Origin of the sequence: Eubacterium sp. ER2, from assembly GCF_000765215.1 — a bacterium.
GTDB classification, from domain to species: Bacteria; Bacillota; Clostridia; order Lachnospirales; family Lachnospiraceae; genus Claveliimonas; species Claveliimonas intestinigallinarum.
Genome location: NZ_JPJE01000049.1, coordinates 1 through 46,042, shown reverse-complemented (window position 1 = coordinate 46,042; position 46,042 = coordinate 1). Strand labels below are relative to the sequence as shown.

Below are 46,042 nucleotides of genomic sequence, written 5' to 3'. Positions count from 1 at the left end.
CCCTGTCCATTACGGTTGGGATCCCCAGCTTTCTCACCCCGCCATTCGGCTTGGGGATTTCCACTCTCCTGACCGGTTGTGGTTTGTACTCCCTGCTCCTGATCTGATTTCTGATACTGTCCCAGTTCTCTTTGATATAATCACCAAGTTTTTCTACTGTCACCCCATCTACTCCTCCTGCACCTTTACTGGCACAGACTCTTTTGTATGCGGCGTTCATGTTGTCTTTGGACAATATCTTTTCCAACAGTTCTGACATTGCCTTGTGTGCTTTCTCCTTTCCGTTTCCATGGATTCGCCATAAGTTGTGCAGTACCTGCTCATTTACGTTTCGCCCTTTCTGCTGTCAGGTATTCCATGGAGCATACATTTGATTACACGGTTACATTGTTCAGCCCTTCAGCAACGCCTATCTCAAGGCTCTGCCTACTACGGCTTCTGCTGACTTCTCACAGTTCGTTGTTACTACGGTGAGATTTCCCCGCCTGTGAGACCTCACGGGATAAGCCTGCCAGTCTTTCCTCGTCTACCTGCCTGATCTACGCACATGGGTTACGATTGCCTTTTGGACTTCGCTGTCTGCGGGCAGCTTATCCGCCATGTACGCCTTATATCAGGTTTCTGTCCGTCAGGCTACGATTTCGCTATCCCTTCTTCTCGCCTGTACCTCACGATACAAACCTTGGGAGTCGCTCTGGGGTTCGTCGGCAACTACGCCCCTTGTGGACTTTCACCACAGACTGACGGCATGCCCGTCATACCGCGAAAAGGAGCTCCGCAAAGCGGAACTCCCGTATTTCCTGCAGGTCACTCCTCCCCGTACCGGATCTCCATAAGAACCAGTCCCTGGGGCGGCGCCGTCACACCGGCCTCGGTGCGGACCCGCGCTTCCAGTATCTCTTTTACTTTTTCCGGCTCGTAAAAGCCCCGCCCCACCCGGATCAGGGTGCCGGCGATGATGCGGACCATGTTGTAGAGAAAGCCGTTGCCGCTGATGCGGATGACAATCTCCTTTGCCTCCGCCTCCCTGTAGGAGAAGTCTCCTTCCGTGCAGGGACGCTCCTCCACCTCCAGGCTGTCGATGCGGCGCACCGTGTCCTCCGTGTTGGTGCGGATACAGCAGAAGCTGGCAAAATCGTGCTGGCCCACGAGATAAGCTGCGCCCTTCCTCATCTTCTCCACATCCAGAGGCACGTACACAAAGGTGCTGGTGCGCTTTTTCATGGGATTGGCCGTCCTGGCATTGTAAATGTGATACTCGTAGGTCTTGGTGATATTGTCCTGGTATCTGGGATGCCAGGAGAGGGGCACCTCCTGGGACTTTACGATCACAATGTCCTCCGGCAGCTTCTGGTTCAGAGCCAGTGCCATGCGCTCCGGCGGAATGGTGCTCTCCGTGTCAAAGACCGCCACATTTCCCAGGGCGTGGACGCCGGAGTCGGTGCGGCTGGCGCCAATGACCCGGATGTCCTCCTTTGTGAGGGCACTGAGTTTTTTATTGAGGACCTCCTCTATCGTGATCCCGTTTGGCTGGACCTGCCAGCCGCAGTAGTTTGTGCCGTCGTAGGCCACTGTCAGCTTTATCCGTCTCAAGTCTCTTTTCCTCTCTAAAAGATGCCGGGACACTCACACATGCCCCGGAAAATCCATCCTAAAAGATCCATATGTGGAAGGGAACATACCGTCCGATGACCACCACTGCCACCACATACACGACCATGACAATGTAAGCCATCCGGTCCCTGCTCTTGTACCGCAGGGGCTTCATCTTTGTGCGCCCTTCCCCGCCCCGGTAGCACCTGGCCTCCATGGCCATGGCAAGGTCGTTGGCCCGGCGGAAGGCGGATACGAAGAGGGGCACCAGAATGGGGATCATGCTTTTCACCCGCTGGATGATGTTGCCGCTTTCCAGGTCCGCTCCCCTTGCGATCTGGGCTTTCATGATCTTGTCCGTCTCCTCCAGAAGGATGGGGATAAAACGGAGGGCGATGGACATCATCATGGCCACCTCGTGCACCGGAACATGGATCTTATTAAGGGGATGCAGAAGGCTCTCGATGCCGTCTGTCAGCGCGTTGGGCGTCGTGGTAAAGGTCATCAGCGATGAACCGGCGATCAGATAGATCAGACGGATCGCCATAAATACCGCGGTCCGCAGGCCCTCCTCCGTAATGGTAAAGATCCAGGCATGGAACAGCGTCTCTCCGCCCCTTGTGAGAAAGAGGTTGAAGAGAACCGTGATCATCAGCAGCATGATAATGGGCTTCATGCCCTTCATGATATAAGAAAAAGGTACCTTTGACATGCGTATGATGGCCACAAGGAAAATGGTGGCCACCAGATACCCGGGAATACTGTTGAAGAGAAACAGGGAAATCAGATAGAGTAGCGTCCCCACCAGCTTCACCCTCGGGTCCAGGCGGTGCAGGATGCTCTGGGCCGGATAATATTGTCCTATTGTAATGTCTCTTATCATCTATACACTCCCCCGCCTTTTCTTCACAGCCTCCATGATCTCGTCCGCAGCCTCCTCCACTGTGGTGGCCGTCACCCCCACATCGAACCCGGCCTCTCTTATATCGTGCATGATGTACGTGACCTGGGGGGCCGCAAGACCGATCTTCTCCAGCTCCTGGTAATGGGAAAATACCTGTTTCGGTGTGTCGTTGTACAGGATATTTCCTTTGTTCATGACAATGATCCTGTCCGCGTATTTTGCAATATCCTCCATGCTGTGGGACACAAGGATCACCGTCATATCGCTCTGCCTGTGCAGGTATGCGATCTGATCCAGTATCTCGTCCCGGCCCTTTGGATCCAGGCCGGCAGTGGGCTCGTCCAGCACAAGGACGCCGGGGCGCATGGCCAGGACACCTGCAATGGCCGCCCGCCTCTTCTGTCCGCCGGACAGCTCAAAGGGGGAGGATTTCCAGTATTTTTCCTTCAGCCCCACAAGGCGCAGCGCCTCTGTGGCTCTCTTTTCACATTCCTCCGGAGTAAGCCCCTGGTTCTTCGGGCCAAAGCACACATCCGTCAGCACGTCCACCTCAAAAAGCTGATGCTCCGGGTACTGGAAGACAAGCCCCACCTGGCTGCGGAGCTTCCGCATATCGTACCCTTCCGCGTAAATGTTTTCTCCGTTGTAAAAGACCGTGCCGCTGGTGGCCCGTATGAGACCGTTCAGATGCTGGATCAGTGTGGATTTCCCGGACCCGGTGTGGCCGATGATGCCCACAAACTCCCCGTGAGGGAGCTCAAGGCAGATGTCAGAGAGCGCCTTCTTCTCGTAGGCTGTGCCCGGACTGTATATATAATTGACGTGTTCTAATTTAATCGACATAGCGCTTCCACCAGCTCTTCCTTTTTCAATATTCCGGCAGGGATAGCAAGCCCCCGCTTTCTCAGTTCATCTGCCAGCATGGTCACCTGGGGGACGTCCAGCCGGTAGGATTTTAACGTATCCACCTGGGAGAAGATCTCCCGGGGCGTTCCCTGCATGACAATATGGCCGTGGTCCATGACAAAGATCCGGTCCGCGTAGATCACTTCCTCCATATAGTGGGTGATGAGAATGACCGTCACATGCTTCCTGTGACGCAGCTCACGCACCGTCCGCAGGACTTCCTTCCTTCCGTCCGGGTCCAGCATGGCGGTGGGCTCGTCCAGCACAATGCACTTTGGCTCCATGGCAATGACGCCGGCAATGGCCACTCTCTGCTTCTGCCCGCCGGACAGCTTGTTTGGCGAGTGGTGCCGGTACTCGATCATGCCCACGGACTTAAGGCTGTCCTCCACCCGCTTCCAGATCTCGTCTGTGGGGACGCCTAAGTTCTCCGGGCCAAAGCCCACGTCCTCCTCCACTACGGTGCCGATGATCTGGTTGTCCGGGTTCTGAAACACCATGCCCGCACTCTGGCGCACATTCCACAGCTCCTGGGGATCTTTCGTATTCCGGCCGTCCACCCACATGGTGCCTCCTGTAGGAACGAGAATAGCGTTCATGTGTTTGGCCAGGGTAGACTTGCCGGAACCGTTGTGGCCCAGAATGGCGATAAACTGGCCTTCCTCTATGCCAAGATCCACCTCATCGATGGCCCGGGAGGTGCCGATGACATTTCCTTCTTCATCTCTTTTTTCATATTCAAATATGAGCTTTTCTGTCTGGATCATATTATGTTTCATATCAGTTTTTCCATCTCCATGGGGAAAATCCCAACGATTTTCCCATTAAAATAAGACACAGCGCTTACATGCTGTGTCTTATTTTAAGTGATTATGCTCTATTTTGCAAGGTCTGGGACTTTCCTTTTCATTTCCTCCTCTACCTGCCGGTCATCACATTTCTTTTAAATTCTGTGTACGTCACCTCTACGCCTTCTGCGGCTCCTGGTACTCCACTCCCATGGTATCCACAGTCACCTTTTTCATCCTCTGCACTTCCAGCGGTCTGTCGCTGTAGTCTGTAGGAGTCTGGGCAATCTTATTTACGATGTCCATGCCCTCTGTGATCTTTCCGAAAGCCGCGTAAGCGCCGTCCAGATGGGGAGAGTTCTTGTGCATGATAAAGAACTGGCTTCCTGCCGAGTCAGGATGCATGGCTCTTGCCATGGACAGCACGCCCTCTGTGTGCTTCAGATCATTTGCAAAGCCGTTCTGGCTGAACTCGCCTTTGATGGTGTAGCCCGGGCCGCCCATGCCTGTTCCGTCGGGGCATCCGCCCTGGATCATAAAACCGCTGATGACCCGGTGGAAAATAAGGCCGTCGTAGAAGCCTTTGTTCACCAGCGAGATAAAGTTGTTCACTGTGTTGGGAGCGATCTCGGGATAGAGCTCCGCCTTCATGATATCTCCGTTTTCCATTTCAAATGTAACGACTGGATTTGCCATTTTTTGTCTACCTCATTTCTTCTGTTTTTTCAGAAATTGTCTTTCCTGGGTATTGTAGCACAGAGGAAAAAATACTGCAATCAGAGCAGATCCTCTCTGCTATTCACTTTCATTTATGTCCACTGAATATAAATTTTATTAATATTATAGATACAAATTATTAAATTGACTTTACATTCTTCTGATGCTACGATTTTTTCTATAGTAATAAATTCACAATACACTTTGCAATTTACTTTGGAGGAGATGCTATGGAGTACAAGACAGCAAAACGAATGGAAAGCCTGCCTTTTTCCGAGATCCGTGCAGTAATGGAAAAAGCCACAAAGATGCAGCAGGCAGGAGAAAACGTCATTCATCTGGAAATCGGACGTCCGGATTTTGACACACCGGAAAAGATCAAGGAGGCCGCTTATGAGAGTCTGAAAGCGGGGCATGTATTTTACACCTCCAACTACGGAATACCGGCTCTGAGAAAAGAGATCGCTAAATGGGAAACAGAGCATCACGGTGTACAGTATGATGCCGATGAGGTGCTTGTGACAGTAGGTGTCGGCGAAGCCACCTACGCTTCCATGGCAGCCTTCCTGGAAGACGGAGACGAAGTTCTCGTGCCCAATCCGGTATGGCTGAACTACATTCACGTTCCGTCCTCTCTGGGAGCTGTCCCTGTGACATACAATCTGAAAGAGGAGAACAACTACCAAATCGATATGGAAGAGCTGGAGTCCAAGATCACAGATAAGACAAAGATGATCGTCATCGTCAACCCCAGCAACCCGACAGGAGGCGTTCTCTCCAGAGAGACACTGGAAAAGCTCAGCCAGCTTGCCATCAAGAATGACCTTCTGGTGGTGGCAGACGAGATCTACAGCCAGCTTGTCTACGATGACACAAAGCATGTCAGCATTGCCTCCCTTCCCGGCATGAAGGAGAGGACCATTACACTGGGCGGCTTTTCCAAAGCTTATTCCATGACCGGCTGGCGTCTTGGATACATGTGCGCTCCCAGGGGCATTATCGCCGCCTGCGTCAGAGTGCACCAGTATACCATCACCTGCGCTTCCTCCTTTGTACAGGAGGCCGCTGTGACCGCTCTTCGCGACTGCGCGGACGATGTGGAAGCTATGCGCCAGGAGTATCAGAGACGGAAGGATTACGCGGTGAAAGCCCTCAATGAGATCAACGGCATCAGCTGCAATGATCCCCAGGGCGCGTTCTACATCTTTGTGAATGTCAAGAGTCTGGGCATGTCTTCCATGGAGGTGGCCGAGTACTTCCTTGAGGAGGCAAAGGTAGCCATGGTTCCCGGCTCCGCTTTCGGATCCGAAGGAGAAGGATATCTGAGACTGTCCTACGCCTGCAGCTACGAGGATCTCCAGGAAGCCATCCGCAGGATAAAGGACGCGGTAGAGAAACTGAAAAAATAAAGCTACAAAAAGAAAGAGGTTAGAGAAATGGCAGTAGGATGCAGAATTAAAAGAAACTTTGAGAGACCGGACAAGGAACTGGTGGAAGCTTTCCGCGGAATTCCGGTAGCCAACATTGATGACCAGTGCGGCAGGATCGCTGCGGTAGACGCCAGCATTTATCCCTTAAATCCAAAGGCCCGCCTTCTGGGAACCGCCTTTACTGTAAATGCACCGGCAGGAGACAATCTTCTGTTCCACAAGGCGCTGGATATGGCTCAGCCGGGGGATGTCATCGTCCTGGCAAACAAGGGCAGCATGAGCCGCTCCTTATGCGGAGAGATCATGAGCAGCTACGCAAAATCCAGAGGTCTGGCAGGCATCATCATCGACGGATGCGTGCGTGACAGCTACGCTCTCAGCCAGATGGATTTCCCGGTATACGCAAAAGGCGTGACTCCCAACGGACCCTACAAGAACGGACCGGGGGAAATGAACTTCCCCGTATCCTTTGCAGGCATCATCATCAATCCGGGCGATATCATCGTGGGAGACTCTGACGGACTGATCGCCATCAGACCCGAGTTCGCCAAAGAGCTGGCCGAGAAGGCAAGAGCTTACCACGCAGGTGAGGAAAAACAGCTGGAAGGCATCCACACCCGCGGCGAGTGGCCTCGTCCATGGGTAGATGAGACCCTGGAAAAGATTGGATTTGAATTTGTAGACTAAGCTGTTGATCAGATACAGGGCAAAATAAAAAAGGACCGTCCGGTCCTTTTTTATTTCCCCTCTTCCAGGGCATAGAGCACCATCCCGCCCTTTTTCTCATACCCGGTATCCCACATTTCCTCGAAATCCAGCCTGGTGGCAGCTCCGTAGGTGGCCGCCGTCACATAGAAACGGCCCTCCCTTTCCTCATAACCGGTGAGAAGAAACCAGTGCCAGGTAAAATCCCCGAACTGCTTTTTATCCTTGTGGTAGAGCAGAAGATACGGAATGGGAAGCCCCCTGTCAATCTGCCTTCTGACCGCTGCTTTGGCCTCCTCCACATCTGCCTCCCCGTGGAGGGGCTCCATGTGAAGGCTCCTGCCATCCTCATTTCCCAGATCCGCAAGATAGCGGGCATACCCTTCTATATAGGTTTCCAGCCTGTCGATGCCCCCTGCCCTGGGCTTCAGATAGGGCTTCATCTTCATGCTGAACTCCTTGTAGGCCTGTTTTGTGAGACGGCCCGCGTCACCGGGATACAGCCCCTTCATCCCCTTTCGCAGAGCCAGATAGATGCAGGTGTCACAGGCTGTGGCCGCCCCGCAGCCGCCCACGTGCATGACGATATTGGTAAACCAGTCCTGGCTTCCGCCGTAGGAGCCTTCAATCTCAAAATAATCCAGATGTCTTTCCATAGATGTATCTTCCCTTCATTTTTTCTGTCATAATCTTTTGAAATTCTTCATAATTTCCTGCCATTTATCTTTATATCTTTTTCTTATACTGGATACAACAAAAGAAAACTTACTCTATATATACTTTACAGGAGGGGATTTTTATGAGAGCTGCCGTTACTTACGTAGGAAATATACTGGTCACACACAGGCCCGCGCTGTCCTGCCGGCAGGACTACTCTGTGTCCTCCCTTGTCCTTATGTTCTTTACCTTTTCCGGCATTGGCTGGCTCTGGGAGGTGGGCCTCCACCTGGTGGTAGACGGCATGTTCTTCAACCGGGGCTTCATGGCCGGCCCCTGGCTTCCCATCTACGGGACAGGGGGCGTGCTGATCCTGGTGCTTCTGAAAAAATGGCGCAGCCGCCCGCTCCTGTCTTTTGGCCTCATTGTGCTTCTGTGCGGCACGGTGGAGTATTTCGCCGGGCTCTTCCTGGAGACCATGTTCGGTGTCCGCTGGTGGAACTACAGCGACATGCTCTTCCAGATCCATGGCAGAGTCTGCCTGGAAGGACTGCTGCTTTTTGGCACAGGCGGTCTCTTTATCATCTACATCGCCGCCCCTGCGCTGGATGGGCAGTTCAGCCGCCTGTCCGGCTCCCGGAAAAGGCTGCTGTGTGTGATCTTGTGCGCTCTCTTTGCGGCAGACCTGGTGCGCTCCTTCCTCTCCCCCAACATGGGACCGGGGATCACTTCACTTTGATCTGTCCCAGGATCTCCCCTATGGGAGCCGATATGGAAAGCTCCGCTCCCACTTCCCTGGCTGTAGCGCTTTTATTGATGACCACCAGATGCCTGCCGCGGAAATAATCAATAAACCCGGCCGCCGGGTACACCACAAGGGAGGTACCCCCGATGATGAGCGTGTCCGCCTCCGCAATGGCACGGACGCTCTTTTCTATTGTCATGGAGTCCAGGCTCTCCTCATAGAGGACCACGTCCGGCTTGATGATGCCTCCGCACCCACACCTGGGAATGCCCGGGGCCTCCTTTACAAAGGCCGCATCGTAGAAACGGCCGCACTTCTGGCAGTAGTTCCTGTGGATGCTGCCGTGAAGCTCATACACCTTCTTACTTCCCGCCTTCTGATGGAGTCCGTCGATATTCTGGGTGATGACCGCTGTGAGGCGCCCTGCCTCCTCCAGCTGGGCCAGCTTCCTGTGAGCCGCATTTGGCTCCGCATCCAGACACATCATCTTTTCTTTATAGAATTCATAGAAAACATCCGGGTGGGCTTTAAAGAAGCTGTGGCTCACCACCTGCTCCGGCGCGTATTTGTAGTGCTGGTGGTAAATGCCCTCCGCACTCCGGAAGTCCGGTATCCCGCTCTCCGTGGAGACGCCGGCCCCTCCGAAAAAGACGATCCGCCGGCTGTCGTCTATGATCTCCTGCAGTTTTCTTACTTCCTCCTGGTACATACTGTCACCTTCTTAAAACTGAAATAAATTTAATCCGATCTCCTCGCTGTAGCGCCGGTCCACCACGCCCGGTATCACCGTGATGACCATCTCGCAGGTGGCGCTGACCACCGCCCGGTTCAGATGTCCCCCAAAGACTTCCCCTTTTTCATTTCCGGCGCTTATATGCAGATGCGCGTAAAATTCCCCGTCCATGGTGCTGATGGTGCCTGTCAGTGACACGATCTCAAAGCTGCCCTCAAATTCATTGGCCAGGTATTTCTTTTCCTCTGTCTTAAAAACACCTGCTGTAAACTGGCTGATGGCTCCAAGCGCCTGGATGGAGGCCAGCTTTATCTCCTCTTTCAGAGCAATCTCTTTTACCTGGTCCAGGATTTCCTCTCCCTTGTCAATTCTTGCAACAATCGTATTGTCAAATCTCCTGTATTCCACAGTGAGCCCTCCTTTCACTTTCACTACATCCATTGTATCATGCAAAAAGGAGAAAGAGTACCCCTCGATACTCTTTCTCCCGCTGTGTTCCTCTATCTTACTTTCTGACTGTACCCTTTAAAAAATTCGGACAGTCCTTCCAGTGTCTTTACAAGAACAGGGATCTCATCCTCCGTCAGTTTGTCCAGGATCGCCTGGGTCATCTGCCGGTGATAGTCCTCGTGGTGATGGAAGGCTTTGATCCCCTTCTCTGTCAGTCTGACGTAGACCACCCGCCGGTCCTTCTCGCTGCGGCGGCGCTCCACGTAGGCTTTGTTCACAAGGCTGTTCATGGCTGTCGTAAGAGAGCCCACGGTGATATTCAGTTTTCTGGCGATGGAGGACATATTGTTCCCCTCGCCCAGGCCGATGGCCTCAATGACGTGCATATCATTGTTTGTCAGATCTTTAAATTCCTCTGTGATGATGGCCTTCTCCTCCAGTTCCCATATCTCGTGGAACAGATTAACGAGAATATCGTTGATGGCCCTGTATGCATCCTCCATGAACATTTTCCTTTCTATGATCTTACAGAAGTGACTCTATGACTTCCCTCACTGTCTCTATCCTGTCTGCCTTCCAGGCGTTGGCGCCGCAGAAGAGAAGGGCGTCCTCCACCTCTCCTTTGGCAGCACAGATAAGGGCGTCTGTGATGCAGTAGGGAATTTTTGCCGGATTGCAGGTGTGAAGACATTTGTGACAGGGGCTGTGGGGAATCTGCTCCCCTCCCATGACCCGCTCCATAAAGCGGTTCCGGATGGCCCGCCCCGGCATGCCCACCGGGCTCTTCACGATCACGATGTCCTCTTTGCCGGCACGGATGTATGCCTCCTTGTACCGGATGTCTGCGTCGCATTCCTCTGTGGTGACAAAACGGCTGGCCACCTGGATGGCGTCCGCCCCCAGCGAGAAGGCTTTCTGCGCCTTCTCCCGGTTGTCGATGCCCCCTGCAAGAGCCACAGGGATCTTCCGCCCGTATTTCTCCTCAAAGGAACGGACCGTCTGAAGGATGGCCTGGATCTCTTCTTCGTAGGCCAGCGAGATGTCCCCGTCTCCCTGCCCGGACTCCCTCCGGAATGCTTCCAGCTGCTCCCCGCTAAATCCAAGATGCCCCCCTGCAAGAGGTCCCTCCACCACCAGAAGATCCGGTACCCTGCTGTACTTCTTATCCCAGTACCGCAGGATCACCCGGGCCGCTTTCTCTGTGGAGACAATAGGCGCCAGCGCAGGTTCCCTCTTTCTGCCCGCCTCCCTGGCGGCGCAGGCGGCCTCTTTTGGCAGATCCATGGGAAGTCCGGCGCCGGAGACGATGATGTCCGCGCCTGCCTCCACGGCAGCTTTCACGTAGGCCTCATAGCACCTGCTGGCCACCATGATGTTAAAGCCGATGACGCCCTGGGGCGAGATGGCCCGGGCCCTGTCAAATTCCTTTTTCAAAGCCCGCAGATTGGCCCCCAGGGAGTCCCGGTCAAAATCCTGCTCCCGAAAGCCGATCTGGGCGGTGGAGATAAGCCCCACGCCGCCCTCTGCTGCCACGGCTCCGGCCAGGCCTCCCAGGCTGATGCCCACGCCCATACCGCCCTGGATCAGAGGCAGCCTGGCCTCCTTTTCGCCCACTTTCAATGGTTTTCTTTCCATACAGATCTCCTACATCCGGCGGAAACGCTCGTACCGCCTCTGGGTCAGCTCTTCTGCCGACATGCTTTCATATGTTTCAAGGAAGCGGTCCATGCCCTCCGAGAGCCTGTCTGTCACTTCCTCCAGGTTCAGCACTGTATAGTGGGCAGGTTCCGGAATGACCTTCTCCACAATGCCCGCCTTATAAAGATCCCTGGCTGTCAGCTTCATAACCTCTGCCGCCTCTTTTGCCTTTGTGCTGTCCTTCCACAGGATGCTGGCAAATCCTTCCGGGGAGAGGATGGAATACACGGAATTCTCCAGCATCCACACCTCGTCCGCAGTAGCCATGGCAAGGGCTCCTCCGCTGCCTCCCTCTCCGATGATGACAGAGAGCACCGGCACCTTCAGTCCCGACATCTCATAGATGTTTCTGGCAATGGCCTCTCCCTGGCCTCTCTCCTCAGCTTCCAGGCCGCAGAAAGCTCCCGGGGTGTCCACAAAACAGATCACCGGGCGGCCGAATTTCTCCGCCTGCTTCATGAGGCGGAGGGCCTTGCGGTACCCGTCCGGAGACGGCATTCCGAAGTTGCGCTCGATATTTTCCTTCGTAGTGGTCCCCTTGGCCTGGGCAATGACAGTCACCGGCTGGCCGTGAAATCTGGCGATGCCGCCGATGATGGCTTTGTCGTCCGCAAAATACCGGTCGCCGTGGAACTCCATAAAATCAGTAAACAGCGTCTGGATGTAGTCCGATCCCACCGGGCGGTCCTTCATCCGGGAGATCTGCACCCGCTCCCAGGCTGACAGCTCCTCTTCTTCCGGAGCTGCCAGAGCCTCCATCTGCTCTTCCAAGGCAGCGTCCCGTTCAGAAGCAGCTCCTCTCTTATACGTCCTGCCGCTCTCCTGGTGCATCTGCAGAATCTCGGAGAGAACCGTCTTCAGTTCTTCCCTCTCCACGATCCGGTCAATGAAACCGTGCTCCAGCAGGAACTCGGATCTCTGAAAGCCCTTGGGCAGTTTCTGTCCGATGGTCTGCTCAATGACCCTGGGGCCTGCAAAGCCGATGAGGGCCTTGGGCTCTGCCAGGATCACATCTCCCAGCATGGCAAAGCTGGCCGTCACACCGCCTGTGGTGGGGTCTGTCAGAACGGAAATATAGAGAAGTCCCGCATCGCTGTGCCGCTTCAGAGCCGCGGAAGTCTTTGCCATCTGCATAAGGGAGGTGATCCCCTCCTGCATCCTGGCCCCGCCGGAACAGGCAAAAAGGATCACCGGAAGCCGCTCCTTGGTGGCCCGCTCCACAGCCCGGGCTATCTTCTCTCCCACGGCCTCTCCCATACTGGACATGAGGAACCGGCCGTCACAGACGCCTATCACTGTCTCCAGACCGTTGATCTCCGCCTTTCCTGTCACAACCGCCTCGGTAAGCTTTGTCTTCTCCTGCACGGCTGCCAGCTTCTCCGGATAGCCTTTATAGTCCATGGGATTTCCGCCCACAAGCTCCTTGTCCCACTCCTCAAATGTACCGTCGTCGGTGATCATCTCAATGCGTCTGTAGGCGTGGACACGGAAATAGCCGCCGCACTTCGGGCAGATATAGTAGCCTCTCTTTACGTCCTCGGCAATGATGGCGCTGCCGCATTTGTTGCACTTGCGCAGCAGGCCCTCCGGCACCTCCGGCCGCCTCTCCCGCAGGGAGATGTATCCCTTTCTCCCCGAGACAGCTCTTGTCTTTTTAAACATATTTTCTAACTTCATTTTTACGCTTCTTTCCGGGCTTTTTCAAGCTCTTCGATGAATTCGATGTCTATGTTTCCGGCAATGTAGTCCGGATTTTCCAGTATCCCGTACTGGTAGTCCACGTTGGTGTCAATGCCCTCAATGATGACTTCTCCCAGGGCGCTTCTCATCTTGCGGATGGCTTCGTCCCTGTTCTTAGCCCACACGATCAGCTTGGCGATCATGGAGTCATAGTAGGGGGGTATGGTGTAGCCACTGTAGATGGCGGAGTCGATCCGGATCCCCTTGCCTCCCGGCAGATACATGTCGGTGATGGTTCCCGGTGAAGGCCGGAAGCCTTTCTCCGGGTTCTCCGCATTGATCCTGCACTCAATGGCATGGCCGGTAAGATGCACATCCTCCTGCCGGTAGGAGAGCTCCCTGCCGGAGGCGATGCGGATCTGCTCCTTGATAAGGTCGATGCCGGTCACCCACTCGGTCACCGGATGTTCCACCTGGATCCGGGTGTTCATCTCCATAAAGTAGAAGTTCCCGTTCTTCTCCAGAAGGAACTCAATGGTCCCCGCATTCACATACCCGGCTGCCTTCGCAGCTTTTACGGCAGCCTCCCCCATTTTCCGGCGGAGCTCCTCTGAGATAGCCACGGAAGGGGACTCCTCGATCATCTTCTGGTGGTTCCTCTGGATGGAACAGTCCCTCTCTCCCAGGTGGATCACATGGCCATGGCTGTCCGCCAGGATCTGGAACTCAATATGGCGGGGATGCTGTACAAAGTGCTCGATGTACATGGTATTGTCGCCGAACGCCATCTGCGTCTCTTTCTGGGCTGTCTGGAAGCTGCTCTCAAACTCCTCCGGCGTCTGCGCCACGCGCATGCCTTTCCCGCCGCCTCCAAGAGCCGCCTTCACGATCACCGGGTAGCCGATCTCCTCCGCGATCTTCGCCCCCTCTTTTGCATCGTACACAGGCTCTTTGCTGCCCGGGATCACCGGTACTCCGGCAGCCACCATGGTGTTTCTCGCCTCCTGCTTGTTTCCCAGCCGGGCAATGACGTCCGATCCGGGGCCGATAAAGGTGATGTTGCACTGCTCGCACAGCTCCGCAAACCGGCTGTTCTCAGAGAGAAAACCAAATCCCGGATGGATGGCATCGGCGCCGGAAATGATGGTGGCGCTGATGATCCGGTCCATGCTCAGATAGCTCTCTGTGGAGGGCGCCGGACCAATGCAGATGGCCTCGTCCGCAAGCTGTGTGTGGAGGGCCTCCCTGTCTGCCTCCGAGTAGACGGCCACGGTCTCAATCCCCATCTCCCGGCAGGCCCGGATAATGCGGACCGCAATCTCGCCCCGGTTGGCGATCAGTACTTTTTTGATCATCTGGCTCATTTCTCTTTCATCCTCCCGTCAGTCTATCCTACCATAAAGGTCAGTTCCGCGCTGACTACCACCTTGCCGTCCACGCTGGCAGTGGCCTCTCCGATCCCCATAGGCCCTTTGGCCTTGATGATCTTTGTCTCCAGCTTTACTTTATCTCCCGGCACGATCTTTCCTTTGAACTTGCATTTATTGATGCCGCCAAAATAGGCGATCTTTCCTTTGTTCTCCTCTTTGCTCAGGATGGCCACAGCCCCTACCTGGGCCAGCGCCTCCACCGTCAGCACACCGGGCATTACCGGCTCCTGGGGAAAATGTCCCTTGAAGAAATCTTCCCTGTATGTGACGCATTTATAACCTACCGCAAACTGTCCCGGCTCATAGTCCTCGATGTAGTCCACAAGGAGGAAGGGATGGCGGTGGGGAATGATCTCCTTGATCTGGTTGATATCCAAATGGTTCATGCTCTTTGTCTCCTTCCTGTATTTCCTATGAAAGGCGGAACAGCGGCTGTCCGTACTCCACGGCCTGGCCGTTTTCCACGTAGATCTCCTCCACTGTCCCGTCAAAGTCGCTCTCGATCTCGTTCATCAGCTTCATGGCTTCCACGATGGCCATGACCTGGCCTTTTTTCACCGTGTCTCCCACAGACACGTAAGGATCCGCATCCTCTGCCGGAGCTGCGTAGAATGTTCCCACCAGAGGGCTCTTCACGATCTTGCCGGAGGGCTCTGCAGATGTCTTCTCTTCTGCTGCCTTGTCTGTCTGTGCAGCCGCTGCGGGAGCTGCTGCCTGCACGGTCGGAACCGCCACAGTACTCTCAGCCGCCTGCAGAGCTGTGACGATGGTCTCTTTTTCTTTTGTCAGATGGAGCTTTACGCCCTTTTCTTCGTATTTCAGTCCGGTCAGCTCTGAGTCGGAGACTGCCTGGATGAGTTTTAACAGGTTCTCAAATTCCATGATCTCGCACCTCTTTTTATTCTTCGTATTTCTTGATCAGCACGGTTGCGTTGTGTCCGCCAAATCCAAGGGAGTTGGTCATGGCGTAGTGGATCTCCTTCTCCACCGGAGCGCCTACCGCATAGTTAAGGTCACAGTCCTCGTCTGTCTCCACGGTTCCCATGGTCTGGTGGATAAATCCTTCCTCCACGGATTTCACAAGAGTGATGAACTCCACGCCGCCGGCTGCACCTAAAAGATGGCCGATCATAGATTTTGTGGAGTTGATGACTACGTCTTTTGCCGCGTCGCCGAAGGCCTTCTTGATGGCTCTTGTCTCGAAGAGGTCATTGTGGTGTGTACTTGTGCCGTGGGCATTGATGTACTCTACCTGGGAAGGTGAAACTTCTGCCTCCTCCATGGCAAGCTCCATGGCCTTGGCAGCACCTGCGCCGTCCTCTGCCGGTGAAGTGATGTGGTAAGCGTCTCCTGTGGCGCCGTATCCCACGACCTCCGCGTAGATCTTCGCTCCTCTTGCCTTTGCGTGTTCCAGTTCCTCCAGAACAACCACGCCTGCTCCTTCACCCATGACGAAGCCGTCTCTGTCTTTGTCAAAGGGGCGGGATGCCGTGGCCGGATCCGGGTTGGTGGAAAGGGCGGTGAGGGCGGTAAATCCTGCCACTCCTGTGGGGCAGATAGCGCTCTCTGTTCCCCCTGCAAGCATAATGTCCGCGTCACCATACTGGATAGCCCGGAAGGCGTCTCCGATACAGTGGGTTCCTGTGGCACAGGCTGTCACCACATTGGAGCATTTTCCCCGCAGGCCAAGCTGGATGGAAACATTTCCTGCCGCCATGTTGCAGATCATAAGGGGCACCATCAGCGGGTTTACCTTGTTAGGGCCTTTTGTCTTGATCTTCTCGTAGCTGGACTCCACCTGCTGCAGGCTTCCGATACCGGAGCCGATGATGACGCCGGCCCGGAAGGAGTCCTCCTTCTCCATGTCAATGCCTGCGTCGTCGAAAGCTTCCTTTGCAGCCGCCACAGCGTACTGTGAGAAAGCCTCCATCCTTCTTGCAGCCTTGAAATCCATCCGGTCTTTTGCCACAAAATCTTTGACTTCTGCCGCCAGTTTTACTTTATATTCAGTGGTATCAAACTTCGTGATAGGCGCGATGCCCACCTTTCCTTCCTTTACGCCCGCCCAGAACTCGGGAACTGTATTTCCCAGGGGGGTGATGGCCCCAAGCCCTGTCACAACTACTCTTCTCTTCATCATATCGCCATTCCTCCGTCTACCTGGATCACCTGTCCTGTAATATAGCCTGCATCGTCAGAAGCCAGGAAGGCCGCTGTCTTTGCGATATCCTCCGGCTTTCCAAATCTTCCAAGAGGGATCTGGGCCACAGACGCCTCTTTCACTGCGTCAGAGAGGACCTCCGTCATCTCTGTCTCGATAAATCCGGGAGCGATGGCGTTCACCGTGATGCCCCTGGAAGCCAGCTCTCTTGCCACAGCCTTTGTAAGGCCGATGACGCCCGCCTTGGAGGAGGCGTAATTGGCCTGTCCCGCATTGCCTGCAATGCCCACAACAGAGGACATATTGATGATACGGCCGCTTCTCTGCTTCAGCATCTGTCTGGACGCGAAGCGGATAGTGTTGAAAGTGCCCTTAAGGTTGGTCTCAATGACGCTGTCAAAATCCGCCTCGGACATCTTCATCAGAAGTCCGTCTCTTGTGATGCCCGCGTTGTTGACAAGAATATCCAGTCTTCCGTATGTTTTGATAACATCCTGGATAAAAGCCTGGCATTTCTCAAAATCAGATACATTGCACTGATAGACTTCCGCTTTTCCTCCGGCTGCCTCGATCTCTTTTTTCACTTCCTCCGCCCGGTCCTTTGAACCGTTGTAGTTGACTACCACGAAGGCTCCCTGGGAAGCCAGTTCCAGGGCGATGGCCCTTCCGATCCCGCGGGAAGCTCCTGTTACTACTGCAATCTTTCCATCTAACATTTTCTCGTACAGGACGGTTAACCGCCCCTGCCTCCTTTTTGCTTTTCGACTTTATTTCAGACTTTCCGCCACTTTCTCCACGTCGGCCCATGTACCTACGTTATAGACCGTCACATCGCGGCTGATCTTTCTCATGAAACCGGCAAGGGTTCTGCCCGGCCCGATCTCAATAAACGTGTCCACGCCGTCCGCGATGAGATTTTCCATGCTCTGCTGCCAACGCACGGAGGAGCTGACCTGCTCTGCCAGAAGCTCTTTTGTCTGGCTGATGTCTGTCACCTGCTGCGCTGTCACGTTTGTCACATAAGGCACGTTAAGAGGGGACAGCTCCACGCCCTCCAGCACCTGCGCCAGCTCCTCCCCGGCCTTCTTCAGCATGGGGGAGTGGAAAGGTCCGCTGACATTCAGCATGACCGCCCTTTTGGCTCCGGCTTCTTTCAGCTTTTCTGCCGCAGCCTCCACTGCCTTTGTCTCCCCGGTAATAACGATCTGCCCCGGGCAGTTGTAGTTGGCAACAGACACGCCTTCCATGCCGTCAGTGACCGCCTCGATCTCTTCGCCGGTCATGCCCATGATGGCGCACATGGCACCCTCCCCTGCAGGAACCGTGTTCTGCATGAGAAGGCCTCTTTTTCTCACAAGGCGGATGGCATCCTCGTCCTTCATGCCGCCTGCCGCCGCAATGGCGCAGTACTCACCAAGACTTAAGCCTGCTGTCACGTCCGGGCGGATCCCCGCCTCCACAAGCGGCTTTGTCATGGCCAGGCAGGTGGTCACAAGGGCTGCCTGTGTGTACTCTGTAAGGTCCAATTTATCGTTCTCATGAAAGCACAGGTCTTTCATGTCAATGTCCATGTTATCTTTCAGCACCTCTGAAGCCATGTCGTACACAGCCTTCGCGGAAGCGCTGTTCTCGTAGAAATCCTGGCCCATGCCGCATTTCTGCGCGCCCTGGCCGGGATAAATAAATGCAATCTTACTCATAAAAGCCCGCTCCTTTGATCAGTGCATCTGTCTCGCTTACCAGTTTGTCGATCAGCTCCTTACAGGACATTCTCTCTTTCACCATGCCGGCGATCTGTCCTGCCATGACGCTTCCGTTTTTCACGTCGCCTTCCACAACTGCCTTGCGAAGACCGCCCAGTGTCAGAAGCTCCAGCTCCTCAAAGCCTGCACCTTTATTTTCCAGCTCCAGATATTTCTTTGTCATGTCGTTTCTCAGCGCGCGTACCGGATGTCCTGTGGTGCGGCCTGTGACACGGGAGTCGATATCTTTTGCCTTGATGATGCGTTCTTTGTAATTTTCATGTACCTGGGACTCATCTGTGACAACAAAGTGTGTGCCCATCTGCACGCCCTTTGCGCCCAGCATGAACGCTGCGGCAATGCCTCTTCCGTCAGCGATACCGCCTGCGGCGATGACCGGAATATTTACCGCATCCACCACCTGGGGTACCAGGACCATGGTCGTATTTTCTCCGATGTGTCCGCCGGCTTCTGTCCCTTCTGCGACAACCGCGTCAGCGCCGCAGCGCTCCATACGTTTTGCAAGTGCAACGGAGGCGACAACAGGGATGACTTTTACGCCTGCTTCCTTCCACATCTTCATGTATTTCTCCGGGCTTCCGGCTCCGGTGGTAACCACCTTTACGCCTTCTTCCACGATCACCTTCGCAACGTCGTCCGCGTACGGGCTCATCAGCATGATGTTGACGCCGAAAGGCTTATCTGTCAGTTTTTTTGCTTCTCTGATCTGTTCGCGCACCCAGTCTGCCGGAGCGCTTGCTGCTCCTATCAGTCCAAGCCCACCGGCATTTGATACGCCGGCTGCCAAGTGATATTCAGCGACCCAGGCCATACCGCCCTGGATAATCGGATATTCAATTCCCAGTAATTCCGTTACTTCTGTTTTCATATTGACAACCTCTTTTTCTTTTTTCGTCTTTTTATTCTGATGAAATATATACTGCTTATCTGATCTATTTGTGGGACTCGATGTAGGAAATCACGTCGCCTACTGTAGCGATCTGCTCCAGATCCTCTGTGGGGATCTCCACATCGTACTCTTCCTCCAGAGCCATTACAAGCTCAAACAGGTCCAGAGAGTCAGCGCCAAGGTCATCCTTGAAGGAAGTCTCCTCTGTGATCGTTCCTGCGTCTACTCCTAATGAGTCTGCTACCATTTCTTTGATCTTTTCCAGCATTGTCTTGTTCTCCTTTTCTTTTACCTTTTTACTTTGATTTTATCTATGCCATCGCCGCGCTTTTGCGGCGCTGCACGCTTATTTTGTCCAGTCTATGACTGCCGCTCCCCAGGACAGGCCGGCTCCAAATCCGGCGATCACAATTCTCTGCCCCTTCTTCAGCCTTCCATCCCGGTTCAGCTCATCCAGCAGGATGGGGATGCTGGCAGAAGACGTATTGCCATACTCCTGCAGGTTCATGGGGAATTTTTCGATGGGTTCCTCCATCCGCTTTGCCACGGACTCCACGATCCTTCTGTTGGCCTGGTGGAGCACATACAGGTCGATGTCCTCCTTTGTAAGGCCGTTTTTCTCAAGGACCTCACCGATCACTTCCGGCACCTTCTTCACAGCAAATTTGAACACGCCACGGCCGTCCATCTGCATAAGCATCTCCTCCTCCGGGATGCTCTCCCAGTTCCGGTTATAGCGGCTGGTGCATGTCAGGGCCTCGCCCTTGGCTCCCTCCGAGTGGGTCACCGGATAGTAGAAGGTTCCCTCCCCGGCTTTCACCACCGCGGCTCCGGCGCCGTCTCCAAAGAGGATACATGTGCCTCTGTCCTTCCAGTTTGTCAGGTTGGACAGGCTCTCGCTCCCGATCACAAGGATGGTGCTGTACATGCCGGAGGCCAGATAGGCCAGAGCGGAGCTGTAGCCCAGCACAAAGCCGGTGCAGGCCGCGCTCATGTCGTAGCAGGTGGCGTTCACAGCGCCAATCTCTTTTTGCACCTCGCAGGCCGCGCAGGGCAGGATCACGTTGGAGGAGATGGTGGACACAAGGATCAGATCCACTTCCTCCGGAGCAGTGCCGCTGTTCTCCAGCGCTTTTCTGGCTGCATCGGCGGCCATGGACACTGTCGTCTCCTCAGTGATGATGTGGCGCCGTACCACTCCGGTCCTCTCCTGGATCCACTCGTCGCTGGTCTCCACAAGCTGGGCAATATCATTGTTATCCATCGTATGTACAGGCACACTTGAGCCTGTACCGCATATCACTCCGGTCATGTTCTTTGCTTCCTCGTTTCTTTATTTCTATTATTATTTCGACGCTTCAAATATTTTTAGTCTGAAATATTTTGACTTTCAAAGTATATAGCAGCACATGGCTTCTGTCAAGAGTTTTGCGCTATTTCTTTGCCTTCACAAAAAGCATCATGGGTCGGCGCATCTCGTCTTTCATGCCCGGCAGATCCAGCATGGCCGGGTCCGGATACGCCTCCTCCACTGCCGTCAGTGTAAAACCGCGCTTCAGAAGTCCGCCCAGGATCTGGGTCAGCGTGTGGTGCTGCTTCACCACCTTTTCCCCCAGAAAAACCGTCTCACGCCTGCCGGGATAAAAGTAATCATCCACCGGCCAGTACAGCGCGTTTCCCTCTTCATCCCGGATCCACTCCTCCATGACACTGCCGGTAAACACAGGGTGTTCAATATTCATAAGGAAGTCGCCTCCCTTTTTCAGTGTCCGGTATACCTTCCCGTATATGGCGTCCAGATCTTCCACATAGTGGAGCACCAGATTGGACACCACAAGGTCAAAGGTCTCTTCCGGGTACTCGTAGTCCTCCAGGGCGCAGACTCTGTAAGTGATCCTGTCGTCTGCATTCCTCTTCCCGGCCTCCCCGATCATGCGGCTGCTCTGGTCTATGGACGTCACTGCCCCGGCACCATTTTCTGCCGCATATTTACTGTGCCAGCCGTATCCGCATCCCATGTCCAGTACATTCTTTCCTTCCATGTCCGGGAAAAGCCGCACCAGCTGATGCCACTCCCCGGCTCCCTCAAGGCCTTTCCGGCTTCTGTCCATCTGTGCGTAGGCATCAAAAAACACCGGATCATCATATATATTTCCCATAACTTTTTCCTCCGTCTTCTTCTCACTCCCCGGGAAAATGTCTCCATGGCAACGATAGCAGAAGCTGCGGCCTTTTACAACCCGGTCCCACAGAAGACTTTTTTGCAGGGCGGATGTACTTGAAAAACAACCGAAATAATAGTATAAATATAGGGTCTGTCAAATATGGAAGTAGTAAAGAAACTCACCGCGCTGCCGGATGCGGCGCACCATAAGAAAGGATTTTTGATTTATATGAACAAAAAACAGAACAGCAAAATGTCACCTGTACAGTTTCTATTCCGCATTATCCAGGGAGCTCTGATCGGACTTGGAGCCGTCCTCCCGGGCATCTCCGGAGGCGTCCTGTGCGTGATCTTCGGCATCTATAAACCCATCATGGAGCTTTTGTCCAGTCCGGTCAGGAACTTTAAGACCCATGTTCCAAAGCTGATCCCGGTACTTATCGGAGTCGCCATTGGTTTCCTGGGTGTGGCCAATATCCTGTCCTTTTTCTTAAACAGATACCCGGATCCTTCCGTCTGCCTCTTTATCGGTCTGATCGCGGGCATGCTCCCCTCTCTCTTCCGGGAGGCGGGCGAACAGGGGCGCAGCAAAGGTTCCTGGATCTCTCTTGTCGTCTGCATGTGCGTGATCTTTGCCCTGCTTATGGGCCTGCAGATGAACTCTATAGAAGTAACTCCGGGCTTCGTCTGGTATCTGTTCTGCGGCTTCTGCCTGGCTCTGAGCATTATTGCTCCCGGCATGAGCTTTTCCACCCTGCTGATGCCTCTGGGGCTTTACACACCCTTTGTGGACGGCATCGGACACTTTGACATGAATGTCCTTGTACCAGGAGGCATCGGAGCAGTCGTCACAGTCATCCTGCTGGCCAAAGCCGTCAACACATTGTTTGAAAATTACTACTCTCTTGCCTTCCACGGCATTATCGGCATTGTCATCGCGGCCACGGTCATGATCATCCCTGTGTCCAGCTTTGCCACACCGGGTTCCGCCATTGTCAACATCATCTGCATTGTGGCAGGCGTGGTGATTGCGCTGGCGTTGGATAAGTTCAACAGCGGTGTGAAAACCGAATAAAAAACTCTGTACAGTAACGCAGAGGCAGCGCCCCCCTTCCGGGAGAACGCCGCCTCTGCTTTTTTATCCGGACACTGTCCGCTTATCTTTAATCCGTCTGTATGATCCGCTCCGCGATCTCCACACCCGTGATGCTGGCTGCCACGCCGCCTGCTCCGGTCTCCCGCAGAGTCACATCCATCTTGTCGCCCACTTCCCGCATGGCGTCGATAACCTGATCCACGGGGATCCGGCTTGTGATGCCCGCCAGGGCCATGTCAGCCGCCGCCAGGGCATTGACAGCCCCGCCTACATTTCTCTTGACGCAGGGCACCTCTACCAGGCCTGCCACCGGGTCACACACAAGGCCCATCAGATTCTTCAGAGCCATAGCCGCCGCATGGCCCATGGTCTCCGCATCCGCCCCTTTTACATGGCAGATGGCTGCCGCCGCCATGGCGGAACCCGAGCCGATCTCTGCCTGGCATCCGCCCGCCGCACCGGCAAGGAACGCCCGGTTGGCAATGACCTGTCCCACACCGGCCGCCACGTACATGGCTTCCACCATCTTCTCCTCCGGCACTTCATGCTCCTTGAAATAAGGAATGAGCACAGCCGGAAGAACACCGCAGGCCCCGGCTGTGGGCGCCGCAATAATACGCTTCATGCAGGCGTTGTTGCAGCCCATCTTCAGAGCCACTGTCATAACCTTTGCCATAAAATCCCCGCAAAGAGTATCCCCTTTTTTCTGATACTCTTCCATGAGGCCGCCTTCTTTCCCCACAAGGCCGCTTCTGGAAACACGGTCCGGCTCATATGTGTCCACGTTCTCACACATGATCCGCCACATGCGGGTCATCTCTTTCCAGGAACTCTCCTCAGACACATCCCTCTCATTGCAGTCTTCGATCTGCACGGCCTTCCAGAACTCAATACCGTCTTTTTTACATCTTTCCTTGATTGCATCTATTGATCCATATGACATATCTTTGCGCCCCTCCTATTCTTCTTCTGCTCCGCTCACATTGAGGAACGTAACTTTAATGATTCCATCCAGATTCTCCAGCCACGATATGGCGCTGTCCGGGATGATCTGATCCGTCTCAATGACCATGACCGCATAGCCGCCCCGCTTGTCCCGGAAAAGCTGCATGGTGGCAATATTGATGTTCTTCTGGCTTAAAATATTTGCCACCTGGGCCACATGCCCCGGCTGATCCTGGTTATGGACGATCAGCGTATTACTCTCTGCATTGAAATTCACATCAATACCGTCCAACTTGCTCACCACGATACGTCCGCCTCCTATGGAACAGGCCTGAATGTCAAGACTGGCATCGCCCGCCTCCAGAAGCATCTGCACGGTATTCGGATGAGCGCCGCGGATCTCTTTCTTCTGGATCGTGAAATCACATTTCTCCTTTTTCGCGATCTTAAAACTGTCCGGTATACGCATGTCATCCGGCTTCATCCCCAGAAGCCCTGCCACAATCGCCCGGTCTGTTCCATGTCCTTCACCTGTCGCCGCAAAAGAACCGTGCAGATAGATGGTGGCTTTCTGCGGCTGTCTCCCCAGAAGCTGCCTGCCGATAAGCCCGATACGCACTGCCCCTGCCGTATGGGAACTGGACGGCCCTACCATTACAGGACCTAAAATGTCGAAAATACTTGCCATACTGGTTACCTTTCCTTTCTTCCTTTTTCGTCTGTCTCAGTGTTACTCACTTCATGTATGTGGTATAAAAACCGCTCTGTAGTTATTATACCATATGCGCCCACAGGACACCTCAGAAAAATTTTTAAATTTTTCAAAAAAATGTTTGCAATTCTCAGCGATATATGATAATATACTTTTTGTCGAGCGGAGATGGCGGAATGGCAGACGCGCTAGATTCAGGTTCTAGTGGGAGCAATCCTGTGAGGGTTCAAGTCCCTTTCTCCGCATGCTTTGAGAGAAGCGGAAATCCTTGGTATTCCAAGGGTTTCCGTTCTTTTTTTGTTGCCTTTACGCCGGTAAGATTTGATTACCTTTGATTACCTTTTTCCTGTCCTTTTTCGAAGCAAAAGAGAGAATATTATCCTTTCCAGTAATTCTATATAAAAAACCAGCGACTTTTTCAAGCAACTGGTCTCTTAATCTTTTACAATACGTAATAATAAAGCCTTACTGTCTACAAGCATATGCAGGACTCTCAATATGTATACTGTCATTTTTGTCTTATCCACTATATAAAAAATTTTATAATTTTTGTAATAATGCTTCCTATTTCTTTTCTAAGTCCTTTTAACAGGCTTCTGGCTGTCTTCGGAGATTTTTTCTCATATGCAATATACTCTGCATTTCTGATAATATCCTCCTCGGCTAACGGTTCAATGATAATTCGATATTTATACATTCTGGTACTTTTTCTCCAATTCATCAAAGAATTCGTTAAAGTCTCTTCCTTTTCCCGCTCTAACATCTTCCAGGCTGTCTAAAACCATCTGCCGAACAGTTCTCTGATTTTCTTCCAATTCTTTTTCATAGGCTAACATTTCTGCTGATGTCATATTAACAACTCCTTCCACAAGAAAAGTTGGTTGCTTCCGTAATTTCATTATATCCGATTACTCCATATAATTCTATTATTATATCCCTTAATTTTTCCTAAATATATTGATTGCTTACCTTCAAAAACGATGTGCAGTATTCTTCTTTTCCACTATCTACAGGCTGCTGAAAGGATTTAGGTTTTCCCGGTACATCCTTCTATTTCATAGCCCATCTCCCCTCCCACATGGTATAATGAAAACAGAATACAGAGAAAGGAGACCGCCTATATGGGGATCTGGAATGCAAAGTAACAGCAGGGTGTACCTTTGTTGCTGCGCCTTGCTGGTCAGTCGGACAAATACAATGATCAGGAGACCGAAAATATGTCTTATTTTACTTTTCATTCAAAAAAGATTTTTTATAAGGAAGCCGGGCACGGAAAGCCCCTTGTCATGCTGCACGGCGACACCGCTTCCTCTGTCATGTTCGAGTTTCTGTTACCACTGTACCAGGAGCATTTACGGGTGATCCTGCTTGATTTTCTCGGAAACGGACAGTCAGACAGAGTCAGTCATTTTCCCGCAGATCTCTGGAGTTCGCAGGCCGAGCAGGTCATTGCGCTTATTGAGCATATGCATATCGGGAAAGTAAATATTCTTGGCACAAGCGGAGGGGCCTGGATAGCAGCCAACACTGCTCTGAAGCGCCCCGACCTGACAGAAAAAGTGATCGCCGACAGCTTTGACGGCAGAACACTGCACGAAACATTCGCAGAAGACCTGTTAAAAGAGCGCAGAGCCGCCATGCAGGATCCTTCTGCCAGGCAGTTTTACCAGTGGTGCCAGGGCGAGGACTGGGAAAGCATCGTGGAGCTCAACACACAGGCGCTTGTAAAGTGCGCCGCAGACCGTGTTCCTCTGTTCTGCATGCCCCTTGAGAAGCTGCAGGTTCCCATCCTTTTCATGGGAAGCAGAGAGGACTCTATGTGCCGCAGGAATATGGAAGAGGAGTACCTTGAGATGAGCCGTCTCGTGCAGGACGGTTCTATCCACATGTTTCAGACAGGCGGGCACCCTTCCATCTTGACAAACGCAGAGCTTTCCGCCAGAGTCATAACTGAATTTATCTACGGATAACCTGGTTTCTGACACTGCCAGGTACAGGTGAACGCAAAGCGCCGCCTCATCCTCGTATTCCGAAGATGAAGCGGCGCTTCGTTCCTTTTATCTGTTGTGATATTTTATATTCTCTCCTCTGTCTGAGCGTCAAACAGATGGATCTTGTCCTTTCGGAAGTTGAAGTGCACCCTGTCTCCTTTGCGGATGGGAGTGTCTGCCGCTGTTCTGACTGCCACAGTTCCCCCATCGTGATCGAAATACAGATATGTCTCCGAGCCCAGCATCTCATAGACACGGACCTTGCTTTCTACTCCCTCGTCCGCGATCAGCATATCCTCCGGGCGCACGCCGATAATGACGTCCTTCCCAAGCTCGCTTTTTTTCTTTACCCGGTCAGCCATGTCCGGGGGCAGCTCGATCTGCATACCCGCTGTGCTGACATAGACCTTCTCATAGCGCATCTGGCATCTGCCTCTGAAGAAATTCATGGGCGGCATGCCGATAAATCCTGCCACGAACACATTGGCCGGTTCATTGTACAGCATTTCCGGGGAGGCGATCTGCTGGATCTCGCCGGCTTTCATAACCACGATCTTTGTCCCCAGCGTCATGGCCTCTGTCTGGTCATGGGTCACGTAGATAAATGTACTGTTCAGTTCCCTGTACAGCTTCTGGATCTCCCTCCTCATCTGGGTCCTGAGCTTGGCGTCCAGGTTGGACAAAGGCTCATCCATGAGAAAGGCCTTCGGCTGCCGCACGATGGCGCGCCCCATGGCCACTCTCTGCTTCTGTCCGCCGGAAAGCTCTGCCGGCTTTCTGTCCAGCACCTCTTCCAGTCCCAGGATCTTTGCCACTTCCTCCACTTTCTGTCTGCGTTCTTTTTTCGGCACATGCTTCAGCCTCAGGCTGTATGCCATATTCTCCGCCACTGTCATATGTGGATAGAGAGCATAATTCTGGAATACCATGGCTATATCCCTGTCGCAGGACTGTACATCATTCATCTTCTTCCCATCGATCACAAGAGTGCCGTCGGAGATCTTCTCCAGACCGGCAATCATGCGCAGGGTGGTGGATTTTCCACACCCGGAAGGTCCTACAAAGACCACGAAATCCCTGTCCTGTATATCCAGGGTAAAATTCTTTACCGCGGTAACTCCATCATCAAATTTTTTATAAACATGGTTTAACTGAATTTCAGCCACAGCTATTCCTCCTTGTCATCCGTGTCTGATCTGTTTTATTTATTCCATCCGCTCCAGAAGCTGCGGCAGCTCCTGGATGGAATTCAGAATATAGTCTGCCTCGCCCCGGAAGTCTTCCTCGCTGCTGACGCCGCTTAAGACTCCAATGGCAATGCCGCCGTTGTTCTTTGCAAACACAACATCATTGTAAGTGTCTCCCACCACGGCGATCTCCTCCGGTTTCAGATGAAATTTGTTCTGAAACTCCAGGAACATATCCGCCTCCGGCTTGGGTTTTCGGATACCGTCATCGGCTCCTACATAGTCAAATTCCTGGTATGTGCCCAGCTTTTTCAGACAGCTCTCTGCCGAGTACAGGGTGTCCGCCGTGGCAAGTCCCACGCAGATCCCCTTTCCTTTCAGATCCCGCATGACCTGTCCGATATCTGTCAGCTCTCTGTAGCTGATGTCTCCGCTGGTGACACTCCCGTTAAAGAGCCGCTCCAGCTGCTCCTGAACCCTGCCGGTATCCAGGACAATGCCTTTTTCTTCCAGCGCCCGGCAGATATCTTCCGCGATCTCCTGGTAGGACTTGTAGGCAAGCGCACCTTTGGGATCCACTTTCCCGTCTTCCACGCCCATGGCCCGCAGCACATAGTCGGTCATCTGCGCGTTGTCGTCCAGGTTGTTTTCTCGTAAAAACGCCGGAGTCACCTCCAGAGCCGCCTTAAGCCACAGGGAGAAAAAATCCACCAGGGTTCCGTCTTTGTCAAATAAAATTCCTCTGATCATATTTATGGTTCATCCATCATCTTATTTATTTCGCCGAATGTGCGATATCTGGATATCTTCTGTCCCTTGAACACAGGGTTCATGTAACCAAGAAGCTGCTTTTTGCTGCTGCGGATCTCCAGACGTATCCACTGCCACTGCCTTTCTTCCAGGTCTGTCTCCGCCAGGACTTCCCAGGCGCCATTTCCCAGTTCTTTTACTTCCAGCTTCTCAAAGCTGCCGTTTTTCACAAGGGAGATCTCCGGCTGTTCAGAAAGCCCCTCCACGACAGCCTGTATGGTGACTGTCCTGGCTTCCTCCGGAAGTTCGTCCCCGGGCAGGAATGTTTCTCCTGCCGCATGGATCACCGGCGTCATTTTACAGAACCGGGTCACACACATATGTCCCGCCTTCACGGCTGTCATCAGATTTTCCGGTGACAGATCGCCGCAGCAGACCCATGTAGCCGGATCGCCGGGGATAGACGGAAGATCCGCCCCCTCGTAGCGCTCCTCCACCAGATTGTGTGAGTCGCTGCCTCCCACGCCGTAGATCCTGTGTCCGTCCTGCCACAGCGCGTCCAGAAAGCGCACCGCCTTCTCGTTGGAGTCCGGAGCGTCTGTGTACGTGGGATCATTGATGATCTCCAGGCAGTCTATGTCGCGCAGATCCGTCTGTTCATAGAGCCATTTCCAGATGGTGAGGAAAGGATGATTGATGCTTGTGATCCAGTGATTTCTTCTGGCCTCCTGTATGGTCTCCTCCATATAGGTATCCACGATCTCCTCCCCATTGTGAGCCACGATGTCCATGATGCGCTCCGGCATCTTTGTGATACCAAACAGGTTCATGTGTCCTTTGTCCGTCGTCACTTCTATGCCGGGAAGGATACACAGGGATGTATTGCACCATCCTGTGTGCATCAGGTTGTGCTCTGTCGGCACGTAGAAATCCATCTCCATATCCTGTGCCTTCTTCATGGCACTTTCCAGGGACTCCTTGCCGTCAGACAGCCTTGTATGGGTGTGGAAATCGCCCTTATACCACTGCTTTTTAGTCCCGTATACTTTGTCCCAGCGGTACTTTTCCGGGGAAATCTCCAGGGTGTCCTCCACCCAGGCGAGGCCGCCCATGGGGTCTGACACAGGGCCCTCCCCGTCGGACACGGTCATGGTGATACAGCCTCTCTTGTCCCCCAGCCTCTGGTGCAGATACTCCGTAAAGATGCCCAGGCACACCTGCCACGTTCCCGGCTGTATCCTGCCCGGCACGCCTCCTATGGTAGTGTCCTTTGGGCCCTTTCCCACGCACAGGCCCTGGTCTCCCCAGGCCAGCTGCTTCTGAAGACGGATATGTCCCTCCGGGTCCTCCAGGATGAGAAAGCTCATATAGCGGAATTCCTCCGGCAGATCCACTTTGATATACAGTCTTTCTGTGTCACAGGGAACCACCAGCGGCTCCCTGTGCAGATTTTCAGCCTCCCGGCTGACGGTAAATTTCAGTTCCTGTCTCATTTTATAACGCGTCCAGCGCCTCCTGTGCAGTTGCCTGCGCCGCATCCAGCGCCTCCTGCGCCGGTACGTTCTCCAGTTCCACCTGGTCTGCCGCGATCTTCAGAGCGTCCAGGATCTTTCCGCCCGTCGGGTCGATGAGGGAAGATGTGCCGTGCATTGCCTGCTGGAGCGGTACAAGAGCGTGGGGGTTCTCATCTGTGTAGGCCTTGAAATCCGGCACCTCCTGGGTGGACTCGCGGACAGCCACGTACCCTGTCGCCATGGACCATTTCGCCTGGTTCTCCGGTGTTGTGAAGTACTTCATGAACTCGTACACGCCCTGCTTCTCCTCGTCGGAAGATCCCTCCAACATGACAAGCTGAAGCGCGTCCGCTGTGGGCGCTGACGGGTTGTCGTTAAATCCGGGCTGCTCGATGGCGCCTACGATATTGAAGTCAAGGTCTGCCTGGTCTCCTGAGGATCCCGTGTACCCGCCGGCCTTGTTCTGGAGCACATCGTCAATGGTGGTGTACCAGTACTCCCAGCCCTGTCCGCCGGAGTTTACCTTCATGATCTTGTCGTCGTGGATCCATTTGCGGAAGCTCTCCCATACGTCCACCCACTCTTTGGAGTTGATCAGGCATGTCTCGCCGTCCTCGCTGAGGAGAGAAGCTCCGTTGCTGAGAGCTGCGTCCACAAGGTTCCCGTAGCCCCACATGGGCTCCCATCCAACCACGCTGTCTGTTGTGATCTTCTCTGCTGCCGCCTCCAGGTCCTGCCATGTCTTAATGGTGGTGGGGTCGATCCCTGCGTCTGCAAATATCTGTTTGTTGTAGTAGAGCACCTGTGTGGTCCCGTAGGCCGGAAGGGCAAAGAGCTTTCCGTCCGCGTCCACGCCCTGGTCATAGAAGACCGGAACGTAGTCCTCTTTGTCGAACTCGTCGTCAGCGTCCACAAACTCATTGATGTCTGCCACCAGGTTCTTCTCTGAGAGGTTCCTGGAATTGTCTGTGCCGAGAAGGGCCATATCCGGCGCGTTCTTTCCTGCGATCCCCGCCTGGAGCTTCTCGTAGGTCTCTGTGTAGTCTGCCTGTGTGGTGGTGGCCACCTCGTACTCATCCTGGGATGCGTTGAAGTCGTCAACGATCTCCTGGAACACGTTCACAGCAGTCTTTCCACCTGAGTACCACAGGTCGATCTGTATTTTCCCGTCTGCTGTCGTTGTTGGCTCAGAGGAGGAGCCGCCGCCGCAGCCCGCCAGAAGGGATGTTGCCATAGCGCATAATAAAAGTGCAGATACAATTCTTTTCTTCATGATATTTCTCCTTTTTGCTTCTTTTTCTTTCCTTTGTTTTCATTTATATATGTAAGAGGGTTTTATCCCTTCATACCCGTGTCTCCGCCGATACCGTAGATAAACCATTTCTGGGTGAAGGCAAACAGTATCAGGAGGGGCAGTACGATGATGGCGCTGCCGGCCATGACAAGGGGCCACTCGGTCCCGTAGGCTCCGCCTTCGATAAAGAACTTCCGAAGTCCCTGGGATACCAGCATCTTGGAGTCTGAGTCCGTGATCAGGGAGGGCCACATGTAGTTGTTATAGCAGGTGATAAAATTCATAAGTCCCATGGTGATGAAGGAGGACTTTGTCATAGGACACACCACTCTCCAGAGGATCTGCCAGTGGTTGGCCCCGTCTATCCTGGCTGCTTCGATCATGCCCGCAGGCACCTGCATGAAGGCCTGGCGGAGGAGGAAGATGCCGAATATGCTGACACATCCGGAGATGATCAGTCCTGTGTATGTATTCAGAAGACCCCCATTTGCCAGGATGATATAGCTGGGAATGTAGGTAGCCGCCGTTGGCAGCATGTAGGTTCCCATGATAATGGCAAACAGAACTTTCTTACCCTTAAAGTTCATAAACACGATGGCATAGGCGATCATGGCCCCTGTGACAATCTGTATCAGCAATGTAAATGCAGATACATACAAGCTGTTTGCCACGTATTTCAGAAGCGGGGAGTTAAAGATGACTTCATAAAAATTCTGCCACTGAAATTCCGCCGGGAAGAAGGCAGACACATCCATAACCTCCGCCTTTGTCTTCAGCGCACTCAGCACCATCCAGATGAAAGGGAACACTGTAAACACGCAGAACACAAGAAGTATGATGATTTTTCCTGTCTTTTGAATTCCTGTTTTTATCTTCATATTTTTCCCTCTTTTCTAATAGTGGACCCATTTTTTGGATGCTGTGAACTGTATGGCTGACAGGAGCACCGTCAGAATGATCATGACAATAGCCACCGCTGTAGCCTGTCCCATATTAAATTCCTCAAATCCAAGCTGATAGTACATATACAGAAGCGTCCTTGTGCTTCCCGACGGGCCGCCCTGGGTCAGGATCTGTATCTGATCATAGGCCTGCAGGGAACTGACCATTGTAATGATCACCAGGAAAAATGTGGTGGGGGAGATACACGGCAGCGTCACATCCCGGAATCTCTGCCAGCTCTTCGCCCCGTCAAGGCCGCTTGCCTCGTACAGCTCTCCCGGAACTTTCTCCAGAGCCGACAGGTAGAAGATCATAGCGTATCCCAGGCTCTTCCAGACAGTCACAATGATCACCGCCAGCATGGCTGTCTCGGAACTTTTTATCCACTGCAGTGCCGGAAGATGCAGAAATTCCAGCACTGCGTTTGCAATTCCGGTGTCCGGATCATAGATCCAGGTCCACACAATGGAAATTGCCACTGTAGGCGTGATCCACGGGGAAAACAGAATAAACTTCACGATCCCGCTTCCCTTGAACGCCTTCTGCATCAGCAGCGCCAGGAGCAGTCCCAGGACAATAGTGGGGATCAGGGTCCCCACTGTGAACACGATGGTGTTCCACAGGGCATCGTAGAAACGTGCATCCTTGAAGAGCGCTATAAAGTTGTCAAGAAATACAAAATTGTATGTTGGCGACATGTAGTCCCAGTCTGTAAAGCTGATATACACAGACCGGAGTATGGGGTAAATCCAGAATACGATCAGGGGGATCAGGGCGGGCAGGACAAACAGCCACACAGTCCCCACTTTTCGAAAGCTAATCTTTTTTCTCATAACTCATTTCCTTTCTGTTTATCATTCCGTAAATCACGAGCATGGTGACCGCTGTGGCCGGCAGCGAGATCCATATGCCGGTCATCCCGGTAATTGCCGGGATCAGGAACAGGTATACAGGTGATACGACCAGGCTCTCCGCAAATGTGAGGATCACAGCCAGCCTGGCCCTCAGCACCGCGTTCAGATAAGAGAGATTAAATTTTGCAAATCCTGTCACCAGGAAAGCAAGAGCGCTGATCCTCATGCCTGTTCCGAAAAATGCGGCCGCCTCCTCGGAGAGGCCAAACCACCGGGCAAGGTAGGGCGTGCAGATCCATGTCGCCGCCATAGTCACTGCTCCCAGCACGCCCGCTCCTATGCGGGCAATCCGTTTCACCTGTCCAAGCTCCACAGGCCGCCCCGCTCCGTTGTAGTAGCTCAGGAGGGGCTGCACTCCGTCTCCTATGCCGGTCAGCAGGTACTGTACCGGAAAGACGATGTAGGAGATGACGGCATAGCAGGCCACCGCTGCGTTTCCCCCGTACCGGAGGCACTGCCAGTTGGTGAAAATGAGGGCCACGGTGGGCGCCAGGGAGACGCCGAAGGCGGTGATGCCGCTGCGGCAGATCCCGGCCGCCAGCCTCCTCTCAAGAGCAGGCCTTGCCTTCTCCTTGTAGGCCCTGGCAAGGACAAGGATGCTGATGGCCAGCACCACGAGCTGGGCGGTCACTGTTCCGAAGGCCGCGCCCCGTATCCCCATTCCCAGGGGAAACATCAGATAGTAGTTGACTGCGATGTTCACCACAAACCCGGTCACCATGCTGATCATGGCCGCAAAAGACAGGTTCATGTTCCGAAGGAGAGGCGTGATCCCTGTGCCGCACACCTGCAGCACGCCCCCGGCGATGATGATGCCGGTGTACTGCTGTGCCTGCTCCATCACATCCCCCTCTGCTCCGAAGATGCGAAGGAGGGGATCCCTCGCCGCAAAGAGGATGACCGACAGGAGGATGCCTGCCAGCGCCAGGAATGTCACAGTTGTATTGAACATTCTCCTGCAGCCGTCCCGGTCACCCTTTCCCAGCATATTGGAATAGAGGACGCTTCCCCCTGTGCCGATCCCGATTCCCAGGGCTGTGATCACAGCCGGGATGGGCCAGGCGATATTGATGGCCGCAAGTCCTGTGTCCCCCGCCGCCTTTCCCACAAATAGTCCGTCCACCACGCTGTACATACCTGACATGGTAAAAGCGATCATGGTGGGGAGAGCCTGTTTTAAAATTCGTCTGAACATGGGTGTCTTGGTTCCTTTCTCTTCGGTCCTCTCGGACACAACCCGGATTATAAACAATGAGTTTTAAGAAATCTTCAAAAAAATGTAAAGTCTGTGTAAAGCTCTTTCCCGTAAATCCGCATGAAAAAAGGACCTTCCGGAGCAATGCTCCGAAAAGTCCTTCTACTGCGTTTTATATTGCTCTACACATCTTTCCTGTGCATATCCTGTTCGAACTCCTTCGTGGACTGTAGCAGCATCTGGTCAAAGCGGTCCGGGTCGCTGACCATGATGGCACCGCAAAGGGCGTCCACAAAGGCCATCTGGGAGATGCGGGAGGAGATCCACCGGCTGATCTCCGAGAAATGGATGGTGGGAGTGATAAAGATGTAGTCCGCGATCTGGGCCAGGCCGGACACCTGATCTCCCGTCACCGCCACCGTCACAGCTCCCGCCTGCCTGGCCGCGGTCAGGGAGTCTATGACAGCCTGGGTCTCTCCGGATATGGAAAATCCGATAGCCACATCCTTTTTCCCCAGATGACCGGCGCTGACCTTCTGGAAGAACAGGTCCGAGTAGTTCCTGCTGGTGAGCCCCAGGTGGAGCATCCTGCCGGACAGCTCCGCCGCCGCGTTGGCGGAATTGTCCGTCCCGTACACGTCTATGATCTTGGCCTTTTTTATGACCTTCACAACCTCCTCCAGCTGTCTCAGGTCCAGATGTTTCGCCATGTCCGATATCATGGTGAGATCATCCCTGATAATCTGGAAGACGGCCTCGTATTTTCTGTATTCTCGCTTTGCCGGGGATTTCTTTCCTCCGGAAGCCGGTTCCCTGGCAGCGGCCTCATGCATTCCTCTTTCCTGCTTTCCCTTTTCCTGCCAGACCTCCCGCTGAAAAGCGGACCAGCCCTCATATCCAGCAGCCTGCAGCATCCGGATGATAGTGGCCTGTCCCACCCCGGCCTGCCCGGCCAGTTCCCGCACGGTCATGGTCCGGGCGGCGTCCGGGTCTTCCAGCAGTATATCCGCCGCTTTCTTTTGATTATTGCTCAGCATGGCATAGCAGAGCCTCAGTTCCGTCTCCCACATAGTTCTCTCCTCCCCGCGGAGCAGCGCTCCGTTTTTTCGACTTTTTTCAATGTCTCATTTTAGCACTGACCGCCCGAGGATGGTGTAGAAATTCTACCATTTTACAAAGATTTAACCTACATTCCGTGCTCTGTGTGGAGCAGCATGTGAGCTTTATGGGACAATGGCTGCCCCATGTACTCCTCATAGAGCTTCCGGATATCCGGATTTTCATGAGAAAAACGGATTTTGCAGTCGCTGTCAAGCCGGTAGAGCTGCCTGCCTCTGTCAAAGGCCAGCTCCTGCCCGTCGTGGATGGGCTGTCCGCCCCCTCCCACGCACCCGCCGGGGCAGGCCATGACTTCCACAAAGTCGTACTGCACCTCCCCCTTCTCCATCCTGTCCAGAAGAGTCCTGGTGTTTCCAAGTCCGCTCACCACAGCAGTGCGGATCCGGATGCCGTTGATGGTGAGCTCCGCCTCCGACACGCCCTCATTTGCGTTAAATCCGGGGCTTCTGACAGCCTCAAAGGCGTCCGCGTCCGGATTTTCCCCTGTGATCACTGCGTAGGCTGTGCGCAGGGCCGCCTCCATGACGCCCCCTGTGACGCCGAAGATGACGCCGGCGCCGGTCCCCTCCTGCATGGGAGAGTCCCCCGGTATATCCCGGAGAGTCTCCGGGCTGATGTGGGCGGAGCGCATCATTTTCACCAGCTCTCTCGTGGTGATGACCGCGTCCACATCGTGGCCCGCGTATTCCTCATAGAAAAGCTCCTGCTCCCGCTCTGCCTTCTTGGCCACGCAGGGCATGACAGATACCGTGTAAATGTCCTCCGGCCGCTTTCCGATCTTCTCCGCGAAATAGGTCTTCATGACCGCGCCGAACATCTGCTGGGGCGACTTGGCGGTGGAGAGATATTTCACAAGGTGGGGGTACTGGGATTTGGCAAACCGTACCCAGCCCGGGCAGCAGGAGGTGAACATGGGATAGCTTTTCAGCTCTCCCGCCGTAAATCTCCTGACGAACTCGTTGGCCTCCTCCATGATGGTCAGGTCCGCGGAGAAGACAGTGTCAAACACATAGTCCGCCCCCATTCGCTTCAGGGCATCCATGATCTTCCCTACAGAGGCCTCCTCCGGGGCCAGTCCCGTCTGCTCACCCCAGGATGTGCGGACAGCAGGCGCCACCTGGACCACCACGGTCTTCTTCTCGTCTGCCATGGCGTCCCACACCTTCTCTGTGTCGTCCCGCTCCCGCAGGGCGCCCACCGGGCAGTGGGTGATGCACTGGCCGCAGAGGGAGCAGGGGGCGTCCTCGATATTCATATGTCCGGACACGTTGACTGTGGTCCGGGATCCCGTCCCCTCCACATCCCACACAGACAGCTTCTGCACCTTGTCACAGATCTGGATGCACCGCATGCACTTGATACACTTTGCGGAGTCCCGGATCAGAGGGAAATCCTGGTTCCACTCCCGCCTGTCGATCTCCTGGCGGTAGGGGATGTCGATGATGTTCAGGTCATTGGCGATCTTCTGCAGGCTGCAGCAGCCGCTGCGGGCGCAGGTGACGCACTGGCAGTCGTGCTGGGACAGGATCAGCTCCACATTGGTCCTCCTGTCCTTGCGCACCTTGGGGCTGTTGGTAAAGATCACCATGCCCTCCTCAGCCACGTTGTTGCAGGATGTGATGAGCCTCTCCTTCCCCTCCAGCTCCACCACGCACACACGGCAGGCTGCGATCTCGTTGATGCCCTTCAGATAGCAGAGGCTGGGTATGGGGATGCCGTTCTGTCTGGCAGCCTCCATGATTGTCGTATTTTCTTTTACGGAAATGGATTTCCCGTCAATTGTCAGATTTACCATATCGTCTCGCGCCCTCCTTTGAATATGCCGTAACCGAAGTGATCGCACCGCAGGCAGCGTCCCGCCTCCTGCTTTGCCTCATTTTCTGTCATGCAGTTTTCCACGCCTTCAAAGTCCTTCACCCGCAGACAGGCCTCCCGCTCTGTCAGATTGACTCTTCCGCAGGGGGAGCGATCCGTAAGGTCCGGCTCTGGGATGTCCACGTCACAGGAGATCTCATGGTGATAGCCCAGATACTCGTCAATATTGGCCGCCACCACCTTGCCGGCAGCAATGGCCGTGATGACAGAGGCAGGGCCGCTGGCGCAGTCTCCCCCCGCAAATACACCCGGCATATTCTCAAAGGTTCCCGTGCTCTTTGTGCGTATCTTTCCTCTCTCCACCGGGATGCCTGCCTCCTCAAAGTGGCGGGTCTCAATGTTCTGCCCAATGGCCACGATGAGCACGTCGCAGGGGATGTAGACGTCCTCCTCCCCTGTGGGGCGGATGCTGGCTCTGCCGTCCCGGATGGCGCTGACCATCTGGGGCGTCACATAGAGCCCTCTGACCTGGCCCGCCTCATCCACATCAATGGATGATGGCGCCTTCAGCGTCTGCAGCTCCACGCCCTCCGCGATGGCCCCCTCGATCTCCTGGGGCAGGGCGGTCATATCCGCCCTCCGGCGGCGGTACACAATGCTGACCTTCCTGGCTCCCAGACGCTTTGCCGTGCGGACTGCGTCCATGGACACATTTCCCCCGCCAACGACAGCCACCTCCTTGCCGGTCAGATCCATGATGATGTTCTTTCCTACATTCCGCAGGAACTGCACAGCCGAGAGCACGCCCTGTGCGTCCTCTCCCTCCAGGCCCAGCTTCTTGTCCGTGCTGGCGCCGATAGTGATGAGCACTGCGTCGTACTCCTTCCTGAGCTGCTGGATGGTGATGTCCTGGCCAATCTTCATGCCGTACTTTACCTGCACTCCTGTCTTTAAAATACAGTCAATATCCTCCTCCAGCCGCTCCTTTGGAAGACGGTAGTTGGGGATGCCGTACCGGAGCATGCCGCCCAGCTTTGGCAGCATCTCGTAGACCACAGCCTGATGTCCCATGAGCTGCAGATAGTAGGCAGCGCTCAGGCCCCCGGGGCCGCCGCCCAGCACGGCAATCCGTTTCCCTGTAGACGGAGCGCAGGCCGGCGGATCCACCTCACCTGCATAGTCTGCCGCCATCCGCTTCAGTCCCCGGATATTGACCGAATCGTCCACCATATTCCTGCGGCATCTGGCCTCGCAGGGATGCTCACAGATAAACCCGCATGTGGTAGGGAACGGGTTGTCCTTGCGGATCAGCCGCACCGCGTCCGCATAGCGCCCCTCCCCGATCAGGGCTATGTATCCCGGCACATCCACATGAGCCGGACAGAGGGCCACGCAGGGCACAGGCTGGTTGTAGCTGCAGGTACATCTGCCGTTCCTGATATGTTCAATATAGTCATCCCGGTAGCCCATCAGTCCCTTGTAGACCATGCGGGCCGCCTCGTAGCCGATGGCGCAGTCCGCCGACTCCATAATGGAGAGGGCTGTCTCCTCCATGTAGTCCAGTGTCTTCATGGTGGCCTTTCCGTCCAGCACGTCCTTGATAAAATGGTTCAGCTGTCCAAGTCCGATCCTGCAGGGCACGCATTTCCCGCAGGTCTGGGCGTGGCACAGCTCCAGGAAGGCTCTGGACATGTCCACGGGACACAGTCCCGGAGGGCTGGACTCGATTCGTCTCTCCAGATCCTTGTAGAGACCTTCCATGACAATCCTGGCTCTGTTGGGAGCCTTAATCTCTAGTCTGCTCATTTTCTCTTTCTCCTCTCAATGTTTTCCTACCACAGATTTGTTTATTATATCACCCCTGCCGCCTGTTGTAATCCCATTTTCCGGAAGTAGATTTTTTAACGAAAAAAGGTCATAAAAAGCGGCCGGCTCATTTACGAGTCCGGCCGCTGTGCAGCTTCCTTTAATTGTTATATTATTCTATTTAGTGGCATTTGCTCCATCCGCAGCTCTTGCAGATGTTACATCCCTCTTCAAAGATCAGAGGCTCTCCGCACTCCGGGCAGTACATCTTGTCCTTGTCCAGCTCTGTGGAGACTGCCTTTGGCTTTGGAACCTTCTTTACCTTCTTCACCGGCTTTTCCGCCTCGCAGTTCTCCTTTGCTGCCAGCTCAGCCTGCATCTCATTGTACATATCCATGAGAGCATTTCCCACTGCCATGGGACAGCAGGCCCCTCTACTGGTGTCCTTCCTGGTCACTCTTCTGGCTGTGTAGGAGGGGCAGGAGCCGCTGGAGTTGAGCTGGTCCACAATGGTCTCAATGCTGATGCCGCCCCTTGCGCTGATGGAGATCATACGGGACAGTCCCACCATGAAGTTGTTGCAGCCGCCTGTGGAGCCCTTGCTCAGGTATGTCTCCAGAAGGGCGCCTGTGTTGGGGTCAAACAGGGCGATACAGTGCAGGCTTCCGCAGCCTGTCACCAGCTTGCGCTTCTTGCCCACCACGTCGTCTGTCACAAGAAGGATCTCGCCTCTCTTCAGGCCCTCGCCTGCGGTGACCTCCTTCTTCTCCTTCTTCAGGTCTGTATTGAGGATACCAATCCTCTTGCAGCCGTCGCGGAAAATGGTGATTCCCTTCAGACCCTTCTCATAGGCGTACATATAGAGACCTTCCGTCTCCTCCACGGTGAAGCCGTTGGGCACATTTACCGTAGAACTGATAGAAGCGTCAATGTGCTGCTGCCATACGGACTGCATGTCAATCCTCTGGCGGTAGTCCAGAGTCATGGCCGTCACAAAGTAATCCGGCAGCTCCGCATCGCTCTTGATGCCAAACTGCTTCATATAGGTCTCCACGATCTTTGTGTACACCTTATAGTAGACGTCTGTCCCGTGAAGAGACTCGGTCTTTCTCTCATAGTAGTTTGCGTAGACAGGCTCAATGCCGCCGGAAATGCCCAGCATAGTGGACAGGGTTCCTGTGGGGGCGATAGTCAGAAGCTGGGAGTTGCGAAGGCCGTACTTTTTCACCAGTTCCCTTGTCTTCTCTGACGTGTTTGCCAGGAAATAGGGGGTGCTCATGACCTCGTTAATCTCACAGGCCGGGTAGGCGCCCTTCTCTTTTGCCAGCTTTGCGGAAGCGGCAATGGCTGAATCCGCCATGGCAAATCCGATCTTGTCGCACATGGCCACAGCGTCCTCCTCGCCGTAAGCCAATCCCAGCTTGATGAGGCAGTCGGCAAGTCCCATGATGCCAAGTCCGATCTGACGCCACCGGGCCACGCTCTCCTGCTGCTCCTCCAGGGGATGAAGAGGAAGTCCCTCCTCCAGCACTTCGTTCAGAGCTCCTACAGATACCTCCACGCAGTGCTTCAGTCCCTCAAAGTCAAACTGAGCGTGATCCGTAAATGGGTCGTTTACAAAGGCGGACAGGTTGATGCTGCCAAGAAGACAGCTTCCGCCTGCCGGCAAAGGCTCCTCAGCACAGGGATTGACTCCTGCGTAGGAGAAATCCTTTGTGTTGCTCAGGAGGTTCCATCCCTCGATGCGATCCCAGAACAGAGCACCCGGCTCCGCATAGTCCCAGTTTGTCTCCGCGATCTTGCGGAACAACTCTCTGGCGTTGATCTGCTTCTCGATGACCTGGCCTGTAGCCTCTCTTGTATAGTGAAGGAGATAGTCCTCATTTTTCTTTACCGCCTCCATGAAGTCCTCGTGGATGCGCACGGAAATATTGGCCTTTGTGACCTTCTCCAGATCGGTCTTCAGGTCAATGAACTCCTCCACATCCGGGTGGGAACAGTCGATGGAGATCATCAGCGCTCCGCGTCTTCCGTTCTGTCCGATCAGAGCCGTCACAAGGGAATACAGCTCCATAAAGGACACGGAGCCGCTTGTCTCCTTTGCCGCATTGTTGATGCGTGCCCCTCTGGGGCTTAATTTTGAGATATCCACCCCGCAGCCACCGCCATAGCTGTAGGTCCGGGCCAGCTTTTTGGCACAGTCGAAGATGCTCTCAATATTATCCTCCGGAGGATCCACCACATAGCAGTTAGAGTAGGTTACCTTCCTGCCCTCCTTGTCCAATCCCCTGTTGGACAGGATCCGGCCGCCGAACAGGAACTTTTTTTCCCGGATATACTGGGCGATCTCTTCATTTCCTCCGCTGATACGCCCAACCCACTCGTCAAAGCTCTCGCCTTCATTACAGTACTTTTTAGTCCATATGTCTGTGCCGAGCCGATTGTCCTCGCCCAGCCATTCTTCTACAGTCATTTCACGTTTCTCCTTTTTGATTAATAGCATATAACATCATACCACTATATAAAGTGCTTTTCAAGGTCACATTATACATTATGTGTGTAATTGGAAGTTAAAGGAAATAAGAAAGTACAGCTCCGGAAATCCTTGATCCGGGGCTGTACTTTTGGTTGATTGCTTTGAAACAGAAATAAACTGTCCACTATCTATTTACAACATTCTGGGGCGCTCCCTCCAGGAAAGACTGAAGATTTGAAACCGCTATGTCCATAAGTCTTTTTCTGGATTCCTTCGGCGCCCATGATATATGGGGTGTTATAATGCAGTTCGGCGCTTTCAGCAGCGGGTTGTCGCTGTGTATGGGTTCATCAGATACAACGTCTAGGCCCGCAGCTGCTACTTTTCCTTCCTGCAGCGCCTCTGCAAGAGCTTCCTCATCAATGAGAGGCCCCCGGGAATTGTTTATAATGATAACTCCCTCTTTCATCTTGCCAATGCTCTGTCTGTTAATTATTTTTTCTGTCTCTGGAAAGAGGGGGCAGTGCAGGGCGATCACATCTGAATTTCTCAGCAACTCGTCCAATGAAGAATACTTACAGGAGGGTGACTCCAGCGCTTCATTTTTGTATGAATCATAAGCCAGCACATTCATCCCCAAAGCCTGGGCAATTCTTCCTGTTGTCTGCCCGATTCTCCCATAGCCAATGATTCCCATCGTCTTACCGTCCAGTTCGATCAATGGATAGTCCCAAAAGCACCAGTCGGGATTGTCTGTCCATTTCCCATTATGGACCGCCTCATTGTGATGTCCTATATGGTGGCATATCTCCAGCAGAAGCCCAATGGCAAACTGCCCGACTGCTGCTGTGCCGTATGTAGGAATGTTGGCAACCGGTATATTCTTTTCACGTGCAGCTCTGACATCCACCACATTATATCCTGTAGCCAGAACTCCAACAAATTTTATATTGCTGCAGCGTTCAAACACTTCCGCCGGAAGCGGTGTCTTATTGGTGTATACAATCTGGGCGTCGCCAATCCTTTCGATCACCTCTTCCACATCTGTCAGAGAAGTCCGGTCGTAGATGATACACTCCCCTATTTCTTCTAATCCTTTCCAGTCCAGATCACCGGGATTCAGTGTATAACCGTCAAGTACAACTATTTTCATGCCAATTCCTCCTAAATCTGAGGATTATCCGGATGGAGCATGGTGGCAATGACCTTGTGAAGCACGTCATCCTTCCAGATTTCTTTCCAGTTCTCTCTCATGACTAGTCTGTTCCCCAGAGATATCGCCACCTTACACGCGTCAGATACAGGCGGGTTTCCGGGAATGTATCCCAGAAAGTTTGCTGACAGATTATAGATATGTCCTGTCAGAAACGAGACGGCGGCCTCTTTGGGGATTCCTCTCCTTACAGCCTCGTCAACCGTTTCCGCCATTGCGTAGAGACAGGTAGCTCCAAGCAGCTCTACCAGAGTCGGCTCCAGAAATGCTATCTGCTCAGATGTCATGACATAGGCATGCTCCACTGGCGCATACATCTGTTTCGCCACCTCTACGCACTGTTCAAATTTTGCGTCATCTCCCTGGATCTTCGACATAACAATATCCTGTTTGCCGCCACACCCTCCAAAGCGGTCCTGGCGCGCCTCATACGTATCCTGATCAAGAAAGTAGGATGGATGACAGGGATGCGCAACGCCAAATGTACAGTCTTCTCTCAGCGTCAGCTCTCTTGCCACTGCCGCCGCCGGATCCAGGATAATAAAGCCTGTTCCCGGCTTCAGCTGGGGCACATAGACTTCTGACAGCTTCCCTATAAGGGTATCAGGCACCGCAAAAACAACTACGTCTGATTTTGCCAGCGCTTCCTCCACCGGAACCGGCTCAAAGCCCCGGTCCTTAATGCTTTTTATCCCTGCCTCAGAGGCTTCTACCAGAAGCAGCTCAAACCTGTCCTGCTTTTTGGCCAGATTATTGCTGGTCCTTGTTCCCATTTTCCCGCCTGCTCCGATTACACTTACAACAATTTTTTCCATAACTATTTTCCTCTTTTCCCACTTATCGTTTATTTCATATTTTTTACCACTGTCTCGGCAATGGCTTCCGGTGAGAATCCGTATGCATCCGCCAGCTCTTTTGCGGGCCCTGATTCACCAAATGTAGTAAGTCCAATCCTTTTTACCTTCTTTGGATCATTCTCCGTCACCAGCCTGCTGATATAGGCACCAAGCCCGCCATTTATATTGTGATCTTCCACTGTAACAATACGAGTCACTTTTGAGATAGCCTCCAGAATTTTCTCCTGATGCTTTCCGTAAAGGATATTCACATCTCCAACCATAACATTGATGCCCTGCCCTTTGAGGAGCTCCGCTGCCGCCAGCACCCGGTCAAGCACAAAGCCACTCGAAAGGAGAAGCGTGTCTGTTCCGTAATCCTTTAAAATCCGGATTCCATCCAGACTGAATGGCGTTTCCCTGTCATATATATCGGCCTCTCTTCCGCTTCCTGCCCTCACATATACAGGGCCATTGATTTCTGCCGCCAGCTTTACAGCGTGGTATGTCTGAGCCGCATCCGCCGGAGTGAGAATGGTAAAGCCGGGAATATTGGAGAGAATTCCCAGATCCTCGTAAAACTGATGTGTGACCCCTTCCCGTTCTCCTCCAAGTAATCCGGAGTTAATTCCCACAAATTTCACATTCAGATTGGGGTAAGCCACAAATGTTCTCATCTGTTCACATGCGCGCATAGTCATAAATCCCGCGTATGTACCTACAAATGGAAGAAGCCCCGCCGCCGCCAGTCCTGCCGCTGTGTCCACAGCTCCCTGCTCTGAAATGCCCACCTCCACATACTGTTCCGGATGAAGCTCCGCAAATTTTGTGGCACGCATTGCTTTTAATGAATCCGGGGATACAAACATAATTTTATTGTCTGTTTCTGCCAGATCAATCAACGCCTGTGCAAACGCTTCTCTTGTACCTTTAAATTCTGCCATTACGATTCACCTCCTAAAATTTTCACAGCCTCTTTATACTGTTCTTCTGAGGGCACGCCTTTGTGCCAGGCATTATTGTTCTCCATAAAGGGAAGTCCCTTTCCTTTGATACAGTCGCAGACGATTACGCTTGGTTTCCCCTTCGCCTGCTTTGCAGTCTGGATAGCTGCCTTGATTTCCTCGATATTATGTCCGTCTATTTCCTGGGCGTGCCATCCAAAAACCTCAAAACGCTCTCTCACATTGTTGGAACCAATGGTGTCCACAACAGATCCTCCACTCTGCCATCCGTTTTTATCCACAAATACAATCAGATTGTCTAAATGATGAGCTGCCGCTGTATTGATTCCCTCCCAGCAGATGCCTTCCTGCAGTTCTCCGTCACCTGTAATGACGAATACATTGTAATCCTTTTTCCTGTACTTTCCTGCGATTGCCATCCCCGCCGCAATAGCAATACCGTTTCCCAGGGAACCTGATGTCATATCAACACCTCTGGTCTTGTTCATGACCGGATGCCCCTGAAACATACTTCCCAGCGCTCTCAGCTTAAAGTCCTTTATCTTTTCCCCAAAGTATCCCTTTTCAGACAGAGCCGCATAGTAGATAGGGCAGGCATGCCCTTTGGAGAGTACAAATCTGTCCCGGTCCTCCCACTCAGGATTTTCCGGATCTATCCTCATCTCATCAAAATAGAGAACTGCAATGATATCCGCAATAGATAACGCCGGGCCAGGATGACCATCCTTTCCCTTATAGACCATTTCCACTGCCGTCAATCGAAGATGATCTGCTATTCTTTTTAATTCTTCTACCTTCATGGAACTATCCTCCTCATATAAATTTTATCGGATGATGATTATGTTCGGTTTAATGTTCGTCGTATTAACATTAAACATCTGATGTTTAATGTATACTATATTTCCTTTGAAAAGTCAATAGATTTTAGCAAAATAACTATTAATCGTTTGACGTTTAATGAATTATTTGTTATAATCTCCAATATAGTAAATTGGGATTTTTATGCTTGCACATTAATAATTGAAAGGATAGTAAATATATGAGTAATTTATTTCAAGCCTCAAAACGAGAATCCGCCGTTGACATTGTAGTTAACAGCATTAAGCAGCTGTTAATGGACAAGAAGCTGCTTCCCGGGGACAAGCTTCCAAATGAACTGGAAATCTCGGAAGGCCTGAATGTGAGCAGGGGGTCTGTCAGAGAAGCAATGAAAATACTGTCCGCTTTTGGACTAGTTGATATCCGGGTTGGCAACGGCACGTATGTGAGTGAATCGCCGGACAGCAATCTGTTGGATTCACTCCTGTTCACATACTTTGTGACCAACCCGGATGTGGAAAACCTTTATGAATTCCGCCAGATATTTGAAAAAGATATTATCGAGCTTGTCATTGATCATTATGATGAAAATGAAGAATACAGGAAAGCCATGAAAGACAATCTTTCTGAACTGGAAGCACTGATCGGATCCAACGCTGACACAGAAAAGATTTTTCAGAATGATATTGATTTCCATCATCTGCTCGGTGAAGCATGCTGCAACCCTCTTGCTGCCAGAATATATTATTTTGTCATTCATTCGCTGCGCGCATCCATCTCCCATACACATTCACACCAGAGGGGGGAGTATGCGTATGAAGCACACACAAAAATCTATAACATTATCCAAAAGAAGGCATATTCAGAAATTGACAACTGTGTAAAAAATTCTGTGGATATCTGGTACAATCTTCTGCAGGATTAAATAAAAAGGGGCTTTTTACAGCCCCTTTCAGACTGTAGACAAAGGTGGTGCTGGAGCCCTAGCTCCAGCACCACTCTTTTTGCCAAAATGCCAACTCCCATATTTTCTTATAAAG

At 53.2% G+C, this 46,042-nt stretch carries 45 protein-coding genes, 1 tRNA gene and 1 pseudogene; 7 read left to right on the top strand and 40 right to left on the bottom strand.

The genetic code is table 11. The features are described from left to right. The 6 genes and pseudogenes from NI21_RS0114975 to NI21_RS0114950 form a co-directional block, all read right to left on the bottom strand. Positions 1 to 259 (bottom strand): annotated as a pseudogene (locus NI21_RS0114975) (group II intron reverse transcriptase/maturase); the annotation flags it as partial. 548 nt (positions 260 to 807) lie between these two features. Continuing rightward, positions 808 to 1,593 carry a tRNA pseudouridine(38-40) synthase TruA gene (truA, locus tag NI21_RS0114970; RefSeq protein ID WP_033127017.1) on the bottom strand — a complete coding sequence of 262 codons (786 nt, stop codon included), beginning with the start codon at positions 1,591 to 1,593 and terminating at the stop codon, positions 808 to 810. A gap of 58 nt (positions 1,594 to 1,651) precedes the next feature. After that, positions 1,652 to 2,476, bottom strand: a complete 825-nt coding sequence (locus NI21_RS0114965; protein WP_033127016.1) for an energy-coupling factor transporter transmembrane protein EcfT — start codon at positions 2,474 to 2,476, stop codon at positions 1,652 to 1,654. Continuing rightward, the gene (locus NI21_RS0114960) at positions 2,477 to 3,340 is read right to left on the bottom strand and encodes an energy-coupling factor transporter ATPase (RefSeq protein WP_033127015.1); all 864 of its coding nucleotides are present in this window, start codon (positions 3,338 to 3,340) and stop codon (positions 2,477 to 2,479) included. It abuts the gene before it with no gap. Next, a complete protein-coding gene (locus NI21_RS0114955) occupies positions 3,325 to 4,182 on the bottom strand; it encodes an energy-coupling factor transporter ATPase (protein ID WP_242842880.1) in 858 nt (285 codons plus the stop codon). Before NI21_RS0114955 ends, NI21_RS0114960 begins: the two co-directional genes overlap by 16 nt. A 186-nt stretch (positions 4,183 to 4,368) precedes the next feature. Further along, on the bottom strand, positions 4,369 to 4,887 hold the full coding sequence (locus NI21_RS0114950) for a peptidylprolyl isomerase (protein ID WP_033127014.1): 519 nt from the start codon (positions 4,885 to 4,887) through the stop codon (positions 4,369 to 4,371). 251 nt (positions 4,888 to 5,138) lie between these two features. Between NI21_RS0114950 and NI21_RS0114945 the strand changes: the two genes are divergently transcribed. Both NI21_RS0114945 and NI21_RS0114940 read left to right on the top strand, forming a co-directional pair. Then, positions 5,139 to 6,317: a pyridoxal phosphate-dependent aminotransferase gene (locus NI21_RS0114945; RefSeq protein WP_033127013.1), complete on the top strand. Its 1,179-nt coding sequence runs from the start codon at positions 5,139 to 5,141 to the stop codon at positions 6,315 to 6,317. Between the two features lie 27 nt (positions 6,318 to 6,344). Further along, positions 6,345 to 7,025 (top strand): RraA family protein, encoded by a 681-nt coding sequence (locus NI21_RS0114940; RefSeq protein WP_033127012.1) that lies wholly within the window; start codon positions 6,345 to 6,347, stop codon positions 7,023 to 7,025. Between the two features lie 50 nt (positions 7,026 to 7,075). Here NI21_RS0114940 and NI21_RS0114935 read toward each other — a convergent pair whose 3' ends face one another. Beyond that, positions 7,076 to 7,699, bottom strand: coding sequence for a hypothetical protein (locus NI21_RS0114935; protein WP_033127011.1), 624 nt, complete (start codon positions 7,697 to 7,699; stop codon positions 7,076 to 7,078). A 143-nt stretch (positions 7,700 to 7,842) separates the two neighbouring features. Between NI21_RS0114935 and NI21_RS0114930 the strand changes: the two genes are divergently transcribed. Further along, positions 7,843 to 8,439 (top strand): putative ABC transporter permease, encoded by a 597-nt coding sequence (locus NI21_RS0114930; RefSeq protein WP_033127010.1) that lies wholly within the window; start codon positions 7,843 to 7,845, stop codon positions 8,437 to 8,439. Here the strand turns inward: NI21_RS0114930 and NI21_RS0114925 are convergent. The 15 genes from NI21_RS0114925 to NI21_RS0114855 form a co-directional block, all read right to left on the bottom strand. Beyond that, a complete protein-coding gene (locus NI21_RS0114925) occupies positions 8,426 to 9,154 on the bottom strand; it encodes an NAD-dependent protein deacylase (protein WP_033127009.1) in 729 nt (242 codons plus the stop codon). The genes NI21_RS0114930 and NI21_RS0114925 overlap by 14 nt on opposite strands. A 12-nt stretch (positions 9,155 to 9,166) precedes the next feature. Continuing rightward, the gene (locus tag NI21_RS0114920) at positions 9,167 to 9,586 is read right to left on the bottom strand and encodes a PPC domain-containing DNA-binding protein (protein ID WP_033127008.1); all 420 of its coding nucleotides are present in this window, start codon (positions 9,584 to 9,586) and stop codon (positions 9,167 to 9,169) included. A 92-nt stretch (positions 9,587 to 9,678) separates the two neighbouring features. Continuing rightward, a complete protein-coding gene (locus NI21_RS0114915) occupies positions 9,679 to 10,131 on the bottom strand; it encodes a MarR family winged helix-turn-helix transcriptional regulator (RefSeq protein WP_033127007.1) in 453 nt (150 codons plus the stop codon). A 22-nt stretch (positions 10,132 to 10,153) separates the two neighbouring features. Then, complete coding sequence (locus NI21_RS0114910) at positions 10,154 to 11,263, bottom strand: nitronate monooxygenase family protein (protein WP_033127006.1); 1,110 nt, start codon at positions 11,261 to 11,263, stop codon at positions 10,154 to 10,156. Between the two features lie 9 nt (positions 11,264 to 11,272). Further along, positions 11,273 to 13,003 carry an acetyl-CoA carboxylase carboxyl transferase subunit gene (locus NI21_RS0114905; RefSeq protein WP_033127005.1) on the bottom strand — a complete coding sequence of 577 codons (1,731 nt, stop codon included), beginning with the start codon at positions 13,001 to 13,003 and terminating at the stop codon, positions 11,273 to 11,275. A gap of 2 nt (positions 13,004 to 13,005) precedes the next feature. Then, the gene (locus NI21_RS0114900; RefSeq protein ID WP_033127021.1) at positions 13,006 to 14,361 is read right to left on the bottom strand and encodes an acetyl-CoA carboxylase biotin carboxylase subunit; all 1,356 of its coding nucleotides are present in this window, start codon (positions 14,359 to 14,361) and stop codon (positions 13,006 to 13,008) included. A 32-nt stretch (positions 14,362 to 14,393) separates the two neighbouring features. Beyond that, the gene (gene fabZ, locus NI21_RS0114895; RefSeq protein WP_033127004.1) at positions 14,394 to 14,822 is read right to left on the bottom strand and encodes a 3-hydroxyacyl-ACP dehydratase FabZ; all 429 of its coding nucleotides are present in this window, start codon (positions 14,820 to 14,822) and stop codon (positions 14,394 to 14,396) included. A 25-nt stretch (positions 14,823 to 14,847) separates the two neighbouring features. Beyond that, positions 14,848 to 15,318, bottom strand: a complete 471-nt coding sequence (gene accB, locus NI21_RS0114890; protein ID WP_033127003.1) for an acetyl-CoA carboxylase biotin carboxyl carrier protein — start codon at positions 15,316 to 15,318, stop codon at positions 14,848 to 14,850. A 16-nt stretch (positions 15,319 to 15,334) separates the two neighbouring features. Then, the gene (gene fabF, locus NI21_RS0114885; RefSeq protein WP_033127020.1) at positions 15,335 to 16,573 is read right to left on the bottom strand and encodes a beta-ketoacyl-ACP synthase II; all 1,239 of its coding nucleotides are present in this window, start codon (positions 16,571 to 16,573) and stop codon (positions 15,335 to 15,337) included. After that, complete coding sequence (gene fabG, locus NI21_RS0114880) at positions 16,573 to 17,313, bottom strand: 3-oxoacyl-[acyl-carrier-protein] reductase (protein WP_033127002.1); 741 nt, start codon at positions 17,311 to 17,313, stop codon at positions 16,573 to 16,575. Before fabG ends, fabF begins: the two co-directional genes overlap by 1 nt. Before the next feature lie 51 nt (positions 17,314 to 17,364). After that, a complete protein-coding gene (fabD, locus tag NI21_RS0114875) occupies positions 17,365 to 18,297 on the bottom strand; it encodes an ACP S-malonyltransferase (RefSeq protein WP_033127001.1) in 933 nt (310 codons plus the stop codon). Beyond that, positions 18,290 to 19,228, bottom strand: a complete 939-nt coding sequence (gene fabK, locus NI21_RS0114870; protein WP_033127000.1) for an enoyl-[acyl-carrier-protein] reductase FabK — start codon at positions 19,226 to 19,228, stop codon at positions 18,290 to 18,292. Before fabK ends, fabD begins: the two co-directional genes overlap by 8 nt. A 64-nt stretch (positions 19,229 to 19,292) precedes the next feature. Beyond that, on the bottom strand, positions 19,293 to 19,517 hold the full coding sequence (gene acpP / locus NI21_RS0114865; protein ID WP_033126999.1) for an acyl carrier protein: 225 nt from the start codon (positions 19,515 to 19,517) through the stop codon (positions 19,293 to 19,295). Between the two features lie 78 nt (positions 19,518 to 19,595). Then, complete coding sequence (locus tag NI21_RS0114860; RefSeq protein WP_033126998.1) at positions 19,596 to 20,561, bottom strand: beta-ketoacyl-ACP synthase III; 966 nt, start codon at positions 20,559 to 20,561, stop codon at positions 19,596 to 19,598. 121 nt (positions 20,562 to 20,682) lie between these two features. Next, complete coding sequence (locus tag NI21_RS0114855) at positions 20,683 to 21,408, bottom strand: bifunctional 2-polyprenyl-6-hydroxyphenol methylase/3-demethylubiquinol 3-O-methyltransferase UbiG (protein WP_033126997.1); 726 nt, start codon at positions 21,406 to 21,408, stop codon at positions 20,683 to 20,685. A 234-nt stretch (positions 21,409 to 21,642) separates the two neighbouring features. On the opposite strand from NI21_RS0114855, the gene NI21_RS0114850 reads away from it, so the two are divergent. Then, positions 21,643 to 22,488, top strand: coding sequence for a DUF368 domain-containing protein (locus NI21_RS0114850; protein ID WP_033127019.1), 846 nt, complete (start codon positions 21,643 to 21,645; stop codon positions 22,486 to 22,488). A gap of 88 nt (positions 22,489 to 22,576) precedes the next feature. On the opposite strand, the gene sdaAA is transcribed toward NI21_RS0114850, so the two are convergent. Together sdaAA and sdaAB are read right to left on the bottom strand one after the other, a co-directional pair. Continuing rightward, complete coding sequence (gene sdaAA / locus NI21_RS0114845) at positions 22,577 to 23,452, bottom strand: L-serine ammonia-lyase, iron-sulfur-dependent, subunit alpha (RefSeq protein WP_033126996.1); 876 nt, start codon at positions 23,450 to 23,452, stop codon at positions 22,577 to 22,579. A gap of 15 nt (positions 23,453 to 23,467) precedes the next feature. After that, positions 23,468 to 24,142 (bottom strand): L-serine ammonia-lyase, iron-sulfur-dependent subunit beta, encoded by a 675-nt coding sequence (gene sdaAB / locus NI21_RS0114840; protein ID WP_033126995.1) that lies wholly within the window; start codon positions 24,140 to 24,142, stop codon positions 23,468 to 23,470. A gap of 186 nt (positions 24,143 to 24,328) precedes the next feature. Here sdaAB and NI21_RS0114835 point away from each other — a divergent pair. Beyond that, a tRNA-Leu gene (locus NI21_RS0114835) sits at positions 24,329 to 24,411 on the top strand. 444 nt (positions 24,412 to 24,855) lie between these two features. Here NI21_RS0114835 and NI21_RS16930 read toward each other — a convergent pair. Continuing rightward, a complete protein-coding gene (locus tag NI21_RS16930; protein WP_173829265.1) occupies positions 24,856 to 25,017 on the bottom strand; it encodes a hypothetical protein in 162 nt (53 codons plus the stop codon). A gap of 366 nt (positions 25,018 to 25,383) precedes the next feature. On the opposite strand from NI21_RS16930, the gene NI21_RS0114830 reads away from it, so the two are divergent. Further along, positions 25,384 to 26,136: an alpha/beta fold hydrolase gene (locus tag NI21_RS0114830; RefSeq protein ID WP_033126994.1), complete on the top strand. Its 753-nt coding sequence runs from the start codon at positions 25,384 to 25,386 to the stop codon at positions 26,134 to 26,136. Positions 26,137 to 26,240: 104 nt separating this feature from the next. On the opposite strand, the gene NI21_RS0114825 is transcribed toward NI21_RS0114830, so the two are convergent. The 15 genes from NI21_RS0114825 to NI21_RS0114755 all read right to left on the bottom strand — a co-directional run bounded on the left by NI21_RS0114825 (position 26,241) and on the right by NI21_RS0114755 (position 44,983). Further along, positions 26,241 to 27,323: an ABC transporter ATP-binding protein gene (locus tag NI21_RS0114825; protein WP_033126993.1), complete on the bottom strand. Its 1,083-nt coding sequence runs from the start codon at positions 27,321 to 27,323 to the stop codon at positions 26,241 to 26,243. A gap of 39 nt (positions 27,324 to 27,362) precedes the next feature. Next, complete coding sequence (locus NI21_RS0114820) at positions 27,363 to 28,094, bottom strand: HAD family hydrolase (RefSeq protein ID WP_033126992.1); 732 nt, start codon at positions 28,092 to 28,094, stop codon at positions 27,363 to 27,365. Positions 28,095 to 28,096: 2 nt separating this feature from the next. Beyond that, on the bottom strand, positions 28,097 to 29,587 hold the full coding sequence (locus tag NI21_RS0114815) for a CehA/McbA family metallohydrolase (protein WP_033126991.1): 1,491 nt from the start codon (positions 29,585 to 29,587) through the stop codon (positions 28,097 to 28,099). A 1-nt stretch (position 29,588) separates the two neighbouring features. After that, positions 29,589 to 30,881 (bottom strand): ABC transporter substrate-binding protein, encoded by a 1,293-nt coding sequence (locus tag NI21_RS0114810; RefSeq protein WP_033126990.1) that lies wholly within the window; start codon positions 30,879 to 30,881, stop codon positions 29,589 to 29,591. A 62-nt stretch (positions 30,882 to 30,943) separates the two neighbouring features. Then, a complete protein-coding gene (locus NI21_RS0114805; RefSeq protein ID WP_033126989.1) occupies positions 30,944 to 31,780 on the bottom strand; it encodes a carbohydrate ABC transporter permease in 837 nt (278 codons plus the stop codon). 15 nt (positions 31,781 to 31,795) lie between these two features. Next, positions 31,796 to 32,677 carry a carbohydrate ABC transporter permease gene (locus NI21_RS0114800; protein ID WP_033126988.1) on the bottom strand — a complete coding sequence of 294 codons (882 nt, stop codon included), beginning with the start codon at positions 32,675 to 32,677 and terminating at the stop codon, positions 31,796 to 31,798. Then, positions 32,661 to 33,953, bottom strand: coding sequence for an MATE family efflux transporter (locus tag NI21_RS0114795; protein WP_033126987.1), 1,293 nt, complete (start codon positions 33,951 to 33,953; stop codon positions 32,661 to 32,663). The genes NI21_RS0114800 and NI21_RS0114795 overlap by 17 nt, the downstream gene beginning before the upstream one ends. A gap of 182 nt (positions 33,954 to 34,135) precedes the next feature. Then, on the bottom strand, positions 34,136 to 35,023 hold the full coding sequence (locus NI21_RS0114790) for a MurR/RpiR family transcriptional regulator (RefSeq protein WP_033126986.1): 888 nt from the start codon (positions 35,021 to 35,023) through the stop codon (positions 34,136 to 34,138). A gap of 116 nt (positions 35,024 to 35,139) precedes the next feature. Beyond that, positions 35,140 to 36,867: a [FeFe] hydrogenase, group A gene (locus NI21_RS0114785; protein WP_033126985.1), complete on the bottom strand. Its 1,728-nt coding sequence runs from the start codon at positions 36,865 to 36,867 to the stop codon at positions 35,140 to 35,142. After that, a complete protein-coding gene (locus NI21_RS0114780; RefSeq protein ID WP_033126984.1) occupies positions 36,861 to 38,693 on the bottom strand; it encodes an NAD(P)-binding protein in 1,833 nt (610 codons plus the stop codon). The genes NI21_RS0114785 and NI21_RS0114780 overlap by 7 nt, the downstream gene beginning before the upstream one ends. A gap of 181 nt (positions 38,694 to 38,874) precedes the next feature. Continuing rightward, the gene (locus NI21_RS0114775; protein ID WP_033126983.1) at positions 38,875 to 41,166 is read right to left on the bottom strand and encodes an adenosylcobalamin-dependent ribonucleoside-diphosphate reductase; all 2,292 of its coding nucleotides are present in this window, start codon (positions 41,164 to 41,166) and stop codon (positions 38,875 to 38,877) included. Positions 41,167 to 41,353: 187 nt separating this feature from the next. After that, positions 41,354 to 42,322, bottom strand: a complete 969-nt coding sequence (locus tag NI21_RS0114770) for a D-2-hydroxyacid dehydrogenase (protein WP_033126982.1) — start codon at positions 42,320 to 42,322, stop codon at positions 41,354 to 41,356. 11 nt (positions 42,323 to 42,333) lie between these two features. Beyond that, a complete protein-coding gene (locus tag NI21_RS0114765) occupies positions 42,334 to 43,197 on the bottom strand; it encodes a phosphogluconate dehydrogenase C-terminal domain-containing protein (RefSeq protein WP_033126981.1) in 864 nt (287 codons plus the stop codon). A 29-nt stretch (positions 43,198 to 43,226) separates the two neighbouring features. Then, a complete protein-coding gene (locus NI21_RS0114760) occupies positions 43,227 to 44,162 on the bottom strand; it encodes a transketolase family protein (RefSeq protein ID WP_033126980.1) in 936 nt (311 codons plus the stop codon). Continuing rightward, positions 44,162 to 44,983: a transketolase gene (locus NI21_RS0114755; protein ID WP_033126979.1), complete on the bottom strand. Its 822-nt coding sequence runs from the start codon at positions 44,981 to 44,983 to the stop codon at positions 44,162 to 44,164. The genes NI21_RS0114760 and NI21_RS0114755 overlap by 1 nt, the downstream gene beginning before the upstream one ends. A gap of 239 nt (positions 44,984 to 45,222) precedes the next feature. Between NI21_RS0114755 and NI21_RS0114750 the strand changes: the two genes are divergently transcribed. Further along, a complete protein-coding gene (locus tag NI21_RS0114750) occupies positions 45,223 to 45,927 on the top strand; it encodes a FadR/GntR family transcriptional regulator (protein WP_033126978.1) in 705 nt (234 codons plus the stop codon). Positions 45,928 to 46,042 lie beyond the last annotated feature (115 nt).

What these genes read in the sequence shown, in the direction of transcription:
- NI21_RS0114760 (WP_033126980.1), bottom strand. Translation starts at nt 44,162, where the DNA reads ATGGCAGAATTTAAAGGTACAAGAGAAGCGTTTGCACAGGCGTTGATT.
- sdaAB (WP_033126995.1), bottom strand. Translation starts at nt 24,142, where the DNA reads ATGGCAAGTATTTTCGACATTTTAGGTCCTGTAATGGTAGGGCCGTCC.
- NI21_RS16930 (WP_173829265.1), bottom strand. Translation starts at nt 25,017, where the DNA reads ATGACATCAGCAGAAATGTTAGCCTATGAAAAAGAATTGGAAGAAAAT.
- NI21_RS0114785 (WP_033126985.1), bottom strand. Translation starts at nt 36,867, where the DNA reads ATGGTAAATCTGACAATTGACGGGAAATCCATTTCCGTAAAAGAAAAT.
- fabD (WP_033127001.1), bottom strand. Translation starts at nt 18,297, where the DNA reads ATGAGTAAGATTGCATTTATTTATCCCGGCCAGGGCGCGCAGAAATGC.
- NI21_RS0114795 (WP_033126987.1), bottom strand. Translation starts at nt 33,953, where the DNA reads ATGTTCAGACGAATTTTAAAACAGGCTCTCCCCACCATGATCGCTTTT.
- acpP (WP_033126999.1), bottom strand. Translation starts at nt 19,517, where the DNA reads ATGCTGGAAAAGATCAAAGAAATGGTAGCAGACTCATTAGGAGTAGAC.
- fabF (WP_033127020.1), bottom strand. Translation starts at nt 16,573, where the DNA reads ATGAAGAGAAGAGTAGTTGTGACAGGGCTTGGGGCCATCACCCCCCTG.
- NI21_RS0114910 (WP_033127006.1), bottom strand. Translation starts at nt 11,263, where the DNA reads ATGGAAAGAAAACCATTGAAAGTGGGCGAAAAGGAGGCCAGGCTGCCT.
- NI21_RS0114855 (WP_033126997.1), bottom strand. Translation starts at nt 21,408, where the DNA reads ATGGGAAATATATATGATGATCCGGTGTTTTTTGATGCCTACGCACAG.
- NI21_RS0114800 (WP_033126988.1), bottom strand. Translation starts at nt 32,677, where the DNA reads ATGAGAAAAAAGATTAGCTTTCGAAAAGTGGGGACTGTGTGGCTGTTT.
- NI21_RS0114815 (WP_033126991.1), bottom strand. Translation starts at nt 29,587, where the DNA reads ATGAGACAGGAACTGAAATTTACCGTCAGCCGGGAGGCTGAAAATCTG.
- NI21_RS0114900 (WP_033127021.1), bottom strand. Translation starts at nt 14,361, where the DNA reads ATGATCAAAAAAGTACTGATCGCCAACCGGGGCGAGATTGCGGTCCGC.
- NI21_RS0114960 (WP_033127015.1), bottom strand. Translation starts at nt 3,340, where the DNA reads ATGTCGATTAAATTAGAACACGTCAATTATATATACAGTCCGGGCACA.
- sdaAA (WP_033126996.1), bottom strand. Translation starts at nt 23,452, where the DNA reads ATGTCATATGGATCAATAGATGCAATCAAGGAAAGATGTAAAAAAGAC.
- NI21_RS0114770 (WP_033126982.1), bottom strand. Translation starts at nt 42,322, where the DNA reads ATGAAAATAGTTGTACTTGACGGTTATACACTGAATCCCGGTGATCTG.
- NI21_RS0114810 (WP_033126990.1), bottom strand. Translation starts at nt 30,881, where the DNA reads ATGAAGAAAAGAATTGTATCTGCACTTTTATTATGCGCTATGGCAACA.
- NI21_RS0114775 (WP_033126983.1), bottom strand. Translation starts at nt 41,166, where the DNA reads ATGACTGTAGAAGAATGGCTGGGCGAGGACAATCGGCTCGGCACAGAC.
- NI21_RS0114965 (WP_033127016.1), bottom strand. Translation starts at nt 2,476, where the DNA reads ATGATAAGAGACATTACAATAGGACAATATTATCCGGCCCAGAGCATC.
- NI21_RS0114930 (WP_033127010.1), top strand. Translation starts at nt 7,843, where the DNA reads ATGAGAGCTGCCGTTACTTACGTAGGAAATATACTGGTCACACACAGG.
- NI21_RS0114830 (WP_033126994.1), top strand. Translation starts at nt 25,384, where the DNA reads ATGTCTTATTTTACTTTTCATTCAAAAAAGATTTTTTATAAGGAAGCC.
- NI21_RS0114940 (WP_033127012.1), top strand. Translation starts at nt 6,345, where the DNA reads ATGGCAGTAGGATGCAGAATTAAAAGAAACTTTGAGAGACCGGACAAG.
- NI21_RS0114935 (WP_033127011.1), bottom strand. Translation starts at nt 7,699, where the DNA reads ATGGAAAGACATCTGGATTATTTTGAGATTGAAGGCTCCTACGGCGGA.
- NI21_RS0114945 (WP_033127013.1), top strand. Translation starts at nt 5,139, where the DNA reads ATGGAGTACAAGACAGCAAAACGAATGGAAAGCCTGCCTTTTTCCGAG.
- NI21_RS0114780 (WP_033126984.1), bottom strand. Translation starts at nt 38,693, where the DNA reads ATGAGCAGACTAGAGATTAAGGCTCCCAACAGAGCCAGGATTGTCATG.
- accB (WP_033127003.1), bottom strand. Translation starts at nt 15,318, where the DNA reads ATGGAATTTGAGAACCTGTTAAAACTCATCCAGGCAGTCTCCGACTCA.
- NI21_RS0114765 (WP_033126981.1), bottom strand. Translation starts at nt 43,197, where the DNA reads ATGGAAAAAATTGTTGTAAGTGTAATCGGAGCAGGCGGGAAAATGGGA.
- fabG (WP_033127002.1), bottom strand. Translation starts at nt 17,313, where the DNA reads ATGTTAGATGGAAAGATTGCAGTAGTAACAGGAGCTTCCCGCGGGATC.
- fabK (WP_033127000.1), bottom strand. Translation starts at nt 19,228, where the DNA reads ATGAAAACAGAAGTAACGGAATTACTGGGAATTGAATATCCGATTATC.
- NI21_RS0114955 (WP_242842880.1), bottom strand. Translation starts at nt 4,182, where the DNA reads ATGAAACATAATATGATCCAGACAGAAAAGCTCATATTTGAATATGAA.
- fabZ (WP_033127004.1), bottom strand. Translation starts at nt 14,822, where the DNA reads ATGAACCATTTGGATATCAACCAGATCAAGGAGATCATTCCCCACCGC.
- NI21_RS0114755 (WP_033126979.1), bottom strand. Translation starts at nt 44,983, where the DNA reads ATGAAGGTAGAAGAATTAAAAAGAATAGCAGATCATCTTCGATTGACG.
- NI21_RS0114805 (WP_033126989.1), bottom strand. Translation starts at nt 31,780, where the DNA reads ATGAAGATAAAAACAGGAATTCAAAAGACAGGAAAAATCATCATACTT.
- NI21_RS0114860 (WP_033126998.1), bottom strand. Translation starts at nt 20,561, where the DNA reads ATGACCGGAGTGATATGCGGTACAGGCTCAAGTGTGCCTGTACATACG.
- NI21_RS0114905 (WP_033127005.1), bottom strand. Translation starts at nt 13,003, where the DNA reads ATGAAGTTAGAAAATATGTTTAAAAAGACAAGAGCTGTCTCGGGGAGA.
- NI21_RS0114820 (WP_033126992.1), bottom strand. Translation starts at nt 28,094, where the DNA reads ATGATCAGAGGAATTTTATTTGACAAAGACGGAACCCTGGTGGATTTT.
- NI21_RS0114790 (WP_033126986.1), bottom strand. Translation starts at nt 35,023, where the DNA reads ATGTGGGAGACGGAACTGAGGCTCTGCTATGCCATGCTGAGCAATAAT.
- NI21_RS0114850 (WP_033127019.1), top strand. Translation starts at nt 21,643, where the DNA reads ATGAACAAAAAACAGAACAGCAAAATGTCACCTGTACAGTTTCTATTC.
- NI21_RS0114915 (WP_033127007.1), bottom strand. Translation starts at nt 10,131, where the DNA reads ATGGAGGATGCATACAGGGCCATCAACGATATTCTCGTTAATCTGTTC.
- NI21_RS0114950 (WP_033127014.1), bottom strand. Translation starts at nt 4,887, where the DNA reads ATGGCAAATCCAGTCGTTACATTTGAAATGGAAAACGGAGATATCATG.
- NI21_RS0114750 (WP_033126978.1), top strand. Translation starts at nt 45,223, where the DNA reads ATGAGTAATTTATTTCAAGCCTCAAAACGAGAATCCGCCGTTGACATT.
- NI21_RS0114925 (WP_033127009.1), bottom strand. Translation starts at nt 9,154, where the DNA reads ATGTACCAGGAGGAAGTAAGAAAACTGCAGGAGATCATAGACGACAGC.